Here is a 57671-nt window from a genome sequence, read left to right as displayed (position 1 = left end):
GCCACGAGGTCCCACACGGTGTCGGCGAGGGCCTCCTTGGGCCCGTACGGCACCGGGGTCTCCGTGCCGTCGGCGCCCAGGATCACCGCCTCGTTCTCCTCCGAGCCGAAGGTCCTGCCCTCCCCCACCTCGTTGACGACGAGCAGGTCGCAGCCCTTGCGGTCGAGCTTGGCGCGGCCGTTGGCGAGCACGTCGTCGGTCTCGGCGGCGAAGCCGACCACGATCTGCCCGGGCCGGGCCCGCTCCGCCGAGATCTCGGCCAGGACGTCGGGGTTGCGGACCAGGGTGACGGGCGCGGGCTCCTCCCCGTCCCTCTTCTTGATCTTGCCCTCGGCGTACCGGCCGGGCCGGAAGTCGGCCACGGCGGCGGCCATGACGACGGCGTCCGCACCGGCGGCGGCCTTGAGCACCGCCTCGCGCAGCTGTACGGCCGTGCCGACGGGGACGACGTCGGCGCCCGCCGGGTCGGGCAGATGCGTGTGGGCGGCGATCAGGGTCACCCGGGCGCCGCGCGCCACGGCCGTACGGGCCAGGGCGTACCCCTGTTTGCCGGAGGAGCGGTTGCCGAGGAAGCGGACCGGGTCCAGCGGTTCGCGGGTGCCGCCGGCGCTGACGACGACATGGCGGCCCGCGAGATCGCGCTCCGCGGCGGCCGCGCCGCGCGCCAGCACCCGGCGGCAGACCTCGAAGATCTCGCCGGGGTCGGGGAGCCGCCCCTTGCCGGTGTCCGCGCCGGTGAGCCGGCCCACGGCGGGCTCGATGACGACGGCGCCGCGGCGGCGCAGGGTCGCCACGTTCTCCCGGGTGGCCGGGTGCTCCCACATCTCGGTGTGCATGGCGGGGGCGAAGACCACCGGGCAGCGGGCCGTGAGCAGGGTGTTGGTCAGCAGGTCGTCGGCGAGGCCGTGGGCCGCGCGGGCGAGGGTGTCGGCGGTGGCGGGCGCGACGACGACGAGGTCGGCCGCCTGGCCGATGCGGACGTGCGGCACCTCGTGGACGCTCTCCCACACCTCGGCGGAGACCGGGTGGCCGGAGAGCGCGGACCAGGTGGCCTCGCCGACGAAGTTGAGCGCCGACACGGTCGGTACGACGCGGACGTCGTGCCCCGACTCGGTGAGCCGGCGCAGCAGCTCGCACGCCTTGTACGCGGCGATGCCGCCGCTCACCCCGAGGACGACCCTCGGGCGCCCCGCCTGCGCCGCCGTCCCGTTCGGTGCCTTCGGCTCCACCGGCTCCACCGTCCACCTCTCTCTCGCGCTCGTCCGTGCCGTGCGTCCGCGCCCGCGCGCCGTCCGCGGGCCCGCCGCACGGGTCCATGACACACCACGGGCCCGGCAGATGCTCTGCCGGGCCCGTCCGGAAGCGCCGTGGGGCGCCTGTCCGCTTCCTGTACTGCCTGCTGCTACTGCTTGGTGACCGGGCCGTCGACGGCCTCGGAGGTCAGCAGACCGGCGTTGATCTCCCGCAGGGCGATCGACAGCGGCTTCTCGTGGACGTGGGTGTCCACCAGCGGGCCGACGTACTCGAGGAGTCCCTCACCGAGCTGGGAGTAGTACGCGTTGATCTGGCGCGCGCGCTTGGCGGCGTAGATCACGAGGCTGTACTTGGAGTCCGTGGCCTCGAGGAGCTCGTCGATCGGCGGGTTGATGATGCCCTCGGGCGTGGTGATGGGAGAGGACACGCTCTGCCTTCCGAAGTGCCGGTGATTACCGGGGAGGAGCCGCCGGTAACGGTGAAAAGGATGGAATGGATCAGCCTACCTGCATCAAGGCTAGCAGCTCACGCGCGACGTCCTCGACCGAGGTGTTGACCAGGGTGGTGTCGAACTCCTCCTCGGCGGCGAGCTCGACCCGGGCCGCCTCCAGCCGGCGCTCGATGACCTCGGGGGGCTCGGTGCCGCGGCCCGTCAGGCGGCGGACGAGCTCGTCCCAGCCCGGCGGGGCCAGGAAGACCAACTGGGCCTCGGGCATGGCCTCGCGCACCTGGCGGGCGCCCTGGAGGTCGATCTCCAGCAGGACGGGCACACCCGCCGCCAGCCGTTCGAGGACGGCGCGCCGGGGGGTGCCGTAGCGGTTGCCCGCGAACTCGGCCCACTCCAGCAGCTCGCCGTTGGCCACCAGCTTGTCGAACTCGTCGTCCCGCACGAAGTGGTAGTGCACTCCGTCCCGCTCGCCGGGGCGCGGGGAGCGGGTGGTGGCGGAGACCGAGAGCCACACCTCGGGGTGAACCTTGCGCATATGGGCGACGACCGTGCTCTTGCCGACCCCGGAGGGGCCGGAGAGCACGGTCAGTCGCGGGCGGCGGGTCGCCCCCCGGGAGACTGCTTCACTCATGCGGTGATTATCCAGCTTCCCGGGAGTACCGGAGAACCCCGGGCGTCACGCCGGAGACTCCTCAGGCGTGCGTGCCGCCGAACTCCCTCTCGAGAGAGGCGATCTGGTTGGAGCCGAGGCCCCGGACCCGGCGGCTCTCGGAGATGCCGAGCCGCTCCATGATCTGCTTGGCCCGGACCTTGCCGACGCCGGGCAGGGATTCCAGGAGTGCGGAGACCTTCATCTTGCCGATGACGTCGTTCTCCTGGCCCTGCTTGATGACCTCGTGCAGGGAGGCACCGGAGTGCTTGAGCCGATTCTTGACCTCGGCGCGCTCCCGGCGAGCCGCGGCGGCCTTTTCGAGCGCGGCTGCGCGCTGTTCAGGGGTAAGGGGCGGAAGAGCCACGCCTACGTCACCTCGGATATCGAACTGTCGGATACGGATGGATCGTGAAACCGGCCACCCCGCCGTTGCCTGCGGGGCGGTGAGCGCCGCATTGATGCGAGCGCTCTCGACGGAGACTAGCGGTCCGGGCCGCCCGAGTCAGCGAGAACAGGCGAAAAGTCCTGGTCAGACTCTGTTGATATGGACAATCCAGACATAAGACCCCTACTTTCGGCCAGGATTGTTCAACGAAGCGGGGGCCGCCGCCCCGCCGGGCCTCCGACCGGGCCTCATGCAGGGTTTACGGCCGCCCGCACCTCGTCGGCCAGGCGCGCCGCCGCCGTCCGCAGTCCGGCCGGACCGGGCCCGTGCCGCAGCACCCCCCGGCTGACGCTCGGCACCACGTGGGAGACGGACGGCCCGAAGACGCCGGGGAGGTCGGCGGGCGTCGCCCCCTGGGCCCCGATGCCGGGCGCGAGGAGCGGTCCGTTGATGGCCAGATCGGCCCCCGTCTCCCCCAGCGTCGCCCCCACGACGGCGCCGACCGAACCCAGCGGCGCGGCACCGGCGTTCTCCCGCGCCATGTGGTCGAGCATCACCTGCGCCAGGGAGCGGCCGCCGGGGGTGCGGGCCCGCTGCACCTCCGCGCCCTCCGGGTTGGAGGTGAGCGCCAGGACGAAGACGCCGCAGCCGGATTCCCGGGCCAGGTCGAGCGCGGGGCGCAGCGAGCCGAAGCCGAGGTACGGGCTCACGGTCACCGCGTCCGAGAACAGCGGGCTGCCCTTGGCCAGATAGGTGTCGGCGTACGCGGCCATGGTGGAGCCGATGTCGCCGCGCTTGGCGTCCATCAGCACCAGGGCCCCGGCTGCGCGGGCGTCGGCGACGGCCCGTTCCAGCACCGCGATCCCCCGGGAGCCGAACCGCTCGAAGAAGGCGGACTGCGGTTTGAGGACGGCCACCCGGTCGGCCAGGGCGTCGACCACCGTGCGGGTGAAGCGTTCCAGGCCGGCGACGTCGTCGTTCAGTCCCCAGTCCGCGAGGAGCGACGCGTGCGGGTCGATGCCGACGCAGAGCGGCCCGCGGGTGTCCATGGCCCGGCACAGCCGGGCGCCGAAGGGCTCGGAGCGGTCGCCCGGATCCGGGTGGTGGCCGGGGTCCGGGTCGTGGCTCGGCTGGTCCGGGGAGCTCATGCGGCGGCCTTCCGGGTGTCGGCGCCGACGGCGTCGGCGAGGGTGGCGTACGGGCTCGCGGCCAGGCGTGCGGCCAGGCCGCGGTGGACGCGCCGGCACCAGAGCGGGCCCTGGTAGACGAAGGCGCTGTAGCCCTGGACGAGGGTGGCGCCGGCGAGGATGCGCTCCCAGACGTCGTCGGCGGTCTCCACGCCGCCCACGCCGACGAGCGTGACGCGGTCGCCCACGCGCGCGTACAGCCGGCGCAGCACCTCCAGGGAGCGGGCCTTCAGCGGGGCGCCGGAGAGGCCGCCCGCGCCGATGGACTCGACGAGGTCCCGGCGGGTGCGCAGGCCCAGGCCTTCGCGGGCGATGGTGGTGTTGGTGGCGATGATGCCGTCCAGGCCGAGGTCGACGGCGAGGTCGGCGACGGCGTCCACGTCCTCGTCCGCCAGATCCGGGGCGATCTTGACGAGCAGCGGGACGCGGCGGCCGGGGACCGTGCGGTCGGCGGCCTCGCGGACGGCGGTGAGCAGCGGACGGAGCTGCTCGGTGGCCTGGAGGTTCCGCAGGCCGGGGGTGTTCGGGGAGGAGACGTTGACGACGAGGTAGTCGGCGTGGGCGGCGAGCCGCTCGGTGGAGGTGACGTAGTCGGCGACCGCCTCGCCCTCCGGGACGATCTTGGTCTTGCCGATGTTGACGCCGAGGGTCACCCCGCGCCGGCCCCGGCGGGCGGCGGCGCGGGCCGCGAGACGCGCGGCGACGGCGGCCGAGCCGTCGTTGTTGAAGCCCATCCGGTTGATCAGGGCCCGGTCCACCGCCAGGCGGAACAGGCGGGGCGCGGGGTTGCCGGGCTGCGGCTCGCCGGTGACGGTGCCGATCTCCACATGGTCGAAGCCGAGCATCGCCAGGCCGTCGATGCCGGTGGCGTTCTTGTCGAAGCCGGCCGCGAGCCCGAACGGGCCGGGCATATCGCGGCCGAAGGCGGTGGTGCGCAGCTCCGGGCGGCGGGCGGCGAGCAGCGCGGCCAGCAGCGTGCGGAGCACGGGGACCCGGGCGGCGCGCCGGATCCAGCCGAAGGCCAGGTGGTGGGCGCGCTCGGGATCCAGGCGGCGGAAGAGGAGGTTGAAGAGGAGGGCGTACATCTCGGGCCGTTTCTGCGGGAGTTGAGCGGTACGGGCGGCGGGCGGCGGCCCGCTGGGAGCGGCGGCGGGCGGGGTACGGGCGGACCCGGTGGCGCGGGTGCGGAAGCGCGGGCGCGGCGGGCGCCCGACGTGGGACCCACGCCCCCGCTCACGCCGCCGGTGCGGGGAGCGGCCCGGCTCGTGCGGAGGGGGACACCGCGCCGGTGTCCCCCTCCCCCGCCTCACTCCTCGCGCGCGGCGATCAGGTGTTCGGCGTGTTCCTGCAGCGAGCGGACTCCGATGTCGCCGCGGGTCAGCGCCTCGATGCCCTGCACGGCGGCGGCGAGGGCCTGCACCGTCGTCAGGCAGGGGACGCCGCGGGCGACGGCGGCGGTGCGGATCTCGTAGCCGTCGAGCCGCCCTCCGGTGCCGTAGGGGGTGTTGACGATGAGGTCCACCTCGCCGTCGTGGATGAGCTGGACGATGGTCTTCTCGCCGTGCGGCCCCGCGCCCTGGTACTGCTTGCGGACGACGGTGGCGTTGATGCCGTTGCGCCGCAGCACCTCGGCGGTGCCGGAGGTGGCGAGCAGTTCGAAGCCGAGGCCGACCAGTTCCCGGGCCGGGAAGATCATGGCCCGCTTGTCGCGGTTGGCGACGGAGACGAAGGCGCGGCCCTTGGTGGGCAGGGCCCCGTACGCGCCGGCCTGCGACTTGGCGTAGGCCGAGCCGAAGACCGAGTCGATGCCCATGACCTCGCCGGTGGAGCGCATCTCCGGGCCCAGGACGGTGTCCACGCCGCGGCCGGAGGAGTCGCGGAAGCGGCTCCAGGGCAGCACGGCCTCCTTGACGGAGATCGGCGCGTCCAGCGGCAGGGTGCCGCCGTCGCCGCGCGCCGGGAGCATGCCCTCGGCGCGGAGTTCCGCGACGGTGGCGCCCAGGGAGATCCGCGCGGCGGCCTTGGCCAGCGGGACGGCGGTGGCCTTCGAGGTGAAGGGCACGGTGCGCGAGGCGCGCGGGTTGGCCTCCAGGACGTACAGGATGTCCCCGGCCATGGCGAACTGGATGTTGATCAGCCCGCGGACGCCGACGCCCTTGGCGATGGCCTCCGTCGAGGCCCGCAGCCGCTTGATGTCGAAGCCGCCGAGGGTGATCGGCGGCAGCGCGCAGGCGGAGTCGCCGGAGTGGATGCCGGCCTCCTCGATGTGCTCCATGACGCCGCCGAGGTAGAGCTCCTCGCCGTCGTAGAGCGCGTCGACGTCGATCTCGATGGCGTCGTCGAGGAACCGGTCGACCAGGACCGGGTGTTCGGAGATGAGGCCGGCGTGCCGGGTGAGGTACTCGCCCAGCGAGGGCTCGTCGTAGACGATCTCCATGCCGCGGCCGCCGAGGACGTAGCTGGGGCGGACCATGACCGGGTAGCCGATCTCCGCGGCGATGGCCTTGGCCTCGTCGAAGGAGAAGGCGGTGCCGTACTTGGGGGCGGGCAGCCCGGCCTGCTCCAGGACGCGGCCGAAGGCGCCGCGCTCCTCGGCGAGGTTGATCGCCTCGGGCGAGGTGCCGACGATCGGCACGCCGTTGTCCTTGAGCGCCTGGGCCAGGCCGAGCGGGGTCTGGCCGCCGAGCTGGACGACGACGCCCGCGACCGGGCCGGCCTGCGACTCGGCGTGCACGATCTCCAGGACGTCCTCCAGGGTGAGCGGCTCGAAGTAGAGCCGGTCGGAGGTGTCGTAGTCGGTGGAGACGGTCTCCGGGTTGCAGTTGACCATGACGGTCTCGTAGCCCGCGTCGTGCAGCGCGAAGGAGGCGTGGACGCAGGAGTAGTCGAACTCGATGCCCTGGCCGATGCGGTTGGGCCCCGAGCCGAGGATGATCACGGCGGGCCTCTCCCGCGGGGCGACCTCGGTCTCCTCGTCGTAGGACGAGTAGAAGTACGGGGTGCGGGCGGCGAATTCGGCGGCACAGGTGTCGACCGTCTTGTAGACGGGGCGGACGCCCAGCGCGTGCCGGACCTCGCGGACGACGTCCTCGCGCAGTCCCCGGATGCCGGCGATCTGGGCGTCGGAGAAGCCGTGCCGCTTCGCCTCGGCCAGCAGCTCCGGCTCCAGCTTCGGCGCGGCGGCGAGGTCGTCGGCGATCTCCTTGATGAGGAAGAGCTGGTCGGTGAACCAGGGGTCGATCTTCGTGGCCTCGAAGACCTCCTCGCGGGTGGCCCCGGCGCGGATGGCCGCCATGACGGTGTTGATCCGGCCGTCGGTCGGCTTCACGGCCGTCTCCAGCAGCGCCTTCTTGTCGCCGGGCGCGGCCGGGTCGCCGGCGAAGTCGAACTGGGAGCCCTTCTTCTCCAGCGAGCGGAGCGCCTTCTGCAGCGCCTCGGTGAAGTTGCGGCCGATGGCCATGGCCTCGCCGACCGACTTCATGGTGGTGGTGAGAGTGGCGTCGGCGGCCGGGAACTTCTCGAAGGCGAAGCGGGGCGCCTTGACCACGACGTAGTCGAGGGTGGGCTCGAAGGACGCCGGGGTCTTCTCGGTGATGTCGTTGGGGATCTCGTCCAGGGTGTAGCCCACCGCCAGCCGGGCCGCGATCTTGGCGATCGGGAAGCCGGTGGCCTTGGAGGCGAGCGCCGAGGAGCGCGAGACGCGCGGGTTCATCTCGATGACGATGACCCGGCCGTCCTCGGGGTTGACGGCGAACTGGATGTTGCAGCCGCCGGTGTCGACGCCGACCTCGCGGATCACGGCGATGCCGATGTCCCGCAGGATCTGGTACTCGCGGTCGGTGAGCGTCATCGCCGGGGCGACGGTGATGGAGTCGCCGGTGTGGACGCCCATCGGGTCGAAGTTCTCGATGGAGCAGACGACCACGACGTTGTCGTGCTTGTCGCGCATCAGCTCCAGCTCGTACTCCTTCCAGCCGAGGATGGACTCCTCCAGGAGCACCTCGGTGGTCGGCGAGAGGGCGAGGCCCTGGCCGGCGATGCGGCGCAGCTCCTCCTCGTCGTGGGCGAAGCCGGAGCCGGCGCCGCCCATGGTGAAGGAGGGGCGGACGACGACCGGGTAGCCGCCGAGCTCGCCGACGCCCGCGAGGATCTCGTCCATGGAGTGGCAGATCACCGAGCGGGCCGACTCGCCGTGGCCGATCTTCGCGTTGACGGCGGCGACCACGTCCTTGAACTGGTCGCGGTCCTCGCCCTTGTGGATGGCCTCGACGTTGGCGCCGATCAGCTCGACGCCGTACTTCTCCAGCGCGCCGGACTCGTGGAGGGAGATGGCGGTGTTGAGCGCGGTCTGGCCGCCGAGGGTGGGCAGCAGCGCGTCGGGGCGCTCCTTGGCGATGATCTTCTCGACGTACTCGGGGGTGATCGGCTCGACGTAGGTGGCGTCGGCGATCTCCGGGTCGGTCATGATCGTGGCCGGGTTGGAGTTGACCAGGATCACCCGCAGGCCCTCGGACTTGAGGACGCGGCAGGCCTGGGTGCCGGAGTAGTCGAACTCGGCGGCCTGGCCGATGACGATCGGGCCGGAGCCGATGACCAGGACGGACTGGATGTCGGTGCGCTTAGGCACGCTGGTCCTCCGGGGTGTGGTGCTTGTTGTCGCGCATGAGCTCGACGAACCGGTCGAAGAGATAGGCGGCGTCGTGCGGGCCGGCCGCCGCCTCCGGGTGGTACTGGACGCTGAAGGCGGGGCGGTCCAGCAGCCGCAGCCCCTCCACCACGTCGTCGTTGAGGCAGACGTGGGAGACCTCGGCGCGGCCGTACGGGGTGTCGGACGGGGCGTCCAGCGGCGCGTCCACGGCGAAGCCGTGGTTGTGCGCCGTCACCTCGACCTTGCCGGTGGCGCGGTCCTGCACGGGCTGGTTGATGCCCCGGTGGCCGTACTTCAGCTTGAAGGTGCCGAAGCCGAGGGCGCGTCCGAGGATCTGGTTGCCGAAGCAGATGCCGAAGAGGGGCGTCCTCCGCTCCAGGACGGACCGCATCAGGGTGACGGGGCCCTCGGCGGCGGCCGGGTCGCCGGGGCCGTTGGAGAAGAACACTCCGTCGGGGCCGACGGCGTAGACGTCCTCGGGGCTCGCGTCGGCGGGCAGCACGTGCACCTCTATGCCGCGTTCGGCCATGCGCTGCGGGGTCATGCCCTTGATGCCGAGGTCGATGGCGGCGACGGTGAAGCGCTTCTCGCCGATCGCCGGGACGACGTACGGCTCGGTGGTGGCCACCTCGGCGCTCAGGTCGGCGCCCTTCATCGCGGGCGCCTGACGCACCCGCGCCAGCAGGGCGGCCTCGTCGGCGATCGCGTCCCCGGAGAAGATCCCGACGCGCATGGCGCCGCGCTCGCGCAGATGGCGGGTGAGCGCCCGGGTGTCGATGCCGCTGATGCCGACGACGCCCTGGGCGGACAGCTCCTCGTCGAGGGTGCGCACGGAGCGCCAGTTGGACGGGGTGCGGGCGGGGTCGCGCACGACGTAGCCGGCCACCCAGATCTTCCCGGACTCCGGGTCCTCGTCGTTGACGCCGGTGTTGCCGATGTGCGGGGCGGTCATCACGACGACCTGCCGGTGGTACGAGGGGTCGGTGAGGGTCTCCTGGTAGCCGGTCATGCCGGTGGAGAACACCGCTTCGCCGAGGGTCTCCCCCACGGCCCCGTAGGCGCGGCCGCGGAAGCTGCGGCCGTCCTCCAGGACGAGTACGGCGGGGGTCCTGGCCCCGCGGGACGAGGTCGTCATGCTGCGCCTTCCTTGTCGTGCCGGATGGCGGCTACGTCGATGGGGCCACCGGAGAGTTCGTTGACGCGCTCGACCCAGGCGGCGTGGTCGGCCGCCCGGTCGGCGCGGAAGCCGGAGTCGAGGAGTCTCCCGCCGAGTTCCCAGGTGATCACCAGCAGGCCGTTCTCGGTGAGGACCTTTCCGGCGATGCCCTTGTCGAGGCGGGCCCCGCGCAGGTCGCCGGCCGGGATGCGGAAGCCGCGGGCGCCGGGGCGCACGACGTCGAGGCCGGCGTCGGTGAGGGTGAGCTCCGCGCGGCTGCGGGTGCCGAGGCCGTGGGCGACGATCCGGTCGAGCCACTGCCCGGCGGTGGTCGAGCCGTGGTAGCGGCCGGTGAGCGTGAGCCGCGGCTGCTCGTCCGCACGCCCGTCCGGCCGGCCGTCCGGCTCCGTGCCGCGCTCGGGGACGGCGGCGGGCTCGGGCAGGTCGGACTGAAGGGTTCCGCGCCACTTCCAGCCCTGGCGCATCAGCCAGTACAGCAGCGCCACGAAGAGGAGCAGGCCGACGACCCAGCCGATCCGGTCGGCCCAGTCGGTGACCTCCTGGGACCGGGGTTCCGCGGCGAGGTCCGCGAAGGGCGTCGCGGCCAGCGCCGTCGCCGTCAGAGTTGTCAGTGTTGCCGTTGTCACCGTCACGCCAGCTTCCCGTCCACGACCGTCGCGCGGCCCCGCAGGAAGGTGTGCGTCACACGTCCCGGCAGCTCACGGCCCTGGTAGGGGGTGTTGCGGCTGCGGGAGGCGAAGCCCGCGGGGTCCACCACTCCACGGTAAGCGGGGTCGAGCAGGGTCAGGTTCGCGGGCTCACCGGGGGCGACGGGCCGGCCGTGCCCGTGGAGGCGCCCGATGGCGGCCGGGCGGAAGGACATCCGGTCGGCGACGCCCGCCCAGTCGAGCAGCCCGGTGTCGACCATCGTGTGCTGGACGACGGAGAGCGCGGTCTCCAGGCCGACCATGCCCATGGCCGCGGCGCCCCACTCGCAGTCCTTGTCCTCGTGGGGGTGCGGGGCGTGGTCGGTGGCGACGCAGTCGATGGTGCCGTCGGCGAGGGCCGCGCGCAGGGCCGTGACGTCGGCCTCCGTGCGCAGCGGCGGGTTCACCTTGTAGACGGGGTCGTACGAGCGGACGAGTTCGTCGGTGAGGAGCAGGTGGTGCGGGGTGACCTCGGCGGTGACGTTCCAGCCCTTGGACTTGGCCCAGCGGATGATCTCGACGGAGCCGGCGGTGGAGACGTGGCAGACGTGCAGCCGGGAGCCGACGTGCGCGGCGAGCAGCACGTCGCGGGCGATGACCGACTCCTCTGCGACGGCGGGCCAGCCGCCCAGGCCGAGCTCGGCGGAGACCGTGCCCTCGTTCATCTGGGCGCCCTCGGTGAGCCGGGGCTCCTGGGCGTGCTGGGCGATGACGCCGTCGAACGCCTTCACGTACTCCAGGGCCCGGCGCATGATCACGGCGTCGTCGACGCACTTGCCGTCGTCGGAGAAGATCCGGACTCCCGCGGCGGAGTCGTGCATGGCGCCGAGTTCGGCGAGCTGCTTGCCCTCCAGGCCGACGGTGACGGCGCCGACCGGCTGGACGTCGCAGTAGCCGGACTCCCGGCCGAGCCGCCAGACCTGCTCGACGACGCCGGCGGTGTCGGCGACGGGGAAGGTGTTGGCCATGGCGTGGACGGCGGTGTAGCCGCCGACCGCCGCCGCCCGGGTGCCGGTGAGGACGGTCTCGGAGTCCTCGCGGCCGGGCTCGCGCAGATGGGTGTGGAGGTCGACGAGGCCGGGCAGCAGGACCTGCCCGGCGGCCTCCACGACGGTGGCGCCGGGGGCGTTCAGGCCGGTGCCGGTCTCCGCGACGGTGCCGCCGTCGATCAGGACGTCCAGCGGCTCGCCGCCGAGGAGGCGCGCACCGCGGATCAGGGTCTTCTTCGGCTCGCTCGTGGCGCTCATGGTCAGGCGTTCTCCTCGGTGCGGGTGGTGGTGTCAGGGGTGCCGGTGACGGCCGGTCCGGCACCGCCGAGCAGCAGGTAGAGCACGGCCATCCGGATGCTGACGCCGTTGGCCACCTGTTCGACGGCGGTGCAGCGCTCGGAGTCGGCGACCTCGGCGGTGATCTCCATGCCGCGGTTCATCGGGCCGGGGTGCATCACGATGGCGTGGCCGGGCATCCGGGCCATCCGGTCGCTGTTCAGACCGTAGCGGCGGGCGTACTCGCGCTCGGTGGGGAAGAAGGCGGCGTTCATCCGCTCCCGCTGGACGCGGAGCATCATCACGGCGTCGGACTTGGCGAGGACGGCGTCCAGGTCGTAGGAGACCTCGCAGGGCCAGTTCCCGACACCGATCGGCACCAGGGTCGGCGGGGCGACGAGGGTGACCTCGGCGCCCAGGGTGGTGAGCAGATGGACGTTGGAGCGGGCGACACGGCTGTGCAGCACATCCCCGACGATGGTGATGCGGCGGCCGGCCAGGTCGCGGCCCGTGCCGTCGCCGGGCGCGCCGTGGGGCACCGGGCCGCCGTCCGGGGCGCCCGCGAGGTGGCGGCGCATGGTGAAGGCGTCCAGCAGGGCCTGGGTGGGGTGTTCGTGGGTGCCGTCGCCGGCGTTGACGACCGAGCCGCCGATCCAGCCGGAGGTGGCGAGACGGTGCGGGGCGCCGGAGTCGTGGTGGCGGATGACGACGGCGTCGGCCCCCATCGCCTCCAGGGTGAGCGCGGTGTCCTTGAGCGATTCGCCCTTGGAGACCGAGGAGCCCTTGGCGGAGAAGTTGATGACGTCGGCGGAGAGCCGCTTGGCGGCGGCCTCGAAGGAGATCCGGGTCCGGGTCGAGTCCTCGAAGAAGAGGTTGACGACCGTACGGCCGCGCAGGGTCGGGAGCTTCTTGATCGGCCGGTCGGCGACCCGGGCCATCTCCTCGGCGGTGTCGAGGACGAGGAGGGCGTCGTCACGGGTGAGATCCGCGGCCGAGGTGAGGTGGCGCTGCATCCGGTGCTCCGGGGATTCGGGGTGTGCGGGGACGGGCTTCGGTCCCGGCGCGGGCCGGGGCGGTCGGGGCCCGTCCGGCCTCGCCGGCCGGCCCGGGTGTGGGCCGGAAGCAGAGGTTCCGGCACGGCGGCGCGGGCGGCGCGGCAGGCGCCGTGGGGGCGCCGTGCGTGGGCCCGGCCGGGCGCGGGGCGCTACCGCTCGCCGGGCGGGACGGTGCCGCGCCGGCCGAGGAGCACGCTGTCGCGGCCGTCCTCCTCGGTGAGCTGGACCTTGACCGTCTCCCGCAGCGAGGTGGGGAGGTTCTTGCCGACGTAGTCGGCGCGGATCGGCAGTTCGCGGTGGCCCCGGTCCACGAGGACCGCGAGCTGCACGGCGCGCGGGCGGCCGATGTCGCCGAGGGCGTCGAGGGCGGCGCGGATCGTCCGGCCGGAGAAGAGCACGTCGTCGACGAGGACGACCAGCTTGCCGTCGACCCCGTCGGCGGGGATGTCGGTGCGGGCGAGCGCGCGGGCCGGGCGGAGCCGCAGGTCGTCGCGGTACATGGTGATGTCCAGCGAACCGGCGGGCTGCGGGCGGCCGGTGATCTCCTCCAGCTTGGCCGCGAGGCGGCGGGCGAGGAAGACACCGCGGGTGGGGATGCCGAGCAGTATGACGTCGTCGGCGCCCTTGGCGCGTTCGACGATCTCGTGCGCGATGCGGGTCAGGACCCGGGCGATGTCCGGGGCCTCCAGCACGGGGCGGGCCGGCGGGACCGGGGGGCCGGATTCACCGGATACGACTGAGGATGCGTCCATGGGAAACGGACCTCCTTCTCCGCCTCACGGGACGGATGTTAAAGGACGTCGGGGATCGTGCCCGGTGAACGATACCAGGGCGCACGGCGGGCGGCGGCCCGGGGCGGGGGCCGCCCCCGGTGCCGGACCGGGGACCGGCGGGACCGGCGGGCCGGCCGGGCCCGTGAGCGCGGAAGCCTGCCGGACCGTAGTAGAGCTCGTACGGATGCGGTACGGGAGGAGGGCCGCAGGTCGGCCGCGGAGCGGTCCGGGCCCGGGACCGGGGACGGGTCCGGGGGCCCGGCGGAGGCGCCCCGCGTACGGGCCGGACCTCGGTGGGACCCCCTCCGCTTGACGAAGCAGAATTACGCTGCGTAACATCACAGTGAGTTACCAATTCGTCCGGGGAGCTATATGTCCAGCGAATACGCCAAACAGCTCGGAGCCAAGCTTCGCGCCATCCGCACCCAGCAGGGCCTTTCCCTCCACGGAGTCGAGGAGAAGTCCCAGGGCCGCTGGAAGGCCGTCGTCGTCGGCTCCTACGAGCGGGGCGACCGTGCGGTGACCGTGCAGCGTCTTGCCGAGCTGGCGGACTTCTACGGCGTCCCCGTGCAGGAGCTCCTGCCGGGCACCACGCCCGGGGGCGCCGCCGAACCGCCGCCGAAGCTGGTCCTCGACCTGGAGCGGCTCGCCCATGTGCCGCAGGAGAAGGCCGGACCGCTCCAGCGGTACGCCGCGACGATCCAGAGCCAGCGCGGCGACTACAACGGCAAGGTCCTCTCCATCCGCCAGGACGACCTGCGCACCCTCGCGGTGATCTACGACCAGTCCCCCTCGGTGCTCACCGAGCAGCTGATCAGCTGGGGTGTGCTGGACGCGGACGCCCGCCGCGCCGTGCAGCACGAGGACGCCTGACCCTCCGCGGCGCCCCCTCGCCGCGGCCGGCGGGACCGCGGCCCACCGCTGAGACCGTTCCCGCGGGGCGGTGGGGAGCCCGTACGCTCTCCACCGCCCCGCGGGTGTTCCCGGCCGCCCCGCGGGTGTTCCCGGCCGCCGTTCCGGCCGGCGTGCGGCCGTGCGCGCGGCCCGCGGGGCCGACCGCCGTACGGGCACCGGGGCCCCCGCGAAGCCGCCGGGCCGCCGTCGGGCCACCGCCGAGCCGCCGGGCAGGGGCTGCCGGGCGCGAGGCCGCGCCCTGCCGTCCGTAGCCGCCGCGTGCGGCCCCCTTCGCGCTGGGCGAGCTGGCCTTCACGCACGGTGACAACCGTGACCCGTGCTCTGGAGCGCTCCGCCGGGGCCCGGGACGGGCCGCCGGGTCCGCGCGCCGGCTCCTGGACGGACTCCCCTCCCCGTCCGGGAGTCCGCCGTGCCGGCTCCCCGCCGGTCAGCCCTCCTCCGGCCCGCTCTCCGCCGCCCGTGCGGGCCCGCCGGCTTCCGGCCGGTAGAGGCGCCCGAGGACCTCGGGAAGCAGCCGTTCGGTGAGGCGCGGCGGCAGCGCCTGGAGGACGGCCAGGACCGGGGCCATCCGCTCCGGGAGCGCGCCGTCCGCGCCGATACCGGCCAGCGAGAGGGCCAGTTCCACCTCCTCGGGGCCGAGGGTGTCCGGGTCGAGCCCGGCCGCCGCCTCCGCCAGGGCCGGGCCGACCGTGGCGGGGCCCAGCGCGCGGGCCCGTTCCACGGCCTTCGCGAGATCGGCGAGCAGCAGCCGTACCGTCTCCTCCCCCGCCACCGCCGCCGTGACGGTCAGATGAAGATTGGCCGGTGAGCCGTCGAAGGCGGGCTGCGGCTGGAGGTACCAGCCGTCCGCCCGGATCTCGTCGGCCACCACGAAGACGTCCAGGGCGGGGTCCTCGGAGGCGACCGCGAGCAGGGACGCCTCGGGACGGCCCAGGACGCGGAGGCCGTCGACGGCGCCGATCCCGGCGGCGAGGGACGCCGTCGCCCGGTGCACGCGCCGGGCGAGTTCGGTGTAGCCGTCGGTGCCGATGTGTTCGAGCACGGCCCAGGCGGCCGCGAGCGGACCGGCGGACTTGGTGCCCTGGAGGGTGGCGTTGACCACGGGATAGCCGGGCCAGGAAGCGTGGGCGAACCAGCCGTGCCGGCGCAGCTCCGCGTCGCGGAAGAGCAGCACGGAGGCGCCCTTGGGCGTGTAGCCGTACTTGTGCAGGTCCACCGAGAGCGAGGTGACCCCGGGGACGGAGAGGTCGAAGGCCGGGGGCCGCGGGACGCCGTCCGCGTACCGCAGGTGGCCCAGGTACCAGCCGCCGATGCAGGCGTCGACATGGCAGAGCACCCCACGGCGCCCGGCCTCGGCCGCCGCCCCGGCCACCGGGTCGATGACGCCGTGGGCGTAGGACGGCGCCGAGACGACGACCAGGGCGGTGTCGGGGGTGATCGCCGCCGCGATGTCCTCCGGACGGACCCGGTACGTCACCGGATCGACCGGTACGGAGACGGTCCGCAGCCCGAAGAGGGCGGCGGCCTTGTGGAAGGCCGCGTGGACGGTGGTGGGCAGGACGAGTTCGGGAGCCGTGACACCCCGGGTGCGCCGGGCGTGCTCGCGGGCGGTGAGCACGGCGAGCAGACAGCTCTCGGTGCCGCCGCTGGTGAAGGTGCCCGCCGTGTCCGGGCCACCGCCGAGCAGCCGGGCGGCGCGGCCCACGACGGCGTTCTCCAGCGCCACGACGCTCGGGAAGGCCGTCATGTCCAGCCCGTTCACCCCCGCGAACCGCGCCTGCGCGGCCGCCGCCAGTTCCTCGACGCCGTCGAGGCCGGAGTCGTAGACGTACGCCATGGTGCGACCGCCGCGGACGGGCAGATCGGTTCCGCGCAGGGCGTCGAGCCGGTCGAGGATGTCGCGCCGGGGCGCGCCTCCGGCCACGGGACCGGCGGAAGGGGTGGGGGCGGTCATGGGACGTCTCCGTCGCGTCGGGGTCTGCGGGGCGGTGGTCCGGAGCGGTGCCGGCGGCGGACGCGGGGGCACGCCGCGCCGCCGCGTCGCGGAGGGCGTTGAGCTTCCGCTCCGTCAGGTCGTAGCGGGCCAGCATCGGGAGGCTGAGCAGCAGGAGCAGGGCGGGGAGGGTGCCGAAGCCGGTGACGATCGCGGTGAGCGCCGAGGCGGGCTGCTCCACGCGGTGGCCGGCGTCGGAGGAGACGAAGCCGCCCGCCGCCAGGACGAGCCCGTAGAGCCCGGGGCCGAGGGCGAGGCCCAGGGTCTCCCCCGCCGTCCAGAGGCCGGTGAAGAGGCCCGCCCGGCGGCGGCCGCTGGTGAAGGCGTCGGCGGCGATGGCGTCGCCCAGCATGGCCAGCGGCAGCATCTGCATGCCCGCGTAGCCGGCGCCGGCCAGGGCGACGGCCGCGTAGACCGCGCCGGCGGGCAGTTCGCGGGCGAAGGCGGCCGTCGCGGCCCCGGCCAGGAAGCAGCCGGAGGCGGCGAGGGCCGCGGAGCGTTTGCCGGTGCGGCGTCCCACGGTCAGCCAGAGCGGCATCGCGAGCAGCGAGGGCACGATCAGGCAGGCGAAGAGGACGCTGGTGGCGGAGGGCCGGTGGAGGATGTACGTGGCGAAGTACTGGGTGCCGGCCAGCATCAGCCCCGTGGCGGCGGCCTGGGTGACGAAGGCGGCGAGCAGCCGGGCGAAGGGCCGGTTGCCGCGGGCGGCCCGGAGTTGCTCCAGGAGGCCGGGTTCACTCGTCACCCGCAGCACGGCGGGCGCGCGCGCCGTCGCGGCGAAGGCGGCCAGCATCCCGGCGCAGAGCAGGGCGCCGATGACGACCCCCATGAGCCGGTAGCCGCCCGGCGAGCCGTGGTCGTCACCGGAGGCACCGGCCAGCAGCGGCGCCACCGCGCCGGAGAGCAGGATGGCGGCGCCGAGGAAGGCGACCCGCCAGCTCATCACGCGGGCGCGCTCGTCCGGGTCGGTGGTGAGCTCCGCCGGGAGGGCCACGTACGGGACCTGGAAGCAGGCATAGCCGGTGGCGGTCAGCAGGAAGAGCACCGCGACGTAGGCGGCGGCCCAGCCGCGCTCCAGGTCCGGGGCGGCGAACATGGCGGCGAAGCAGAGCGGCATGGTGAGCGCGCCCAGCAGCATCCAGGGGCGGCGCGGGCCCCAGCGGTGCGCGGTGCGGTCGGACAGGCTGCCGATCCACGGGTTGAGCAGGACGTCCCATGCCTTGGGCAGGAAGACGAGCAGCCCGGCGAGGCCGGCGGTGACGCCGAGGATGTCGGTGAGGTAGTAGAGCAGCAGCAGGCCCGGAACGGTGCCGAAGGTTCCGGTGGCGAAGGACCCGAGGCCGTAGCCGATCCTGATCCGGGCGGCGAGCGGGGCCTCACCGGCGGCCGGGCCGGTCGCCCGCGCGGCGGTGGCGTGGCCGGCGCCCGGCGGCGCGGACTTGTCGTGATCATGCTCGGGCATGCGGTGAACCTAGAACACGTCACAGAAACGCACCAGGCCCGCGGCGCAAGTCCGTTCGACTTCGCGCCGCGGGCCCGGTGCGGCCCCGCGCTGTGTGCGGCTGCGCGCCGGCGTGCGACGGCGTGCGCCGGGGTGCCCGGTGCCGGGCCGGTCAGGCCCGGCGGAGCCCCGGCTTCAGCTCCTTGAAGCGGCCCAGCAGTCCGTTGACGAAGGACGGCGAGTCGTCGGTGGAGAACTCCTTGGCGAGCTGCACCACCTCGTCGATGACCACCGCGTCCGGTGTCTCGTCCTCCCAGATCAGCTCGTACGCGCCCAGCCGCAGCAGGCAGCGGTCGACGACGGGCATCCGGTCGAGGGTCCAGCCGACGGAGTAGGTGCCGATCAGTTCGTCGATGTGGCGCTCGTGCTCGGCGTACCCCTCGACCAGCTGCATGGTGTACTCGTTGACCGGCGGCTGCCGGTCGTCGGTCCGGGCGTGCCGCAGCCAGTCCGCGAGCACCGTGCGCACGGGCACCCCGCGCTGGTCGGACTCGAAGAGGATCTGGAAGGCACGCTTACGGGCCTTGGTGCGGGCAGCCACGGTTAGCCAGTCACCCGGCCGAGGTACTCGCCGGAGCGGGTGTCGACCTTGATCTTCTCGCCGCTGGTGATGAAGAGCGGCACGCCGATCTCGTAACCCGTCTCCAGCTTCGCGGGCTTGGAACCGCCGGTGGAACGGTCGCCCTGCACACCCGGCTCGGTGTACTCGATCGTCAGCTCGACGGCGGCGGGCAGCTCGATGTAGAGCGGGCTGCCCTCGTACATCGCCACGACGGCGTCGAAGCCCTCCAGGAGGTAGTTGGCGGCGTCGCCGACCGTCTCCGGGGAGATGTAGATCTGGTCGAAGGTCTCCGAGTCCATGAAGACGAAGTCGTCGCCGTCCTTGTACGAGAACTGCATCCCGCGCTTGTCGACGCTGGCCGTCTCGACCTTCACCCCGGCGTTGAAGGTCTTGTCGACCGTCTTGCCGGAGAGCACGTTCTTCAGCTTGGTGCGGACGAAGGCGGGGCCCTTGCCGGGCTTGACGTGCTGGAACTCGACGACGGACCAGAGCTGGCCGCCTTCGAGCTTGAGCACCATGCCGTTCTTGAGGTCGTTCGTGGATGCCACGGTTGCGGTGTCTCCTGGACTGAAGCTGATGGAACCAAGGGCGTTGCGCAGGCTACAGCGGCCACGGCACCGACGGCGAATACGAACGCGCGGCCGCCGGGCACGGCTACAGGGCGAGCAGTTCCTTGGTCGTGATGGTGAGTAGCTCGGGTCCGCCGTCCGCCTCGGGGCGGACGACGAGCGTGTCGTCGATCCGGACACCGCCCCGGCCCGGGAGGTGGACCCCCGGTCCGACGGTGACCGGCACACAAGCGTCCAGTTTACCCATGGCTGTCGGGGAGAGTTCGGGGTCCTCGTGGATTTCCAGCCCCACCCCGTGCCCCGTCCGCCGCTGCGGCCCGCCGCCGTGCCCGGCCGCCTCCAGGACCTGCCGGGCGGCCCGGTCCACCGCGCGGTACTCCACGGTGGGCGCCAGGGCCTCCCGGCCCGCCCGCTGCGCCGCGAAGACCACCTCGTACAGCTCGATCTGCCAGCGGGCCGGCGAGGTGCCGATGACGAAGGTGCGCCCCAGCTCGCAGTGGTAGCCGCGGTAGTCGGCGCCCAGGCAGACGCTGAGGAAGTCACCCTCCTCCACCCGCCGGTCCGACGGAGGATGGCCGGGAACACCGGAGTTGGGGCCGGTTCCCACCGAGGTGGGGAACGCCGGGCCGTCCGCGCCGTGGTCGACGAGGCGGCGCTCCAGCTCCAGCGCCAGATGGCGTTCGGTGCGGCCGACGAGGATCGACTCCAGCAGCTCGCCCAGGGCCTGGTCGGCGATCTCCGCCGCGATCCGCAGGCAGGCGATCTCCTCCTCGTCCTTCACCAGCCGCTGCTGCTCGACGGCTCGGGAGAGGTCGGTCAGGCGGACGTGCGGGGCGGCCGCGCCGAGGGCCCGGTGCCGGGTGACGGAGAGGTCGTGCTCCTCGACGGCCAGCAGCTCCGCGCCCGCCGAGGTGGCGAGGCCGGCGGCGGCCGCCGCGGCGTCGGCGGTGCCCGCGGGCAGCACCCGCACCCGCAGATCGCCGGCCACCTGCCCCTCGGCGAGGTCCCCGCTCGGCGGGCGCGGGCAGAGAAGGACGTCGCCGACCGGGCCGGCCGGGCCGCCGGGCCCCAGCAGCAGGGCCGCGCCGGCCGGTGCCGCGCCGGCGAGATAGCGGATGTTGGCGGGGCGCGAGACGAGGACGGCAGCCTCACCGGCTGCCGCGCACCGGTCGCGCAGCTGTGAGCGGCGGGCCGCGTGCACCTCTGACATGTTCCGACCTTATGAGCGCGCCCGGGGCCCGGCCCCCCGAACGCGTCCGGACGGGGGGCACCGGGGGCGGCGCACGGGGTGACGCCCGGCGCGCGGCGTCAGAACTGCGGAGGGCTGGCCAGGCTGCGGCTGATGGCGTCGTCCAGGGCGCGGGCCGTGGTGGCCACGTCGTACTGCGAGTTGTCGATGATCGGCAGCCCGGAGCCGTACCAGCCGGCCATCCGGCCGTGGATGCGGGCGACCTCCTCGTCGGTCAGCCGGCGGGTGCCGCTGCGCGCGGCGTTCCGCTCCAGGACGATCTCCAGTCCGGGCAACAGCACCACCGGCACCAGACCGGGCCCGACATGGCGCTTCCAGCCGCCGAGGCCGATGGCCGGGCGGTCCGGGAAGACGGCGTCGTCGAGGATGCAGGAGATGCCGTTGGCCAGGAAGTTGCGGGCCGCGAAGCCGCAGGTGCGGCGGGCCAGCCGGTACTGCGCCTCGGAGTGGTCGTTCCATCCCGAGCGCGGGTCGGCGAAGCCGGAGCGGACCCACTCGCGGACGTCGTCCAGGCTGATGTGCGCGGTCGGCACCCGCCGGCTGTCCGCCCAGTGCCGGGCGACCGTCGTCTTGCCCGCGCCGGCCGGGCCTATCAGCAGCACCGCCACGGCGGCGTGCGCCGCGTCGGGCGTCGCCGTGCCCGGCCCGGTGCCGGGCGCGGGGACGGGAGCCCCGGCGGGCAGCCGCAGATGCCCGGTGGCGTCCCCGGAGGGCGGGGCGTGGTGCCCCGACTGGCCCGGGGCGCCGTGCGGCCCGGCGGGCGGGGCCTGGTGCGGCGGCGGGCGGCGGGCCGCGGGTACGGCGGGCGGGCGGCGGCTGCTGGTGGTGGTGGGGTGGGCCGGAGGGCGGCTGCTGGTGCGGGGCCTGCGGCTGCCCGGCGGGGCCTGCGGCGGCCGGTGCCCCGGCGGCGCCTGTCCCGGCGGGCCCGGCGGCACCGGGGCCCGGCCGGGCGGCACCGGACCGCGCTGGTGTCCCGGATGCCCCGGAGGGCCGCCCTGCGCCCAGGAGGGGTGGACCGGGCCGTGGGGCGGTGGCAGCGGAGCCCCCGTCGCGTGCTGCATCCGCTGAGTCTCCGTCTCGTGCGGGCGGACTGGCCGGTGTTCGATCCCGTTGTGGGACCGAACGCCATCGAACGGTACCGTCCCCGGCCGTGTCCGCAGAACGGCCGGGGAGGGCGGAACGTGCCCGGTCAGCCGGTCGCGGCGTCGGCCAGGGCGCGCAGTGCCAGCCGGTAGGAACCGAGGCCGAAGCCCGCGACGGTCCCGGAGGCGACCGCCGCGATGACCGAGGTGTGCCGGAACTCCTCCCGTGCGTACGGGTTGGAGATGTGCACCTCGATCAGCGGCGCGGTGCGCTGCGCGGCGGCGTCCCGCATGCCGTACGAGTAGTGCGTGAAGGCGCCCGGGTTGATCACGACGGGGACGCGCCCGTCGGCCGCCTCGTGCAGCCAGCGGATCATCTCGCCCTCGTCGTTGGTCTCCCGCACGTCGACCGTGAAGCCGAGTTCGGCGCCGAGGCGGGTGCACTCCTCGACCAGCCCGGCGTAGCTGGTCGAGCCGTAGACGTCCGGCTCGCGCGAGCCCAGCCGGCCGAGGTTGGGGCCGTTGAGCACCAGGACGTGCCGTGGTCCGGCGGTCATGAGGAGACCTCCCCGTAGGCGGCCAGCAGCAGGGACGGGTCCGGGCCCTCCAGGACGGTGGGCTTGGCGAGGCCGTCGAGGACGATGAAGCGCAGCAGGTCGCCGCGGGACTTCTTGTCGACCTTCATGGTCTCCAGCAGCCGGGGCCACTGGTCGCCGCGGTAGGAGACGGGCAGGCCGAGGGATTCCAGCACGGTTCGGTGCCGGTCGGCGGTGGCGTCGTCCAGCCGCCCGGCGAGGCGGCCGAGTTCGGCGGCGAAGACCATGCCGATGGAGACGGCCGCGCCGTGCCGCCAGTTGTAGCGCTCGTTCTTCTCGATGGCGTGGCCGAGGGTGTGGCCGTAGTTGAGGATCTCCCGCAGGCCCGACTCCTTCAGGTCGGAGGAGACCACCTCGGCCTTGACCCGGATGGACCGCTCGATCAGCTCGGCGGTGTGCCGTCCCTCCGGCCGGCGGGCCTCCTCCGGGTCGCTCTCGATCAGGTCGAGGATGACCGGGTCGGCGATGAAGCCGGCCTTGACGACCTCGGCGAGTCCGCTGACGTAGTCGTTGACGGAGAGCGAGCCGAGGCTGGCGAGGTCGCAGAGGACGCCGGCGGGCGGGTGGAAGGCGCCGACGAGGTTCTTGCCCTCCGCGGTGTTGATGCCGGTCTTGCCGCCGACGGCCGCGTCGACCATGCCGAGGACGGTGGTGGGCACCGCGACCCAGCGGACGCCGCGCAGCCAGCTGGCGGCGACGAAGCCCGCGAGGTCTGTGGTGGCGCCGCCGCCGACGCCGACGATCACGTCGGAGCGGGTGAAGCCGGTCTGGCCGAGCGCCTTCCAGCAGTAGGCGGCGACCTCGGCGGTCTTGGCCTCCTCGGCGTTGGGCACCTGGATCGCGATGGCCTCGTAGCCCTGGTCCGCGAGGTCCGCGCGGAGCGCCTCGCCGGTGGTCTCCAGGGCCTCGGGGTGGATGACGGCCACCCGCTTGGCCCGCGGTCCGATCAGCGAGGGCAGCTCGCCGAGCAGCCGCCGGCCGACGAGCACGGTGTACGGGTCGGTGCCGGCGGTGCCGCCGACCTCGATGGCGATGGGGGTATCCGTCATGCCTGCCTCAGTTCGAGTGCGTCGAGGACCGCCTCGGCGACGTCCTCCGGGCTGCGTCCGTCGGTGGTCACGACGGCGCGGGCGGCCTCCGTGTACAGCGGGCGGCGCTGCTCCATCAGGGCGCGCCACTGCTGGCGGGGGTTGACGGCCAGCAGCGGGCGCGGGGCGTCGAGGCCGACGCGCTTCACGGCGTCCGCGAGGCCGACGTCGAGGAAGACGACCGGCAGCCCGGTCAGCAGCTTCCTCGTCTCCTGGTCCATGATCGCGCCGCCGCCGAGGGAGAGCACGCCGGGGTGTTCCGCGACGGCGTCCCGGACGGCCTGCCGTTCCAGGGCGCGGAAGCGCGGTTCGCCGTCCTCGAAGAAGATCTCCGGGATCGGCTTGCCCGCGATCCGCTCGATGTCGCTGTCGGTGTCCCGGTAGCCGGTGCCGAGCCGCTCGGCGAGGAGCGCGCCGACGGTGGACTTGCCGGAGCCGGGCGGGCCGATCAGCACGGCGACGGGGCCGGGCCCGGGCCCGCCGTCCCGGTGCGTGCCCGTCCCCGTCACCGGATGGCCAGGGCGTCGAGGAAGGAGCGGACGTTGCGCCGGGTCTCGGGGACGCTGTCGCCGCCGAACTTCTCCGCCACCGCGTCCGCCAGGACGAGCGCGACCATGGCCTCGGCCACGATGCCCGCCGCGGGCACGGCGCAGACGTCGGAGCGCTGGTGGTGGGCCTTGGTGGCCTCGCCGGTGACGACGTCGACGGTGGCCAGGGCGCGCGGCACGGTCGCGATGGGCTTCATCGCGGCCCGTACGCGCAGCAGTTCGCCGGTGGAGAGCCCGCCCTCGGTGCCGCCGGAGCGGCCGGAGGTGCGGCGGATGCCCTCCTCGGTGGAGACGATCTCGTCATGGGCCTGCGAGCCGGGCACCCGGGCGAGGTCGAAGCCGTCGCCGACCTCCACGCCCTTGATGGCCTGAATGCCCATCAGGGCTCCGGCGAGGCGGGCGTCCAGCCGGCGGTCCCAGTGGACGTGCGAGCCCAGGCCGACCGGGACGCCGTAGGCCAGCACCTCGACGACGCCGCCGAGGGTGTCGCCGTCCTTGTGGGCCTGGTCGATCTCGGCGACCATCGCCTCGCTCGCCTCCGGGTCGAGGCAGCGCACCGGGTCGGCGTCCAGCCGCTCCACGTCCGAGGGCTGGGGCAGCACCCCGTACGGGGCCTTGGCCGCGGCCAGTTCGACCACATGGGAGACGATCTCGATGCCGGCCGTCTCCTTGAGGTAGGAGCGGGCGACGGCGCCGAGCGCCACGCGGGCGGCGGTCTCCCGGGCGGAGGCGCGCTCCAGGATCGGCCGGGCCTCGTCGAAGCCGTACTTCTGCATCCCCGCGAGGTCGGCGTGGCCGGGGCGGGGGCGGGTCAGCGGGGCGTTGCGGGCCAGTTCGGCGAGGACGGCCGGGTCCACCGGGTCGGCGGCCATGACCTGCTCCCACTTGGGCCACTCGGTGTTGCCCACCATGATCGCGACCGGGGAGCCGAGGGTCAGTCCGTGCCGGACGCCGCCGAGGAAGGTCACCTCGTCCCGCTCGAACTTCATCCGGGCGCCCCGGCCGTAGCCGAGCCGCCGCCGGGCCAGGGCGTCCGCCACCGTGTCCGTGGTGACGGGCACGCCCGCGGGCAGCCCTTCCAGCGTCGCGACCAGTGCGGGGCCGTGCGACTCCCCCGCGGTCAGCCAGCGCAACCTGCTCAACGGTGCTCCTCATGCTCGCGCCCTGTCTGCGGCGGCACGGCCGGGTGCGCGGCCCCGGCCCGCCGCCGTCGATCCTCCCATGCCGGGGGGCGGGGACCGGGTGCCGGTCCGCCAAACGGACAGCCGTATCAGTTCCTGGTACGCGCGGCGCGGGTGACGCGGTCAGCCCGCGGCGGGCTCCCGGGCGCTCCGGGCGGCGAGCGCGGCCTCTCCGGCGGCGCGCATGGCCGCCAGCGGCGCCGGGGCGCGCCCCGTCATCAGCTCCACCTGGAGCACCGCCTGGTGGACGAGGAGGTCGAGACCGCCGACGACGGCCCCGCCGCGCGCGGACCAGGCCGCGGCGAGCCGGGTCGGCCACGGCTCGTAGAGCACGTCGAAGAGGGTGCCGGGGCGCTCCGGGACGGCACCGGCGAGATGGTCGGTGGCACCGGCGGGGGTGGTGGCGACGACCAGCGGGGCGTCGAACGCCTCGGCGGCGGCGTCCCAGTCCGCGGTGGTCACGGCCACCCCCAGCCGCTCGCCCCAGCCGCGCATCTCGGCCGCCCGGCTCTCGCTGCGGACATAGGCCGTGACCTCCCCGGAGCAGATCCGGGAGAGCGCGGCGAGGGCGGAGGAGGCGGTGGCTCCGGCGCCGAGGACCGCGGCCCGCCCGACCCGCTCGACTCCGCGTTCGCGGAGGGCCTCGACGATGCCGGGGATGTCGGTGTTCTCGCCGGTGCGGCGCCCGCCGCCGGCGAACACGACGGTGTTGACGGCCTCCACCGAGGCGGCGGTGTCGCTGATCCCGTCCAGCAGCGGGATGACCGCGCGCTTGAGCGGCATGGTCAGCGACAGGCCCGCCCAGGAGTCGTCCAGGCTCCCGAGGAAGGCGGGCAAGGCGGCCTCGTCCGCCTCGAAGCGGTCGTAGCGCCAGTCGTCGAGCCCGAGAGCGGCGTACGCGGCGCGGTGCAGCACCGGGGAGAGCGAGTGCCCGATGGGCTTGCCCAGGACGGCGGCGCGGCGCGGGCTCCCGGCGGTGCCGTCCGCCCCCGTGCTCATGGCCGCGGCCGTCGCCGGGACCTCTGCTGTGCTCATCTCAGCCCTTGTTCTTCTGGTTCGCGTTGAACTCCTCCACGAGCTTCTCGTGCTCCTCGTGGGTCTCCGCGAACTTGGTGTTCTCCCCGTCGACGCCGACGAAGTAGTACCAGTCGCCGGGCTCCGGGTCGATCGCGGCCTTCAGCGCCTCGGCGCCGGGGTTGCCGATCGGGCCGGGCGGCAGGCCGCGGTAGAAGTAGGTGTTGTACGGGTGGTCGGTGGTCCGGATCTCCTTGATCCCGATGTTGATCTCGCTCTGGCCCTTCAGGTAGTTGAAGGCCGAGTCGAATTCGATCTTCCCGTAGGTCTCGGTGTTGTCCGGGTCGAGGCGGTTGTAGACGACCCGGGCCATCTTGCTGAAGTCGTCACTGGTCTTGCCCTCGGCCTGGACGAGGCTGGCGACGGTGACGAGTTGGAGCGGCGAGTCGAGTTCCAGCTTCTCGGCGTTGGCCTCGACGTCGAGCTTCTCGTACTCGGCCGTGGCGCGGGCGACCATCTTCTTCAGGACGTCCTCGGGCTTCGCGTCCTCGCCCACGTCGTAGCGCGCCGGATAGAGGAAGCCCTCCAGCGGGTCCATTATCTTCGCGTCGTCGTCGGCCCAGTCGGGCAGTCCGAGCTTCGCGGCCTGCTTCTCCGCGGTCTTCTCGGTGGTTCCGGCCTTCAGTTCGAGCCGTTTGTCGATGGTCGCGTAGACCTGCGCGTTGCGCATGCCCTCGGGGATGATGAGCGCGTTGCGGCTCTCCGGGGAGAGCATCCAGTCGACGGCCGCCTCGCCCGACATCTCCTTCTTCATCGCGTAGACGCCGGGCTGGATGGAGAGGCCCTTGGGGTTCTCGCCCGCGGCGTCGACGAACGCCTGGGCGCTCTTCACCACCCCGGCGCCCTTGAGGATGCGGCCCATCTCACCGGTGCCGGCGCCCTGCGGGATCTCGACCTGGACGGAGCCGGAGCCTTCGCCGGCGAAGTCCGGCGCCGGGCCGAAGTGGGTCTGGTAGAAGTCGTACGCGAACCAGCCGCCGGCCGCGACTCCGCCGCCGAGCACGACGGCGACGAAGAGGCACGCCATGCCGCTGCGGCGCTTCTTGGGCCGGCCGCGGCGGCCGTCGCCGTCGTCACCGTTCCCGCCGTCGTCCTCGTCGTCGAACCCGTCGTCGTGGCCGCCGGGTTCGTCGTAGCCGTCACCGCGCCGGGCGGGGCGGTCCTCGCGGGCGGCACCGCGGCCCCGGCGGCGGCCGGGGGCGTTGTCCGGCTCGTCGGCGAAGAAGGCGTGCCCGGGACCGTCGTCCTCCTGCTGCCAGCTCTCGGACTGCGGCTCCTCGGGTGCGGGCCGGTGGCGCGGCTGCGGTCCGGTGCCCGGGTCGGGGTGCCGCCGGCCCTGCTCCGGATGCCCGTGCGGGTGGCCCCCGCCGTATGGTCCGGGGCCCTGGCCGGGCTGCGGGGGGCCCTGCGGTGGCTGCTGCCCGCCCTGCTGCGGGTACGGACGGCCGTACGGATCGGTGGGCTGCTGCCCGTACGGGTCGCCGTGCCCGGCAGCCGCGGTGTAGCCCTGGCCGGTGTCCTGCGGGCCACCGCCCCAGCCGTACTGCTGTCCGCCCTGCTGGGGCTGGGGGTACCCCTGCTGCTGCGGATATCCGTGCTGCTGTCCGCCCTGGGGGTAGCCCTGCTGCTGCCCGCCCTGCTGGGGGTAGTCCTGCTGCGGGTAGCCCTGCTGGGGGTGACCCTGCTGCGGGTGGCCCTGGCCCGGGTACGGCTGACCCGGGTACGGCGCGCCCTGGGCGTCCCACTGCGGCTGCTGCTGGTACTGCTCGGGATACTGCGGCGGCTGCTCTCCGTGGGGAGACCGGCCGTCCGCGGTCGGCTGCCCGTCCCAGCCCCGGTCCCCGTAGAGCGGGTCCTCGGGATGCCACGGTTCGGAACCTCGGCCCCGGCCATACTCAGTCATCGGTCTCCCGGCCAACACGAGGCGGCTCCCGGTGCGCGCGTGGGGAGCGCAGTGGGCCGGTCCGCCTCATTCCGCTTGTATGCGACGGTGTTCGGGTCGCACTTTCGCGCGAACGTTACCGTATCGCGATCAGATGACCAGTTCGACGGTCTCGCCCGGAGGAGCGCCCGACACCCTTTCGGCCTCCAGCGCGTTCTGCAGGATGACCACGGCCGCGGCCTGGTCCACCACCGAGCGACCCTTGCGGGAGTTCACACCGGAGGCCCGCAGGCTCTGTGCCGCCGTGATCGTACTCATACGCTCATCGACCAGTCGCACCGGGACCGGCCGCACGATCGTGGCGAGTTGCCGGGCGAAGGCTCTGACCTTGGCCGCGGCCGGGCCCTCCGTCCCCTTGAGGGAGCGGGGCAGCCCGACCACGACCTCGATCGGCTCGTACTCGGCGACGATCGCCGCCAGCCGCCGGTGGGCGGCCGGGACATCGCGTCCCGGCACGGTCTCCACCGGGGTGGCGAGGATCCCGTCGGGGTCGCACGAGGCGACCCCGATCCGGGCATCCCCGACGTCGACGGCGATTCTCCGCCCGCGCCGGAGCGCCCGGTTCCCGTCTGTCATACCGTCAGGCCTTCTCGGCGACGAGCCGCTCGACGGCGGCCACGGCCTCGTCGATGGCGGCCGGGTTCTGCCCGCCCCCCTGGGCGACGTCGTCCTTGCCGCCTCCGCCGCCGCCGAGGGTCTTGGCGGCGGTGCGGACCAGCTCGCCGGCCTTGATGCCGCGCTCGCGGGCGGCCTCGTTGGTGGCGATCACGGTCAGCGGACGGTCCTTGACCACGGTGAACAGGGCCACCACGGCGGGCCGGCCGCCCTGGATCCGCCCGCGCACGTCAAGGACGAGCTTGCGCAGGTCGTCGGCGCCGGTGCCGTCCGGGACCCGCCCGGCGGCCAGCGCGACACCCCGGACGTCCTTGGCGCCGGCGGCCAGGCCGGCGGCGGCCTGCAGCACCTTCTCGGCGCGGAAGCGCTCGATCTCCTTCTCGGCGTCCTTGAGCTTGGCGAGCATCCCGGAGATCTTCTCCGGCAGCTCCTCCGGGCGGCCCTTCACCAGCTGGGTGAGCTGGGAGACGACCGTGTGCTCGCGGGCGAGGAACTGGTAGGCGTCCACGCCGACCAGCGCCTCGACCCGGCGCACGCCGGAGCCGATGGAGGACTCCCCGAGAAGCTTGACCAGGCCCAGCTGGGCGGTGTTGTGGACGTGCGTGCCGCCGCACAGCTCCTTGGAGAAGTCCCCGATGGTGACCACGCGCACCCGGTCGCCGTACTTCTCGCCGAACTCGGCGATGGCGCCCTGCTGCTTGGCCTCGTCCATCGACATCACCTCGGCGGTGACGTCGAGTTCGCGGGCCAGCACCTCGTTGATCTTCTGCTCGACATCGGTGAGGACCGTGCCGGGGACGGCGGTCGGCGAGCCGAAGTCGAAGCGGAAGCGGCCGGGGGCGTTCTCCGAGCCGGCCTGGGCGGCGGTCGGGCCGAGGGCGTCGCGCAGCGCCTGGTGGGTGAGGTGGGTGGCGCTGTGGGCGCGGGCGATGGAGCGGCGGCGGATCACGTCGATCACGGCGTGGGCGGCGGCGCCGAGCGTGACCTCACCGACCTGGACGACGCCCTTGTGCACGCTGACGCCGGGCACGGGCTGCTGCACGTCGCGGACCTCGACGACGGCCCCGGTGTCGAGCCGGATCCGGCCGGTGTCGGCCTGCTGGCCGCCGCCCTCGGCGTAGAAGGGGGTGCGGTCGAGGACGACCTCGACCTCGTCGCCCTCCTGCGCGGCGGGCGAGGGCACGCCGTCCACCAGCAGGCCGACGACGGTCGACTCGCCCTCGGTGTCGGTGTAGCCGGTGAAGACGGTGGTACCGGCGCGGTCGGCCACCTCACGGTAGGAGGAGACGTCGGCGTGGCCGGTCTTCTTGGCGCGGGCGTCGGCCTTGGCGCGCTCCCGCTGCTCCTTCATCAGCCGGCGGAAGCCCTCCTCGTCCACGGAGAGGCCCTGCTCGGCGGCCATCTCCAGGGTGAGGTCGATCGGGAAGCCCCAGGTGTCGTGGAGCAGGAAGGCCTTGTCGCCGGGGAGGACGGTCCGCCCGGCGCTCCTGGTCTCGGAGACGGCGGTGTCGAGGATGTTGGTGCCGGCCTTGAGGGTCTTGAGGAAGGCGGCCTCCTCGGCGAGCGCGACGGTCTCGATGCGCTTGCGGTCGGTGATCAGCTCCGGGTACTGCTCGCCCATGGACCCGATGACGGTGTCCACGAGTTCGCCGACGACCGGCCCGGTGGCCCCGAGCAGCCGCATGTTGCGGATGGCGCGGCGCATGATGCGGCGCAGCACGTAGCCGCGGCCCTCGTTGCCGGGGGTGACGCCGTCGCCGATGAGCATCACGGAGGTGCGCAGGTGGTCGGCGACCACGCGCAGCGAGACGTCGGAGCCCTGGGCGGCGCCGTAGCGGACGCCGGTGAGCTCGGTGGCCTTGTCCATGACGACGCGGAGGGTGTCCGTCTCGTACATGTTGCGGACGCCCTGGAGGATCATCGCCAGCCGCTCCATGCCCAGGCCGGTGTCGATGTTCTTGCTGGGCAGCTCGCCGAGGATCGGGAAGTCCGTCTTGCCCGTGCCCTCGCCGCGCTCGTACTGCATGAAGACCAGGTTCCAGATCTCCACGTAGCGCTCGTCGTTGACGGCCGGGCCGCCCTCCTCGCCGAACTCCGGGCCGCGGTCGTAGTTGATCTCCGAGCAGGGGCCGCAGGGGCCGGGGACGCCCATGGACCAGTAGTTGTGCTCCTTGCCCAGGCGCTGGATGCGCTCGGCGGGCACGCCGATCACCTCGCGCCAGATGCGCTCGGCCTCGTCGTCCTCCTCGTAGACCGTGATCCAGAGCTTCTCCGGGTCGAGGCCGTAACCGCCGTGCTCGACGGAGCCGGTGAGCAGCTCCCAGGCGAGCTTGATGGCGCCTTCCTTGAAATAGTCGCCGAAGGAGAAGTTGCCGCACATCTGGAAGAAGGTGCCGTGCCGGGTGGTCTTGCCGACCTCTTCGATGTCCGGGGTGCGGACGCACTTCTGGACGCTGGCGGCGCGCGGGTACGGCGGCTTGACCTCACCGAGGAAGTACGGCTTGAAGGGCACCATGCCCGCGGGGACCAGCAGCAGCGTCGGGTCGTCCGCGATCAGCGACGCCGACGGGACGACGGTGTGCCCCCGCTCCTCGAAGAAGCTCAGCCAGCGGCGGCGGATTTCAGCCGACTCCATCAGTGGTCCTCATTCCGGTTGTTCGGGTTGGTCGGGCCCAGCGCGGCCGGACGGCGCGGCGGGGGCAGTTGCCGGGGGCCTTCCTGGGCGGCGATGCCCAGGGCGTCGTTGAGTTCGAGTTCGCGCTGCGCCATGCCGGCCTTGACGTCGAGGGCGAAGTCCTTGAGGCGGTGGCCCGCCTCGACGGCCTTGTCGGCGGCCTGCGCCACCAGGCTCTCCGGGGTGAGCCGCTTCAGCGTGCGGTTGACCTTGGTGGTGGCCCACACACCGGTGGCAGCGCCTGCGGTGAACCAGAACATACGGCGGAACATCGGTCAGCCTCTCCCTCGCCGGTCGCCCCGGCCGCCCTTGCGGGCCGGGGGCACCGCGCGACTCCTGATCACGGTGCGGCGCTGCCCCTGCGGCGCGCCCTTGCGTCCGATTGCCCTGCGGACCCCGTAGCCGAACGCGGCAACCTTCACCAGCGGGCCACCGAAGGTCGAGGCGACGGTCGAGGAGAGCGCCGAGGCGTTGGAGGTGACCTCCTCAACGTCGGACGCGATGGCGTCGACCCTGCTGAGCTGGGTCTGCGCGGAGCGGACGGTCTCGGAGGCCTCGCCCAGCAGCGGGACGGCGTGCTCGGTGACGTCCGCCACCAGCCGGGTGGCCGCTCTGAGCACCTGGGCCAGCCTGACCAGCACCACGGCCAGGAAGGACACCAGAATCGCCCAGAAGACGGCTACGAGAATCCCGGCCACTTCTCCACCGGACACCTTGGCACCGCTCCCTCAGACGACATGCAACCCGGATGCGCCCCGGGAGGTTACCGGCCCCGGCCGGGGCCCGCGCGCCGGGCGGCGGGCCGGGCGGTCCGGTCCGCCGGGCGGTCCGGCCTGTTCGTCGGCGCGGGACCTGGCAGAAGCCTAGCGTCTCGCGCCGACGGCCCCGTACCCGATTTGCCGTGGCGCCGGAAGGCCCGTCCGGGCCGGAACGCGGACCGCCGTCTCCCTTTGGGTGTGAACGGGGAGACGGCGGATTCCGCCCGGCGGCCGCGCCCGCGAGAGGCGATACGTTTTCGCGGGCGCCGGCCGGCGTGAGCGGGCTCAGCGGGCGTCAGCGGGCGTAGTACTCGACGACGAGCTGCTCGTCGCAGATGACCGGGATCTCCTTGCGGTTGGGGTCCCGGTCCAGGCGGAAGGCCAGCGCCTGGAGGTTGACCTCCAGGTAGCGCGGGGTCTCGCCGTCGGTGTCGTAGCCGCCCTCGCGGGCGACCAGGAAGGGGTGCTTGGTGCGGCTGCGCTCGCGGACCTGCACCACGTCGTCCGGGCGGACCCGGAAGGACGGCTTGTCGACCTTCCGGTCGTTGACCTGGATGTGGCCGTGGACCACCATCTGGCGGGCCTGGTAGATCGTGCGGGCCAGGCCCGACCGCAGGACGAGCGCGTCCAGACGGCGCTCCAGCTCGACGATGAGGGCTTCGCCCGTCTTGCCCTCGACCTTCCGAGCGCGGTCGTAGGCACGGGCCATCTGGCGCTCGCTGATGTCGTACTGGGCGCGCAGACGCTGCTTCTCCAGCAGCCGGACCTTGTAGTCACTGTTCTGCTTGCGGCCACGGCCGTGCTCGCCCGGGGGGTACGGGCGGGCCTCGAAGTACTTGACGGCCTTCGGCGTCAGGGCGATGCCGAGGGCACGCGACTTCTTGACCTTGGGACGCGACTGGTTCACGGGGAAACACCCTCCATGTAAGTTAGGTGAGGCTTACCTTATCGGAGGAGAACGCATGTTTCGACCTGGGAGCCCCATGCCCGGCTCCGGCCGTCCCACGGAATCCGTGCCGGCCCCTGCCGGGACGACGGGTCAGCCGCGCCCCTGGGAAGACGCCCGGCAGCCGACGGCAGCCGAACGCGTACGTACCCTCGCGGAGTCGAACGCCTCCGCCGTGCTGACCATTCCGGGCACGGACTCGGGCGGTTGGGGCGCCGGTGCGCCCTCGGCACGCGCCGTCACGGCGGACGGGGACGTGCTGCTGCTGATGCCTGGGGACTCCCCCGCGGCTCGCGCCGCGGCCCACGCACAGGACGACGAGCTCACCGCCCTCATCGAGATCTCGGACGTCGCGCCCGTCGCCGTACCCCATCGTATCCGGGGCCGGGCATGGCTCGGCGGCTGGCTGACCCCGCTCCGGGGCCGGGAACGGGCCGGGGGGCTGGCGCTGCTCGCCCGCAGGCACCCGGGGGCCGTCCCGGCCGGCGGCGGTGATCCGGGCACCCGGGCGGTGCTGCGGCTGGAGGTCGGCGAGGCCGCGGTGGACGACCTCTGGGGCGCGGAACCCGTCGAACCGGACGCCTTCGCGGCCGCCGCGGCCGACCCCCTCGCAGGTCAAGAGGCGGAAATCCTCCAGCACTTGGCCACCGCGCACGGTGACGCGCTGCGCGGGCTGTGCGGGCTGCTCGGCGAACGGGCCGACCGGGTCTGCGGCGCGCGCGGCCGGGGCGTACCGCTCTCGCTGGACCGCTTCGGGCTGCGCGTCCGCTTCACGGAGGGCGGCGAGCCGGTCTTCGACGCCCGCTTCGACTTCCCCGAACCGGTGAGGGACGTCACAGAACTCCGCCGCGCGCTGGGGGCGCTGTTCACCGCGGCGGACGGGGACCGGTGAGGGCCCGCGCCGCAGCCGCCCCCGCCTCCGACGGCCTTCCCACCCGGCTCAGGCGGAGCCGCGCGGGGCGCCCAGCGCGGTGAGCCGGTTGCCGTGCAGGGGCCGGGTGCGCCAGTGCGCGGTGACCGTCCGGTCCGCGAGGGAGCAGGTCAGCGCCAGGCGGTGCGGGGTCTCCAGGAACACCGTCTCCACGGCCAGCGTCCCGGCAGCGGTCCAGCCGCCGCTCACCGCGGTGGGGACGGGTTCCTCGGCTACCGTCCAGCCCTCCCCGCCGATGCGCAGGTCCAGCAGGTCCGGCCGGTCCGGCCGGTCCCCTGTTCCGGTGAGCGTGAGCGTCCAGCCGCCCGTGCTCCGGGCGAGCCGGGCCGTCCTGACCGGCCCGGCCTCCCCGGAGGACGTGAACTCGGTGGCTGCCCAGTCCCCGGCCCGCTCCGGGGGCGCGGACCGGCCCGGGGCGGGTGGCAGCGCGAGGCGGTCGAGGCGGTCCCGCAGTCCCGCGTCGGCGGCCTCCCGGCCGGGCAGCGGCCCGGGGCCGAAGGCGGGCAGCAGATGCTCCCAGACGAGATTCAGGAACTCCTGCATCCGCTCGGTCGCCGCGGTCGTCGCGATCACCGCGTCCTGCTCCGGCAGCACCAGGCAGAACTGGCCGTACGCGCCGTCGCCCCGGTAGCCGTGCCGGGACATCCAGAACTGGTAGCCGTAGCCCCGGTCCCAGTCCTGCCGGTCCACGTCGCCCATGGCTCCGGCGGTCGGTATGCGGGGGCGCGTCGCCCGGGCCGTCCACCCCTCGGGCAGCAGCCGCCGGCCCTCCCGGACCCCGTCGCGCAGATACAGCTCCCCGAGCCGGGCGACGGCGTCGGTGGTGGCGTGCAGTCCGCTGAAGCCGAGCTCGCGGCCGGTGCGGTCGCGCCGCCAGGACACCTCCCCGATGCCCAGCGGATCCAGCAGCCGGGGCCGCAGGTACCCGGTGAGCGACTGCCCGGTCACGCGCTGGACGATCGCGGCGAGCGTGTAGGTGGCGGGCTGGTTGTAGGCGAAGACCGTGCCCGGGTCCTGGTCGGGCGGCAGCAGGAGGAATCCCCGGACGGGCTCGGCAGGGTCCCGCCGGTAGGCCTCGTCGACCGTGTCGCGGCGGTGGCCGCTCGCCATGGAGGCCACGTGCCGGACGAGCAGGGCGCGGCTGCGCGGATCGGTGATGCCGGCCTCGAACTCCGGGAAGTACGAGACCACCGGCGCGTCGAAGTCGAGCAGGCCCTCGGCCTCGGCCAGGGCGGCGGCGGTCCCGGTGAAGCTCTTGCTCAGCGAGTACAGCAGGTGGGGGCGTTCAGGGGTGTACGGCCCCCACCAGCCCGAGGCGACGAGCTGTCCGTGCCGCACGATCATCAGGCTGTGGGGCTCGATCCCGGGGGCGGCTTCGAGCGCGTCGAGGAAGGCGTGGACGCCGGCCGCGTCGACGCCCTGGGCGGCGGGGCCGGAGGAACTCGGGGCAGGGTCGGTCATGGGAGCATCCTGCCCCCGCCGGTTGAGCGCGATCCAGCCGGTTCCCGGCCCGCCGTCGGGGACCCGCCGGTCATACGGCGCTCCCCTCCTCCCCGCCGGCTCTCCCCGGACCTCTCCGGGCGCTCCTCCGCCGGGGCCGGGACGGTGCGCGCTCCGGCGGGCGCGGCGGGGGATCGCCGCGGAGACGGGCCCGGACCCGCTCGGCGACCTCCGCGTAGCGGGCCTCCGTCCCGTAGCGCGTCGGCTCGTAGTAGCGCTTGCCGTGGACGGCGTCCGGGGCGTACTGCTGCGTGGCGATGCCGCCGGGGACGTCGTGCGGATAGACGTAGCCCTGCGCGTGGCCGAGCTTCTGCGCGCCCTTGTAGTGACCGTCCCGCAGATAGGGCGGTACGGGGCCGGCCAGCCCGGCCCGTACGTCCGCCAGGGCCGCGTCGATCGCGAGGTAGGCGGCGTTGGACTTGGGCGCCAGGGCGAGGGCGATCGTCGCCTGGCCCAGCGCGATCCGGGCTTCCGGGAAACCGATCAGGGCCACCGCCTGGGCCGCCGCGACGGCGGTCTGGAGGGCCGTCGGGTCGGCCATGCCGATGTCCTCGCTGGCGGAGATCATCAGCCGCCGGGCGATGAACCGGGGGTCCTCGCCCGCCTCGATCATCCGGGCCAGGTAGTGCAGCGCGGCGTCCACGTCCGAGCCGCGGATGGACTTGATGAGGGCGCTGGCCACGTCGTAGTGCTGGTCGCCGTCGCGGTCGTACGTCACCGCCGCCCGGTCGACGGCCTCCTCCAGCGCCCGGAGGGTGATCTCCTTCTCCCCCTGCGAGATGGCCGATCCGGCACCGGCCTCCAGGGCGGTGAGCGCGCGGCGGGCATCGCCGCCGGCGATCCGCAGCAGATGGTTCTCCGCGTCCGCCGTCAGGGAGACGGCGCCGCCGAGCCCGCGTTCGTCCGCGACGGCGCGGCGCAGCAGATCGCGCAGGCCCTCGTCGGTCAGCGGTTCCAGGGTGAGCAGCAGCGAGCGGGAGAGCAGCGGGGAGATGATCGAGAAGTACGGGTTCTCGGTGGTGGCTGCTATGAGCGTGACCCACCGGTTCTCCACGGCCGGGAGCAGGGAGTCCTGCTGGGCCTTGCTGAAGCGGTGGATCTCGTCGAGGAAGAGCACCGTCTCCTTGCCGTAGCCGCCGGAGGCGCGGCGGGCGCCGTCGATGACGGCCCGCACCTCCTTCACCCCGGCGGTGATGGCGGAGAGCTCCACGAAGCGCTTGTTGGTGGCCTGGCTGACGACGTACGCGAGGGTGGTCTTGCCGGTGCCGGGCGGGCCCCAGAGGATCACCGAGGACGGGCCGGCCGGGCCGCCCTCCCCCTCGCCGACGAGCCGGCGCAGCGGCGCCCCGGGCCGCAGCAGATGCTGCTGGCCCACCACCTCGTCCAGGGTGCGCGGACGCATCCGTACGGCCAGGGGGCTGCTCGCCGGGTCCTTGCTCTGGCGGTCCTCGGCGGCGGCGGTGAACAGGTCGGGCTCCACGACGGAAACCCTAAGGCACCGCGCCGACAGCGCGGTCCGGGCCGGGTGCGCGGGGCCACGGCACGCGGACGCCCCGTCACCGCCGGAGCGGGGTGACGGGGCGCGGGCAGCCGGCGGAGCCGGGAGGGGCGAGGGCTCAGCCCGTCCAGAAGTCCCACCAGCGGGTCAGGATCAGCATGCCGATGGCGCCGATCCAGACCACCGGCAGCACCCAGTGGAACTCCGCCACCGCGCGGCGCAGGCCGTCCGGAGCCGGGATGAGGCGGTGCCGGATGTTGTGCGCGGTGACGTAGCTGAACATCACGATGGTGGCGACCCAGGCGAGGTTGCACCACAGGCAGAGCGAGCCGATGACGTACAGCGACTGGTACATGAGCCACATGCAGAAGCCGGCGCCGAAGAGGGTGCCGGCGTTCAGGCCGAGCCAGTACCAGCGGGGGAAACGGGCGCCGCCCAGCAGGGCCACGCCGATGGCGATCACCATGCCGTAGGTGACCAGGCCCAGCATGGGGTTGGGGAAGCCGAAGACGGAGGCCTGGTCGCTCTCCATGATGTTGCCGCAGGAGACGACCGGGTTGAGGCTGCAGCCGGGGGTGAAGGTGGTGCCCTCCGCCTTGGCCTCCAGCAGCTTGTACTTGTCGAGCGTGATGACCCAGGCCGCGAGGAGGCCCGCCGCGCCGGTGATCACCAGCATCAGGGCGAAGGCGCGGCCGCTGCCGAGGGCGGCGCGGACACCGGCCGTCCCGTACCCCGCGCCCCCGCCGCCGTCCCCGTCGGTGGCGGACACGTCATCCCGCTCTGTCATCGTCATATCGCCGTTTCCGTCGCTTCCGTCGGTCCCGAGGCCGGTGCCCGGGCGGACCTCGCACATTGTGGCACCGGTCGGCGCCCTCTTCCGGCCGGTCAACCGGACGAGGGACATCCGGCCGAACATTCTTCCGCACCGGTTGTTCGACGGCCATAAGGAGAGCCGGCGGGGACGTGCTCGGGCCCGTACGGAAGCGCCCTCCGTACGGGCCCTCACCGCGGGGGGGCGGCCGTCCGCGTCAGCCCAGCGCGGCCCGGACCGCCGCGACGGTCTCGGCGGCCGGTACGGCCCGCTGCTCGCCGCTCTCCAGGTCCTTGAGCTGGACGACGCCCTCGGCCAGATCCCGCTCCCCGGCGACGAGGGCGATCCGCGCCCCGCTGCGGTTCGCCGACTTCATGGCTCCCTTGAGGCCGCGGCCGCCGTAGCTGAAGTCCGCCGCGACCCCGGCCCGGCGCAGCTCGGTGACCACGCCGAAGAGCGCGCGCCGCGCCTCCTCGCCGAGCGGCACCGCGTACACCTGGGTGGCCGCGGGCAGGGCGAGTTCGACGCCCTCGGCACGCAGGGCGAGCACCGTGCGGTCCACGCCGAGCGCCCAGCCGACGGACGGCAGGGACGGCCCGCCGATCATCTCGGAGAGCCCGTCGTACCGCCCGCCGCCGCCGACCGCGGACTGCGAGCCCAGACCGTCGTGGACGAACTCGAAGGTGGTGCGGGTGTAGTAGTCCAGGCCGCGGACCAGCTTGGTGTCGTCCTCGAAGACCACGCCCGCGGCGGTCAGCAGCTCGCGCACCTGTTCGTGGTACGCCGTGCAGGACGCGCACAGGTGGTCGCGCATCATCGGCGCTCCGCTGAGCTGCTTCTGCACGGCCTCCCGCTTGTCGTCGAGGACCCGCAGCGGGTTGATCTCGATGCGCCGCCGGGTGTCCTCGTCGAGGTCGAGCCCGCGCAGGAAGTCCTGGAGCGCGGCGCGGTAGACCGGGCGGCACTCCTGGTCACCGAGCGAGTTCAGCAGCAGCCGGAAGTTCCTCAGGCCCAGCGACCGGTAGGCGTCCACGGCGAGGATGATCAACTCGGCGTCGAGCGCCGGGTCCTCGGCCCCGATGGCCTCGGCGCCGACCTGCGAGAAGTGCCGGTAGCGGCCGGCCTGCGGGCGCTCGTAGCGGTAGTACGAGCCGGAGTACCAGAGCTTCACCGGGAGGTTCCCGGCCTTGTGGAGGTTGGCCTCCAGCGCGGCGCGCAGCACGGAGGCGGTTCCCTCGGGGCGGAGGGCGAGCTCGTCGCCGCCCTTGGTGGTGAGGGTGTACATCTCCTTGGTGACGATGTCGGTCGACTCACCGACACCGCGCGAGAACAGCTCGACGTTCTCGAAGCCGGGGGTCTCGGCGTAGCCGTAACCGGCCCGGCGCAGCGGGGCGGAGATCGCTTCCCGCACCGCGAGGTACACGGCGGAGTCGGGCGGGAGCAGGTCGTACGTGCCCTTGGGGGCCTTGAAGGTGCTCACTGGGGGAATTCTTCACATTCCTCGTCGTGGAACGGCCGGTCCGGCCGTTCCGGGGCCGGCGGCCACCTCCCGCAGGAACGGGTTGGCGGCGCGCTCGCGGCCGATGGTCGTCTGGGGGCCGTGGCCGGACAGCACCACCGTCGAGTCGTCCAGCGGCAGGCACACCCGGGCCAGCGACCGGAGCAGCTCGGCGTGGTCGCCACCGGGCAGGTCGGTGCGTCCGACGGAGCCGGCGAACAGCAGGTCACCCGAGAAGAAGACCTGCGGCACATCGGCCTGCTCGGGCATCCGGAAGGTCACCGACCCCCTGGTATGCCCGGGCGCGTGCGCGACACCGAACTCCAGGCCCGCCAGCTCCAGCTTCGCGCCGTCGGCCAGTTCCTTGACGTCATCGGGCTCTCCGATCGTCAGCTCGCCCATGAGCTGCTGCCCGATGGAGCGGCCGAGAGCCTTCTCCGGGTCGGTCATCATGTAGCGGTCCTCGGGGTGGATCCAGGCCGGTACGTCGTGGGCGCCGCAGACGGGCACGACCGAGGCGACGTGGTCGAGATGCCCGTGGGTGAGGACGACGGCGACCGGCTTGAGGCGGTGCTTGGCGAGCGTCTCCTCGACGCCGGGGGCCGCCTCGTGGCCCGGGTCGATGATCACGCACTCCTCGCCCGCGGCGGGGGCGACCAGGTAACAGTTGGTCCCCCAGGCCCCGGCGGGGAACCCGGCAATGAGCACAATCGTCCCCAACATGTGGTCCGGTAACTGGTGTCGATCAGGTCAGAGACTACCGGCGGCGGTCCACCGGCCGCGAACCCGTATACGGTACGGCCAGCGTTCCGCGCCCGTGGGGCGCACCGGGGCGGACCACGAAGGACTCGAGAAGGACCAGCACGGACAAGACCGGCGGAACGACCGGCACAACGACCGACAGACCCCCCACGTCACGAGGAGACGGACCGGTGGCCACGAGCGACCAGCGGCGGAGAGAACTCGCCCGGAAGAAGTTCGAACGGCAGCAGGAGCGCCGCGCCCAGCGGCGCAGGGCACGCCGCCGCAACGCGGTGATCGCGGCCGCGGTGGCCGCCGTTCTCGTCGCGGGCGCCGCGGCGGCCGCCACCGCGGGCCTGGGCGGCGGCGACAAGAAGAAGGACGACGCCGCGGCCTCCCCGGAGGCGTCCGCGACGAGCAAGGCTCCCGACCCCTGCGACGAGCCGGCCGGGGGCGAGCCCGGCACCGAGCAGTGGAAGAAGGAGCCGGCGATGACGATCGACACCTCGGCCTCCTATGTGATGGAGCTGGAGACCACCTGCGGCGACATCGGCATCACCATGGACGCGGAGAAGGCACCGCGCACCGTCAACTCCTTCAACTTCCTGGCGGGCGAGGGGTTCTTCGACCACACCAAGTGCCACCGGCTGACGGAGTCCGGCATCTACGTCCTGCAGTGCGGCGACCCGAAGGGGACGGGACAGGGCGGCCCCGGCTACACCATCCCGGATGAGAACCTCAAGGACCCGAAGCTCAAGGGGAACGTCTATCCGGCGGGCACCGTGGCGATGGCCAACAAGTACAACGCCGCGGAGAAGAAGGGCCGGAACAGCGGCGGCAGCCAGTTCTTCCTCGTCTACCAGGACAGCCAGCTGCCGCCCGACTACACGCCGTTCGGGACCGTCGACGAGGAGGGCATGAAGGTCCTGAAGAAGATCGCCGACGCGGGCGCCGCCGCGCCCGACGCGACGCAGAACACCGCGCCCAACGCCACCGTCGTGATCAACAAGGCGACGGTGCGCAAGTCCTGAGCCGCTCGGTACGCCAAATCCCGGCCGTCCGGATGCGGACAGCCGGCCCGGGGTTCGCCTATGTTTGGCGTGTAACCGGTCAGGGCGATTGAGCCGGCCCGGGCCCCTCCTCCCCGCAGGGGGCGAGGAGGGCGGAACTGTGGACGATGCCCCCGAGCCGTGAGCTCGTGGCGGCATCATGTGGAGGAGGCGCTGTGAGCAGCGACCCGTGGGGCCGCGTCGACGAGGCGGGGACCGTGTACGTGCGCACGGCCGAGGGCGAGAAGGTCGTCGGATCGTGGCAGGCCGGCTCTCCCGACGAGGCCCTTGCCTACTTCGAGCGCAAGTACGAAGGGCTGGTCGTGGAGATCGGCCTCCTCGAACGCCGGGTGCGGACCACCGACCTGTCGTCCAAGGACGCGATGACGGCCATCGGCCACATCCGGGAGCAGATCGACGCGCACCACGCGGTGGGCGACCTCGACGCCCTGCGGCAGCGGCTCGACAAGCTCGTCGAGGTCGTCGAGGCGCGGCGCGAGGAGCGCCGGGCGGCGAAGGCCCGGCAGTCCGACGAGGCCCGGCAGGCCAAGGAGAAGCTGGTCGCCGAGGCCGAGGCGCTCGCGGGCAGTGATCAGTGGCGGTCGGCCGGCGAGCGGCTGCGCGCACTGGTCGACACCTGGAAGGGGCTGCCGCGGCTCGACCGCAAGACGGACGACGAGCTGTGGCACCGCTTCTCCCACGCCCGTTCGGCGTTCTCGAAGCGGCGCAAGGCGCACTTCGCCGCGCTGGACGCGCAGCGCGAGGAGGCCCGGCAGGCCAAGGAGAAGCTGGTCGCCGAGGCCGAGGCGCTCTCCGGCTCGACCGACTGGGGCCCGACGGCCGCCCGGTACCGCGAGCTGATGTCCGCCTGGAAGGCGGCGGGTCGCGCCCAGCGGGAGGCGGAGGAGGATCTGTGGAGCCGTTTCCGCGGCGCGCAGGACGTCTTCTTCCAGGCCCGCTCGGAGGCGTTCTCGGAGCGCGACGCCGAGCAGCGGGAGAATCTGACCCGCAAGGAGGAGCTGGTGGCCGAGGCGGAGAAGCTGCTGCCGGTCACCGACCTCAAGGCGGCGCGGGCGGCCTTCCGTTCGGTCAACGAGCGGTGGGAGGCCATCGGCCATGTGCCGCGCGACGCCCGCCCGAAGATCGAGGGCCGGATGCACGCGGTCGAGCGGGCCATCCAGGAGGCCGAGGAAGCCGAGTGGCGGCGGACGAACCCGGAGGCGCGGGCCCGCGCCGAGGGGCTGACCGGCCAGCTGCAGGCCGCCGTCGACAAGCTGCGCGGCCAGGTGGACGCGGCCCGCGCCGCGGGCAACAACGCCAAGGCCGACAAGCTCACCAAGGAGCTGGAGGGCCGCCAGGCCCTGCTGGACCAGGCGCTCAAGGGCCTGCAGGAGTTCGGCGGCTGAGCCCCGGGCAGGGACGCGGAACGGCCCCGGTGTGCATGTGGTGCACACCGGGGCCGTTCGCCGTTCCCGGTCCCGCCGTTCTCACGGCCGGCGGGCCGAGGTGATGCGGTAGACGTCGTAGACGCCCTCCACCGTGCGGACCGCCCGCAGCACATGGCCGAGATGCTTCGGGTCGCCCATCTCGAAGGTGAAGCGCGAGGTGGCCACCCGGTCCCGGGAGGTCTGCACGGCCGCGGAGAGAATGTTGACGTGCTGGTCGGACAGCACGCGGGTGACGTCCGACAGCAGCCGCGACCGGTCCAGCGCCTCGACCTGGATGGCCACCAGGAAGACGGAGGACTGGGTCGGCGCCCACTCCACCTCCAGGATGCGCTCGGGCTGCTGGGAGAGCGAGTCCACGTTGACGCAGTCCGCGCGGTGCACCGAGACGCCGCTGCCGCGGGTGACGAAGCCGATGATCGGATCCCCCGGCACCGGGGTGCAGCAGCGGGCCAGCTTCACCCAGACGTCGTCGACGCCCTTGACCACCACGCCCGGGTCGCCCTTCGCCCGCCGCTTGGTCCGGGGGCGCAGCGGCGTGGACTCGGCGAGGTCCTCGTTGGCCTCGTCCTCCCCGCCCAGGGCGTGGACCAGCTTCTGCACGATGTTCTGCGCGGTGACATGGCCCTCGCCGATGGCCGCGTAGAGCGAGGAGATGTCCGGGTAGCGCAGCTCGTGCGCCAGCGTGACCAGTGAGTCCCCGGTGAGGATGCGCTGGATGGGCAGATTCTGCTTGCGCATCGCCCGGGCGATGGAGTCCTTGCCGTGCTCGATGGCCTCGTCGCGGCGCTCCTTGGAGAACCAGGCACGGATCTTGTTGCGGGCCCGGGGCGACTTGACGAAGCCGAGCCAGTCCCGCGACGGGCCGGCACCGGGCGCCTTGGAGGTGAAGACCTCGACCAGGTCGCCGTTGTCCAGGGTCGATTCCAGCGGTACGAGACGGCCGTTGACCCGGGCGCCGATGGTGCGGTGGCCGACCTCGGTGTGCACGGCGTAGGCGAAGTCGACGGGGGTGGCGCCGGCCGGCAGCGCTATGACGTCGCCCTTGGGGGTGAAGACGAAGACCTCGTTGCGGGAGAGGTCGAAGCGCAGGGACTCCAGGAACTCGCCCGGGTCCTCCGTCTCCTTCTGCCAGTCCAGCAGCTGCCGCAGCCACGCCATGTCGTTGATGGCGTCGTCCTTGCCGCCGACTCCCCGGGGGGCGTCGGTGCGGACCTTGGAGGCGCCCGCGACGGCCTCCTGCTTGTACTTCCAGTGCGCGGCGATGCCGTACTCGGCGCGGCGGTGCATGTCGAAGGTGCGGATCTGCAGCTCGACCGGCTTGCCGTTGGGCCCGATGACCGTCGTGTGCAGCGACTGGTACATGTTGAACTTGGGCATCGCGATGTAGTCCTTGAACCGCCCCGGCACCGGGTTCCAGCGGGCGTGGATGGTGCCGAGCGCCGCGTAGCAGTCGCGGACGGTGTCCACCAGGACGCGGATGCCCACCAGGTCGTAGATCTCCGCGAAGTCACGGCCGCGGACGATCATCTTCTGGTAGACGCTGTAGTAGTGCTTGGGCCGGCCGGTGACGGTGGCCTTGATGCGGGCGCCGCGGAGATCGGTCTGGACCTCGTCGGTGACGATGGCCAGGTACTCGTCGCGCTTGGGGGCGCGTTCGGCGACGAGCCGCACGATCTCGTCGTACATCTTGGGGTAGAGGATCGCGAAGGCGAGGTCCTCCAGCTCCCACTTGATGGTGTTCATGCCCAGCCGGTGCGCGAGCGGGGCGTAGATCTCCAGGGTCTCGCGGGCCTTCTGCTCCTGCTTCTCCCGCTTGAGATAGCGCATGGTGCGCATGTTGTGCAGGCGGTCGGCGAGCTTGATGACCAGGACCCGCGGGTCCTTGGCCATGGCGACGACCATCTTCCGCACGGTCTCGGCCTGCGCGGCCTCACCGAACTTGACCTTGTCCAGCTTGGTCACGCCGTCGACGAGGAGGGCGACCTGGTCGCCGAAGTCGCGGCGGAGGGTGTCCAGGCCGTACTCGGTGTCCTCGACGGTGTCGTGCAGCAGGCCCGCCATGAGCGTCGCCGGGTCCATGCCCAGCTCGGCGAGGATGGTCGTCACCGCGAGCGGGTGGGTGATGTACGGGTCGCCGCTCTTGCGCTTCTGGCCGCGGTGCCAGCGCTCGGCCACCTGGTAGGCCCGCTCGATCTGGCGGAGCGTGGCGCTCTCGATCTTGGGGTCGTTGCTGCGGACGATGCGCAGCAGCGGTTCGAGCACCGGGTTGTACGGGCTGGAGCGCTGTACCCCGAGCCGGGCCAGCCGGGCGCGCACCCGGTTGGAGGAGCCGGAGCGCGCGACGGCGCCGGGCGCGGGGCGCACCGTGGCGCTCGCGCCGTTCGAGCGGCCTTCGGTGGCGGGGGGCTTCGGCTTGGGTGCGGAGAGTGGCGTCACCGGCTCGGCCGCGCTCCCGTTCCGGCGCGCGGTCGTGTCCTGCGCCGCCGTGGTCTCGGCGGGCTTCTCCGGCTGCGTCGCGGCGGTGAGCGGCTTGGCCTTGTCCGGCAAGAGCACTCCTCAGGGGGGTGGCCTCTCCCCGCGGGCAGCCGGGGAGACGGGTCCGGACTTCCGTTGAGATCCGGACATCCATGGTATCGGCCCATGGTGAATCGGCGCGGCCCGGCTCCCGCCGGGGCCGGGGAGGCGGGCGTGACGAGGGCGGACGCCCAGGTGGCGCCCGCCCTCGGTCATGCTGTGATCCGCGTCTCAGATGGTGAGGAGGACCTCCAGCGGGGCGCCGGAGAGCGACCGCTCGAGCCGCTGCCGGCCGTCGAGGAAGCTCAGCTCCATGAGCATGGCCACCCCGGCGACACCGGCTCCGGCCCGCCGGATGAGCGACAGGGACGCCTCGGCGGTCCCGCCGGTGGCCAGCACGTCGTCGATCACCATCACCCGGTCGCCGGGGTCCAGGTCCTCGGCGTGTATCTCGAGCTCGGCGCTGCCGTACTCCAGGTCGTACGCCTGGCCCAGGGTGGCCCCGGGCAGCTTGCCGGCCTTCCGGACGGGGACGAAGCCCAGCCCGGCGCGGACGGCGGCGGGGGCGGCGAGGATGAACCCGCGCGCCTCCAGTCCGACGACCTTGGTCGCGCCGTGCCGCAGGCACAGCTCGGCGAGGGTGTCGGTGAGCGCGCCGAAGGCGGCCGGGTCGGCCAGCAGCGGGGTGATGTCCTTGAACGTCACGCCCGGCTTCGGGTGGTCCGGCACGTCGCGGATGCGGCCGAGGAGCCGGCTCTGCAGCTCCTGTGACACCGGGGCAGTGGCGGTCACGGGATCACCTCCGCCTTCCGGAGGCGCGCCCGCGTCCGCGCCCGCCGCGGGCGGCGGGCGGACGGGGGACGTCGGCGGAGGCGGCACCGGCCGGTGCCGCGGCCTGCGGCTCCGGGGTGCCGTCGGTCTCGTCCTCGGCGCCGGTCTCCCAGTCCTCGTCCTCCCGGCCGGTGTCCTCCCCGGCGGGGCCGTCGGCGCCGTCCTGCTCACCGGCCGCCTCCCGCCGGGCGCGCTTGCCCAGCACCCGGCGGTCGTGCGCCTTCACGTCCGGCTGGCGGAGGCGCAGGTCCACGGAGATCGGAGTGGCGATCATGATCGAGGAGAACGTACCCGCGGCGAGGCCCACGAAGAGCGACAGCGCGATGTCCTTCAGCATGCCGCCGCCGAGCAGTCCGCTGCCGATGAAGAGCAGCGCGGCCACCGGCAGCAGGGCGACCACCGAGGTGTTCACCGAGCGGATCACCGTGGCGTTGATGCCGAGGTTGGCCAGCTCCCCGTAGGTGTAGCGGGTCTGCTTGGTGTAGTTCTGGGTCTTCTCCTTGACCTTGTCGAAGACCACCACGGTGTCGTACAGCGAGTAACCGAGGATGGTCAGCACACCGACCACGGTGCCCGGGGTCACCTCGAAGCCGACGATGGCGTAGACGCCGACGGTGATGATCAGGTCGTGGAGGAGGGCCACGAGGGCGGCCACGGACATCCGCCATTCGAAGGCGATCGCCAGATAGACGCTCACCAGGGCCAGGAAGACCACCAGGCCCTGCAGGGCCTTCGTGGTCATCTGGTCACCCCAGCTGGGACCCACCAGCTCGACGTTGAGGTCCTGCGCCTCGATACCGAGCTGCTCGGCGAGAGCTTCCCGGGTCTCGCCGGACTCTTCCGTGGTCAGCTCCGTGACCTGGATGCGGAGCGCGCCGCTTCCCAGCTCCTGGACCCGGGCGTCGCGCCCGGAGGCCTCACGGACCGTCTCCCGCGCCTGCTCGACGGAGATGGGGGCGGAGGGCTGGGTGGTGAAAACGGCGCCGCCCTGGAACTCGATGCCCAGGTACAGCCCGCGGACCCCCAGACCGGCCAGGGCCGTGATGACGACGAGCAGCGTGATGCCGTACCAGAACTTGCGCCGGCCGACGAAGTCGTAGCTCAACTCGCCGCGGTACAGCTTGCCACCGAGGGTGCCGAGTCGTGACATCTCATGCCTCCTTCGGGTCGGTGGTGGCGAGGGCCGGGCGGCGCCGCCCGCGCAGGGGCGGGCTGGCACCGAGCCGTTTCGGGTCGAGCCCGGACTGGCGGTGCCCGCTGGTGAAGAACGTCCGGCCGGACAGGATCGTCATCAGGGGCTTGGTCAGGAAGAAGACGATGGCGATGTCCACGGCCGTCGTCAGGCCCAGCACGAAGGCGAAGCCCTGAACCGAGCCGACCGAGACGATGAAGAGCACGACAGCGGCGATGATCGAGACGACATCGGAGACCAGGATGGTCCGCCGGGCGCTCGGCCAGGCGCGGAAGAAGGCCGACCGGACGGTGCGGCCCTCGCGGATCTCGTCCCTGATCCGCTCGAAGTAGACGATGAAGGAGTCCGCCGTGATGCCGATGGCCACGATGGCACCGCAGACGGCCGGGAGGCTCAGCGCGAAGCCGATGGCCGGGCCGAGCAGCGTCATGATCACGTAGGTCAGGAGGGCGGCGGCCACCAGGCTGGAGACCGCGACGAGTCCCAGGACCCGGTAGTAGAAGAACAGGTAGAGGACGACCAGGGCCAGTCCGATGGCTCCGGCGATCAGGCCCGCCTTGAGCTGCTCGGAACCGAGCGTGGGCGAGATCGTCGTCACGTTGCTCTCCTCGAAGGAGAGCGGCAGGGCGCCGTAGGACAGGACGTTGGCCAGGTCCTCGGCGGACTGCTGGGTGAAGCTGCCGGAGATCTCGGCGTTGCCGCCGCCGATGCGGGTGTCGACGGACGGCGCGGAGACCACCTCGCCGTCCAGGACGATGGCGAACTGGTTCGGCTGCTGCTGGGAGATCCGCTCGGTGGCGTCCGCGAACTGCTCGGCGCCCTTGCTGTTGAAGTCGAGGGTGACCACCCAGCCCTTGCCCGTCTGGGAGTCGAAGAGCGCCTTGGCGTCGTCGACCTCCGTACCGGCGACGTCCGTCGGGCCGAGCGCGTACTTGACGGTGCCCTCCTGGTCGCAGGCGACGGTGTTGTCACCGGGCTTGGCGCCCTCGCCGGCCTTGGCGCGCTCCTCGGGCTTCGAACAGTCCAGCGCGTCGAGCTTCTTCTGGAGCTCGGCGGGGATCCCGGATTCCGGCGCGGGGGCCTGGGGGGTGCCGGTCTCGCCGGGAGACTGCGTGGGCGCCGCCTCGGGCTTCTCCGAGGCGTCGGCGGCGAGCGCGTCGGTCAGGGCACGGCCCTGGGTGGTGGCGGAGGGAGACGGCTCTCCGGACTCGGCGTCCTTCTCCCCGCTCTCCCCGGCCTTGTCGCCGTTCTTCCCCTCGTCGTCCGCGCCGGCCGAGGGGCTCCCGGTGGGCTCGGGGGCGGGTGCGCCCTGCGCGACCCCCAGCACCGGACGGAACTGCAACTGGGCGGTCGTGCCGACCTGTTCCCGCGCCTGCTCCTCGTCGGTGCCCTTGGGGAGGTTGACGATGATGTTGCGGTCGCCCTGGGTCGTCACCTCGGCCTCGGTCACACCCAGACCGTTGACACGGCGGTCGATGATGCCGACCGCCGTGTTCATGTTCGTCTGGTTGATCGCGTTCTGCTCACCGGGCTGGTTCTTGGCGGTGAGCGTGATGGTCGTCCCGCCCGCGAGGTCGATTCCCAGTCGCGGTGTGGTGTGCCCGGAGAGGAACATCCCCCCGGTCAGCGCCACCACGGCGATCAGGAACAGAACCAGGGTGCGCCCCGGCCTGCCCTGGGCCCCCGAGGGGCGCCGGCCCTTCTTCGGTGCTGCCACCTTCTCGATTCTCCCTGTCCAACCGCACCGCATCGGTCGTGAGCGGGCGGCCACGAAGTGTAATGGAGGACGGTGCTCCGCGGGTACGGACGTCCGGCGGGCGGTGGTGCCCCGTGCGGCGGGGCCGTGTCCCGGTCTCGGACGACGGCGCCCGGCGCGGGCGGTCGCGGCCCGCGGACGTGCCTACTTCGCGCCGGTGCCGCCGTCGTCCTTCTTGTCGGCCTCGGCGGCCTTGCCGGCCTCGCTGTCTTCGGCCCGGTCCCCCGCGGCGTCGCCGGCCGGCCGCTCGTCGGCGGCGGCGTCCTTGCCGAGGTCGACCACGGGCTCGTCACCGGCCGCCGGACGGTCCGCCGCGGTCAGCGAGGAGGCGTCGTCCGGGACGACCGGGGTGCCGGACTTGAGCTCACCGCCGTCGAAGTCGGCACCGTGCACGATGCTGTTGTACTCCGCGTCCTCGAGGACGGCGGCGACGGCGTTCTTGGCGTAGACGGCGTGGACCCCGGGAGCGACCTCCAGGAGGACCGTGTCGTCGCCGACCTCCTTGACGGTGGCGTACATGCCCCCGATCGTGCGGATACCGGTGCCCGGCTGCATCTGGTCACGCATCGCGGCGGCCTGCTGCTGCTTCTTCTTCGCCGAGCGGGTCATGAGGACCATGGCCCCGATGAGCACGATGAAGGGGAGGAGAGTGACGATATTCACGGGACGGGGTTTCCTTCGCACGACCGCAGGGGATGCGGCCTGGTATTCGGGGGTGGGTGCGCCGTCCGGTGCATGGGACGGCATCGGCGGAGTCTAAGCGAGTTCGCGCCGATGGAACAACGTCCAGCATGGCACCGGGGTTCCGGGGCAGGCGAGGGGACCGCGCCGTCAGACCCCGAAGAGGCCCTGCTGACCGCCGGATCCGCCCGCGTTCTGCGGCGGCCGCAATCCCAGATGCTCCCAGGCCGCCGGGGTGGCGACCCTGCCGCGGGGGGTACGGGCAAGCAGCCCCTCCCGGACCAGGAAGGGCTCGGCCACCTCCTCGACCGTCTCGCGCTCCTCGCCCACCGCGACGGAGAGGGTGGACAGGCCGACCGGTCCGCCGCCGAACAGCTTGAGCAGCGCGCCCAGGACGGCGCGGTCGAGCCGGTCCAGGCCCCGGTCGTCCACCTCGTAGACGCCGAGAGCGGTCTCCGCGATGGAGCGGGTGATCACCCCGTCCGCCTTGACCTGGGCGTAGTCCCGGACCCGGCGCAGCAGCCGGTTGGCGATCCGGGGGGTGCCGCGGGAGCGGCCGGCGATCTCCGCGGCTCCGTCGGGCTCGATCTCGACGTCCAGCAGCTGGGCGGAGCGGTGCAGCACCCGCTCCAGCTCGGCGGGCTCGTAGAAGTCCATGTGCCCGGTGAAGCCGAAGCGGTCGCGCAGCGGCGGTGGCAGCAGTCCGGCCCGGGTGGTGGCGCCGACCAGGGTGAAGGGCGGGAGTTCCAGGGGGATGGCGGTGGCGCCGGGGCCCTTGCCGACGACGACGTCGACCCGGAAGTCCTCCATCGCCATGTAGAGCATCTCCTCGGCGGGCCGGGACATCCGGTGGATCTCGTCGAGGAAGAGGACCTCTCCCTCCGCGAGCGAGGAGAGGATCGCGGCGAGATCGCCGGCGTGCTGGATGGCCGGGCCGGAGGTGATGCGGATCGGGGCGCCCATCTCCGCGGCGATGATCATGGAGAGGGTGGTCTTGCCGAGGCCCGGGGCGCCGGACAGCAGGACGTGGTCGGCGGTGGCGCCGCGCTGGCGGGCGGCGCGCAGGACGAGGTCGAGCTGCTCGCGGACCCGCTCCTGGCCGACGAACTCGCCCAGGTTCTTCGGGCGCAGCGCCGCCTCGATGGCCTGGTCCTCACCGGCGGCACCGGCGTCCACCAGCCGCTCCGCGGCCTCGGTCCCGGCCGCGGTGTCGGTAGGGGTGTCGTCCCAGTTCATGGTCTCTCTCAGCTCGGCGGGTGCCGGTGACCGGGTCCGGCTCGCGGCCCCGGCCCCGGTCCGGGGTCAGCGGGTGCGGTTCAGGCTCTGCAGGGCGGCGCGCAGCAGTTGCGGCACCGGCGGGGCGGTGCCCGCGGCGAGGGCCTCCTCGGCCTGCGGGCCGACGGCGGACACGGCCTCGTCGGCCTCGCGGGGGGCGTAGCCGAGTCCGATCAGGGCGGCGTGCAGCTGCTCGCTCCAGGCGGCGGGTCCGGAGGTCTTCGCCCGGGCGGCGGCTCCGGTGCCCAGGGGCTCGCCGAGCCGGTCCTTGAGTTCCAGGAGGAGCTTCTGCGCGCCCTTCTTCCCGATGCCCGGTACCGCCGTGAGGGCCTTCTCGTCCCCGGTGGAGACGGCGAGCCGCAGGGCGTCGGGGCGGTGCACGGCGAGCATGGCCTGCGCCAGCCGGGGGCCCACGCCGCTGGCGGTCTGGAGGAGTTCGAACACCTGCCGCTCGTCGTCGTCGGCGAAGCCGTAGAGGGTGAGGGAGTCCTCGCGGACCACCAGGGAGGTGGCGAGCCTGGCCTGCTCGCCGAGGCGCAGCCCGGAGAGGGTGTCCGGCGTGCACTGGACGGCGACGCCGAAGCCGCCCACCTCGACGACGGCGCTGCCCGGGGCGATCGCGGCGACGGGGCCGCTGACGAAGGCGATCACGATGGTCCCTCTCCGGGGGTGTTCTCCGGCCGGGCGGCGGCCGGGCTCGCGGCGGCGGGCCCCGCGGGGACGGCGGCCGGGGCGCCCGCCGGGCGCGGGGCGCGGGGAGTTCCCGGTCCGCGGCCGGAGCGGAGCGCCGCGTGCTGCGCGCGGGCCAGGGCCTGCGCCTGCTGGAGGCGGTTGGTGGCGGGCGCCCGCCAGATGTGGCAGATGGCGAGGGCGAGGGCGTCGGCCGCGTCGGCCGGCTTGGGCGGCGCGCCGAGCCGCAGCAGGCGGGTGACCATCGCGCCGACCTGCGCCTTGTCGGCGCGGCCGCTGCCGGTGACGGCGGCCTTGACCTCGCTGGGGGTGTGCAGCGCGACGGGCAGGCCGCGGCGGGCCGCGCAGAGCATCGCGACGGCACTGGCCTGGGCGGTGCCCATGACCGTACGGACGTTGTGCTGGCTGAACACCCGTTCCACGGCGACGCAGTCGGGGCGGTGCTCGTCGAGCCACTGCTCGATGCCCTGTTCGACCAGGACGAGCCGGTCGGGGACGTCGGCGTCGGCGGGGGTGCGGACCACTCCGACGCCGAGCATCGTGAGCGGCCGGCCGGCGACCCCGTCGACGACGCCGACGCCGCACCGGGTCAGCCCCGGGTCCACGCCCAGTACGCGCACAGCGGCGCCCCTCCCCTCGATTCGGTCAGGTGTTCCTGCAGGCTATCGGCTGCCGCCGACAGCGCGACGGGCCGACGGGGTGTGTCCCGTCGGCCCGTGCCGCGCCGTGGGTCCGGCGCGCGGTGCCGCGTGGTGCGGTGCCCGTGGATCAGGCCTCGACCTTCGCCATGACCTCGTCCGAAACGTCGAAGTTCGCGAAGACGTTCTGCACGTCGTCGCTGTCGTCGAGCGCGTCGATCAGCTTGAAGATCTTGCGCGCGCCTTCCTCGTCCAGCTGCACCTGCATGGTGGGGACGAAGCTGGCCTCGGCCGAGTCGTAGTCGATGCCCGCGCCGACGAGCGCGGTGCGGACCGCGACGAGGTCGGTGGCCTCGCTGATGACCTCGAAGGACTCGCCGAGGTCGTTGACCTCCTCGGCGCCCGCGTCGAGCACGGCGCCCAGCACGTCGTCCTCCGTCAGCTTGCCGTCCTCGCCCTTGGGGACGATGACGACGCCCTTGCGGTTGAAGAGGTACGACACCGAGCCCGGGTCGGCCATGGAGCCGCCGTTGCGGGTCATCGCCACCCGGACGTCCGAGGCGGCGCGGTTGCGGTTGTCGGTGAGGCACTCGATGAGCACCGCGACACCGTTCGGGCCGTAGCCCTCGTACATGATGGTCTGGTAGTCGGCGCCGCCGGCTTCCAGACCCGCGCCGCGCTTGACGGCGCTGTCGATGTTCTTGTTCGGAACGGAGCTCTTCTTCGCCTTCTGGATGGCGTCGTAGAGCGTGGGGTTGCCGTCCGGGTCACCGCCCCCTGTACGGGCCGCGACCTCGATGTTCTTGATCAGCTTGGCGAAGAGCTTGCCGCGCTTGGCATCGATCACGGCCTTCTTGTGCTTGGTGGTTGCCCACTTGGAGTGGCCGGACACAGCCTCGCTCCTTCAACGACCCGATGAATACGAACTCCGCGATCCTACCGGTGCGCGGCCGCCGCCCCGCGCGCCATCTCCGCGAAGAGGGCGTGCACCCGGTGGTCGCCCGTCAGTTCGGGGTGGAAGGACGTGGCCAGCAGGTTGCCCTGGCGTACGGCAACGGTGTGGCCGTCGTGCGCGGCGAGCACCTCCACGGCGGCGCCCGTGGACTCCACCCACGGGGCCCGGATGAAGACGCCCTCGACCGGTCCGCCCCCGATGCCGGCGACGTCGACGGACGCCTCGAAGGACTCGTTCTGGCGGCCGAAGGCGTTGCGGCGCACGATCATGTCGATGCCGCCGACGGTCTCCTGCCCGGCCCGGCCGTCCAGGATCTTGTCCGCAAGCATGATCATGCCGGCGCAGGAGCCGTACGCGGGCATCCCCGCCCGCACCCGTGCCCGCAGCGGCTCCAGCAGGCCGAAGAGGCCGGCCAGCTTGACCATGGTGGTGGACTCGCCGCCGGGAATCACCAGGGCGTCCACCTCCTCCAGCTCCCCGGGGCGGCGGACCGGGCGGGCGGCCGCGCCGGCCGCGGCCAGCGCGGCGAGGTGCTCGCGGACGTCGCCCTGGAGGGCGAGGACGCCGATGACGGGGTGGGCACGGGCACGGGTGACTACCTCTTCGGGGACGAGGGGTGGAACGCGCGGGAGGCGCGGCGGTGACGGTGCGCGGCGCGGCGGTGCCCGGCGGTACCGCCCCGCCCCGGGCGCGGCCTCGGGGTTCCGCGGCCGCCCGGGACTCCGCTGTTACCAGCCGCGGTTGGCGTAGCGCTCGCTCTCCGGGAGCGTGTCGCAGTTGATGCCGACCATGGCCTCGCCGAGGCCGCGCGAGGCGTCGGCGATCACCTTCGGGTCGTCGTAGAAGGTGGTGGCCTTCACGATGGCCGCGGCGCGCTTGGCCGGGTCGCCGGACTTGAAGATGCCGGAGCCGACGAAGACGCCCTCGGCGCCGAGCTGGCGCATCAGCGCGGCGTCGGCCGGGGTGGCGACACCGCCCGCGGAGAACAGCACGACGGGCAGCTTGCCGAGCTCGGCGACCTCCTTGACCAGCTCGTACGGGGCCCGGAGCTCCTTGGCCGCGGCGTACAGCTCGTGGTTGTCGCAGGCGCGCAGCCGGCCGATCTCGGCCTTGATCTGCCGGAGGTGGCGGACCGCCTCGACGACGTTGCCGGTGCCGGCCTCGCCCTTGGAACGGATCATGGCCGCGCCCTCGGCGATCCGGCGCAGCGCCTCACCGAGGTTGGTGGCACCGCAGACGAAGGGGGTGGTGAAGGCCCACTTGTCGCTGTGGTTGGCTTCGTCGGCCGGGGTGAGGACCTCGGACTCGTCGATGTAGTCCACCCCGAGGGACTGGAGCAGCTGGGCCTCGACGAAGTGGCCGATCCGGGACTTGGCCATGACGGGGATCGAGACCGCGTCGATGATGCCCTCGATCATGTCCGGGTCGGACATCCGGGCGACGCCGCCGTCCTTGCGGATGTCGGCGGGGACCCGCTCCAGGGCCATCACCGCCACGGCACCGGCGTCCTCTGCGATCTTCGCCTGCTCCGGGGTGACCACGTCCATGATGACGCCGCCCTTGAGCTGCTCGGCCATGCCGCGCTTGACGCGCGCGGTGCCGGTCTCGGGGCGGACGGAGCGGAGCTGGGGGCGTGGTGGGCACGGTTTCGACCTCATTCGCTGCGGATGACGGCGGTCCGGTCCGCCCGGGTGGGGCGGGGGTCCGGACACCTGTGTGGGACAGCTTCGAGGAAACCGTGCGGCGGTGTCGTACGGAAAGGGCCAATTTGCGGACGGTGGCCCGAGCGGAGGGGCCAATCCGGCCGGGCGATACGGACCGGGGCGAGGCGGGGCGGGGCGAGGCGGGCAGCCCGTACTGCCCCGGTCCGGTGTCCCCCGGCACGCGGTCCGGCGTCCTCAGTGGCCGACCGTGCGGTCCGTCAGCGCCTCCGGCGGTTCGTCGTCCATCTCGAACGCCAGCGGGAACGGGGCGTGGCCGGCGAGCCGGAACCAGCGCACCGTGCGGTGTTCGCGCAGGGCCCGCGCGGCGCGTACGGAGTCATTGTGGAAGCGGCGGGCCATCGGCACCCGGCGCACCGCGGCGGCCAGTTCGTCCGCCGCCGCGTCGCCGCCGGGGGCCTCCCGTACGGCCACCACCTGCCCGGGCTCCGCGAAGACGGCGCGCAGCGCCTGGGTGAGTTCGCTCTCGGCGACCTCGCGGTGCTCCTCCTCGGCCTGCCGGGCGGCGTGCGCAGCCTGGTAGAGCACCATGGACGCGGCCGGGTCGAGCACTCCGGCGGTGGCCAGCTCCTGGGCGACCGAGGCCCGGCGCAGCAGTTGCGCGTCGAGCGCGGCGCGGGCCGCGTCGATACGGGCGTGCAGGCGGTCCAGCCGGCCCGCGGTCCAGCTGAGATAGACGCCGATGAGGGCGAGGGCCACCGCTGTCCAGATGAGTGTGCTCACGGCGGGCCACAGTACCGGCCGGTCGGGCGCCTGCGGCGCCGGCCGGTGTCACCCGGCTCCCCCGGTGCGGGTGTTCGCGCTTCGCGCGGGGTCCTTTCGCGCTTCGCGCGGGGTTTTCTTCCCGCCCGCCCGTTTGCCGTCCACCGCGGGTTCGGGCCCGTCGCGCCCCGTACCGCACCCGCCGGCCCGTCAGTCGCGGGCCAGGCCCCAGCGGGCCCGCAGGCCCGGGCGTTCGTCGGCGGCGACGGAGGCCGTGCCGTCGGTCACCGTCTCGTAGACGGAGAGGATGTCCGAGCCCACCGTCGACCAGTCGAAGCGGCGCACATGGCGGCTGCCGCGGTCGCGGAGCAGCCGCAGCCGCACCGGGTCGCGCAGCAGCCGGTTCGCCGCGCCGGCCAGGGCGGCGGCGTCCTCGTTCGGGTAGATCTCCCCCGCCCGGCCGCCGTCGAGCACCTGGACGAAGGCGTCGAGGTCGCTGGCGAGCACCGGGGCGCCCGCCGACATCGCCTCGACCAGGATGATCCCGAAGCTCTCGCCGCCGGTGTTGGGCGCGACGTACAGGTCGACGCTGCGCAGCAGCCGCGCCTTGTCCTCGTCGCTGACCATGCCGAGGAATTCCACGTGGTCGCGCATCCCGGCGGGCAGCCCGGCGACGGCCTCCTTCTCGTCCCCGCGCCCCGCGACGAGCAGCCGGGCCTCCGGGTGCTCCGCGAGGATGTCCGGGAGGGCCTTCATCAGGACCGGCAGGCCCTTGCGGGGCTCGTCGATGCGGCCGATGAAGCCGAGGGTGGGTCCGCGGCCCCCGCCGCTGTCGTGGAGGACGTCGCCCAGCCATGCGTGCTTGGGTTCGGCCCGGGCGAAGAAGCCGACGTCGACGCCGTTGGGGATCACCACGGCGTCTCCGCCCAGGTGTTCGACCAGGGTGCGCCGCGCGTACTCGCTGACGGCGATGCGCGCACTGATCTTCTCCAGCGCGGGCTGGAGGATCGGATACGCGGCGATCATGGCCCGGGAGCGCGGGTTGGAGGTGTGGAAGGTGGCGACGATCGGGCCCTGCGCCGTCCAGCAGGCGAGCAGGCCGACGGAGGGCGAGGCCGGTTCGTGGATGTGCAGCACCTCGAAATCGCCGTCGTGCACCCAGCGGCGCACGCGCGCGGCCGACAGGAAGCCGAAGTTGAGCCGGGCCACCGAACCGTTGTACGGGACGGGCACGGCGCGGCCGGCCGAGACGACGTAGGGCGGCAGCGGGGTGTCCTCGTCCGAGGGCGCGAGCACGGAGACGGCGTGGCCGAGCGCGATCAGGTGTTCGGCCAGGTCGCGGATGTGGAACTGGACGCCGCCGGGGACGTCCCAGGCGTACGGGCAGACGATGCCGATCCTCACGGTGTCTCCGTTCCCGGTGCCCGGCCGCCGCCGCTCGCCGCGCGCGGTTCGAGGTCGGCGGTCCACAGACGCTGGAGCATGTGCCAGTCCTCCGGGTGTTCGGCGATGCCGGTGGCGAAGGCGTCGGCGACCTGCTGGGTCATGACGGCCGTACGCTCCGGCCGGGTGCCGCTCTCCGGTACCGCGACGGCGGGGTGGATCTGCCCGCGCATCGTGGTGGGGCTGTCGTACCACAAGGTGACGGGCAGCAGCAGGGCGCCGGTCTGCTGGGCGAGCAGAGCCGGCCCGGCGGGCATCCGCGCGGGCGCTCCGAAGAACGACACCTCGACGCCGGAGGCCGACAGGTCGCGGTCGGCGACGAGGCAGACCAGCCCGCCCTCGCGCAGCCGGCGGGCCAGGGTGCCGAACGCGCTGCCGCCGGCGTGCGGCAGCACCTCCATGCCGAGGCTCTCGCGGTAGGCGACGAACCGGTCGTACAGGGATTCGGGCTTGAGGCGTTCGGCGACGGTGGTGAAGGGCCGGCCGAGCCGGGTGGTGATCCACGCCCCGGCGAGGTCCCAGTTGGCGAGGTGCGGCAGCGCCGCGACCACACCCCGGCCGCTCTCCAGGGCCTCCTCGACCAGGTGGATGTCCTTGACCTCCAGGCCGGCCCGGATCCGGTCGGGGCTCCAGACGGGCAGCCGGAAGGACTCCATCCAGTACCGCATGTACGAGCGCATACCGGCGTGGGAGAGTTCGGCCAGCCGCTCCGGGGACGCCTCCGGGACGACCCGGGCGAGATTGGACTCCAGCCGCAGGACGCTCTTGCCGCGCCGCTTCCACGCGGTGTCGGCGATGGTCCGGCCGAGCCGCACGGCCGCGGGCTCGGGGAGTCTCCGGACGGCGCCCCAGCCCAGTCCGTACACCGCGCCGGTCAGCTGCTCCTTCACGCGGCACCTCCCTCGGCGGCGCCGCCCGGCGCGGACGCGGCGTCGGCCTCGGCGGCTTCCCGGCGCACGGTCACCATGCGCTGG

The 57671-nt window shown here is 73.3% G+C and carries 52 protein-coding genes and 1 pseudogene (2 of these 53 only partly in view); 4 read left to right on the top strand and 49 right to left on the bottom strand.

The window, feature by feature from the left end:
• The 12 genes from coaBC to pyrR form a co-directional block, all read right to left on the bottom strand.
• Nucleotides 1-1229, bottom strand: the 5' portion of a protein-coding gene (gene coaBC / locus E4N63_RS27830; protein ID WP_230241957.1) for a bifunctional phosphopantothenoylcysteine decarboxylase/phosphopantothenate--cysteine ligase CoaBC. 16 nt of this gene lie to the left of the window's left edge; the window shows 1229 of its 1245 coding nt (coding positions 1-1229); it begins with the start codon at nt 1227-1229; the stop codon falls past the left edge of the window.
• A gap of 173 nt (nt 1230-1402) precedes the next feature.
• A complete protein-coding gene (rpoZ, locus tag E4N63_RS27825; RefSeq protein ID WP_019708714.1) occupies nt 1403-1681 on the bottom strand; it encodes a DNA-directed RNA polymerase subunit omega in 279 nt (92 codons plus the stop codon).
• A gap of 70 nt (nt 1682-1751) precedes the next feature.
• Entirely contained in the window at nt 1752-2333 is a 582-nt protein-coding gene (gene gmk / locus E4N63_RS27820) for a guanylate kinase (protein ID WP_125626217.1), read from the bottom strand.
• A gap of 61 nt (nt 2334-2394) precedes the next feature.
• Nucleotides 2395-2718 (bottom strand): integration host factor, encoded by a 324-nt coding sequence (locus E4N63_RS27815; RefSeq protein WP_019708716.1) that lies wholly within the window; start codon nt 2716-2718, stop codon nt 2395-2397.
• 269 nt (nt 2719-2987) lie between these two features.
• On the bottom strand, nt 2988-3887 hold the full coding sequence (pyrF, locus tag E4N63_RS27810) for an orotidine-5'-phosphate decarboxylase (RefSeq protein WP_268271061.1): 900 nt from the start codon (nt 3885-3887) through the stop codon (nt 2988-2990).
• Complete coding sequence (locus tag E4N63_RS27805) at nt 3884-5011, bottom strand: quinone-dependent dihydroorotate dehydrogenase (protein WP_230241956.1); 1128 nt, start codon at nt 5009-5011, stop codon at nt 3884-3886. The genes pyrF and E4N63_RS27805 overlap by 4 nt, the downstream gene beginning before the upstream one ends.
• 221 nt (nt 5012-5232) lie before the next feature.
• A complete protein-coding gene (carB, locus tag E4N63_RS27800) occupies nt 5233-8553 on the bottom strand; it encodes a carbamoyl-phosphate synthase large subunit (RefSeq protein WP_125626459.1) in 3321 nt (1106 codons plus the stop codon).
• On the bottom strand, nt 8546-9709 hold the full coding sequence (carA, locus tag E4N63_RS27795) for a glutamine-hydrolyzing carbamoyl-phosphate synthase small subunit (RefSeq protein ID WP_125626458.1): 1164 nt from the start codon (nt 9707-9709) through the stop codon (nt 8546-8548). Before carA ends, carB begins: the two co-directional genes overlap by 8 nt.
• Nucleotides 9706-10362, bottom strand: a complete 657-nt coding sequence (locus tag E4N63_RS27790; RefSeq protein ID WP_374112897.1) for a hypothetical protein — start codon at nt 10360-10362, stop codon at nt 9706-9708. The genes carA and E4N63_RS27790 overlap by 4 nt, the downstream gene beginning before the upstream one ends.
• Nucleotides 10363-10379: 17 nt before the next feature.
• Complete coding sequence (locus E4N63_RS27785; protein WP_125626457.1) at nt 10380-11684, bottom strand: dihydroorotase; 1305 nt, start codon at nt 11682-11684, stop codon at nt 10380-10382.
• A 2-nt stretch (nt 11685-11686) separates the two neighbouring features.
• Nucleotides 11687-12715, bottom strand: coding sequence for an aspartate carbamoyltransferase catalytic subunit (locus E4N63_RS27780; RefSeq protein ID WP_125626456.1), 1029 nt, complete (start codon nt 12713-12715; stop codon nt 11687-11689).
• Between the two features lie 191 nt (nt 12716-12906).
• Nucleotides 12907-13509: a bifunctional pyr operon transcriptional regulator/uracil phosphoribosyltransferase PyrR gene (pyrR, locus tag E4N63_RS27775; protein WP_125627144.1), complete on the bottom strand. Its 603-nt coding sequence runs from the start codon at nt 13507-13509 to the stop codon at nt 12907-12909.
• A 393-nt stretch (nt 13510-13902) separates the two neighbouring features.
• On the opposite strand from pyrR, the gene bldD reads away from it, so the two are divergent.
• Nucleotides 13903-14403, top strand: a complete 501-nt coding sequence (bldD, locus tag E4N63_RS27770) for a transcriptional regulator BldD (RefSeq protein WP_019708725.1) — start codon at nt 13903-13905, stop codon at nt 14401-14403.
• Nucleotides 14404-14872: 469 nt separating this feature from the next.
• Here bldD and E4N63_RS27765 read toward each other — a convergent pair whose 3' ends face one another.
• From E4N63_RS27765 to rpsD, 17 genes and pseudogenes are all read right to left on the bottom strand, one after another.
• Nucleotides 14873-16399, bottom strand: coding sequence for an aspartate aminotransferase family protein (locus E4N63_RS27765; protein ID WP_230241955.1), 1527 nt, complete (start codon nt 16397-16399; stop codon nt 14873-14875).
• Between the two features lie 169 nt (nt 16400-16568).
• Nucleotides 16569-17900: pseudogene (locus tag E4N63_RS27760) on the bottom strand (MFS transporter); the annotation flags it as partial.
• A 151-nt stretch (nt 17901-18051) separates the two neighbouring features.
• A complete protein-coding gene (nusB, locus tag E4N63_RS27755; RefSeq protein ID WP_019708727.1) occupies nt 18052-18480 on the bottom strand; it encodes a transcription antitermination factor NusB in 429 nt (142 codons plus the stop codon).
• 2 nt (nt 18481-18482) lie between these two features.
• The gene (gene efp / locus E4N63_RS27750; RefSeq protein ID WP_125626476.1) at nt 18483-19049 is read right to left on the bottom strand and encodes an elongation factor P; all 567 of its coding nucleotides are present in this window, start codon (nt 19047-19049) and stop codon (nt 18483-18485) included.
• A gap of 106 nt (nt 19050-19155) precedes the next feature.
• Nucleotides 19156-20280, bottom strand: a complete 1125-nt coding sequence (locus E4N63_RS27745; protein WP_230241954.1) for a M24 family metallopeptidase — start codon at nt 20278-20280, stop codon at nt 19156-19158.
• A 98-nt stretch (nt 20281-20378) separates the two neighbouring features.
• Entirely contained in the window at nt 20379-21380 is a 1002-nt protein-coding gene (locus tag E4N63_RS27740; RefSeq protein WP_230241953.1) for an AAA family ATPase, read from the bottom strand.
• A 128-nt stretch (nt 21381-21508) separates the two neighbouring features.
• Nucleotides 21509-21958 carry a type II 3-dehydroquinate dehydratase gene (aroQ, locus tag E4N63_RS27735; RefSeq protein WP_030541946.1) on the bottom strand — a complete coding sequence of 150 codons (450 nt, stop codon included), beginning with the start codon at nt 21956-21958 and terminating at the stop codon, nt 21509-21511.
• Complete coding sequence (gene aroB, locus E4N63_RS27730) at nt 21955-23046, bottom strand: 3-dehydroquinate synthase (protein WP_230241952.1); 1092 nt, start codon at nt 23044-23046, stop codon at nt 21955-21957. Before aroB ends, aroQ begins: the two co-directional genes overlap by 4 nt.
• A complete protein-coding gene (locus E4N63_RS27725) occupies nt 23043-23594 on the bottom strand; it encodes a shikimate kinase (protein ID WP_125623760.1) in 552 nt (183 codons plus the stop codon). Before E4N63_RS27725 ends, aroB begins: the two co-directional genes overlap by 4 nt.
• Nucleotides 23591-24775: a chorismate synthase gene (aroC, locus tag E4N63_RS27720; RefSeq protein ID WP_125623761.1), complete on the bottom strand. Its 1185-nt coding sequence runs from the start codon at nt 24773-24775 to the stop codon at nt 23591-23593. The genes E4N63_RS27725 and aroC overlap by 4 nt, the downstream gene beginning before the upstream one ends.
• 162 nt (nt 24776-24937) lie before the next feature.
• Nucleotides 24938-25813 (bottom strand): shikimate dehydrogenase, encoded by an 876-nt coding sequence (locus E4N63_RS27715; protein ID WP_125623782.1) that lies wholly within the window; start codon nt 25811-25813, stop codon nt 24938-24940.
• A gap of 37 nt (nt 25814-25850) precedes the next feature.
• The gene (mltG, locus tag E4N63_RS27710) at nt 25851-27791 is read right to left on the bottom strand and encodes an endolytic transglycosylase MltG (protein WP_230241951.1); all 1941 of its coding nucleotides are present in this window, start codon (nt 27789-27791) and stop codon (nt 25851-25853) included.
• Between the two features lie 129 nt (nt 27792-27920).
• Complete coding sequence (gene ruvX / locus E4N63_RS27705) at nt 27921-28406, bottom strand: Holliday junction resolvase RuvX (protein ID WP_125623763.1); 486 nt, start codon at nt 28404-28406, stop codon at nt 27921-27923.
• A gap of 4 nt (nt 28407-28410) precedes the next feature.
• Nucleotides 28411-31080, bottom strand: a complete 2670-nt coding sequence (gene alaS, locus E4N63_RS27700) for an alanine--tRNA ligase (RefSeq protein WP_230241950.1) — start codon at nt 31078-31080, stop codon at nt 28411-28413.
• Nucleotides 31080-31391: a DUF6167 family protein gene (locus E4N63_RS27695; RefSeq protein ID WP_230241949.1), complete on the bottom strand. Its 312-nt coding sequence runs from the start codon at nt 31389-31391 to the stop codon at nt 31080-31082. The genes alaS and E4N63_RS27695 overlap by 1 nt, the downstream gene beginning before the upstream one ends.
• A gap of 3 nt (nt 31392-31394) precedes the next feature.
• Entirely contained in the window at nt 31395-31832 is a 438-nt protein-coding gene (locus E4N63_RS27690) for a DUF948 domain-containing protein (RefSeq protein ID WP_125623766.1), read from the bottom strand.
• 340 nt (nt 31833-32172) lie between these two features.
• Nucleotides 32173-32784 carry a 30S ribosomal protein S4 gene (rpsD, locus tag E4N63_RS27685; RefSeq protein ID WP_019708740.1) on the bottom strand — a complete coding sequence of 204 codons (612 nt, stop codon included), beginning with the start codon at nt 32782-32784 and terminating at the stop codon, nt 32173-32175.
• A gap of 55 nt (nt 32785-32839) precedes the next feature.
• Between rpsD and E4N63_RS27680 the strand changes: the two genes are divergently transcribed.
• Nucleotides 32840-33715: a DUF2470 domain-containing protein gene (locus E4N63_RS27680; RefSeq protein ID WP_230241948.1), complete on the top strand. Its 876-nt coding sequence runs from the start codon at nt 32840-32842 to the stop codon at nt 33713-33715.
• Nucleotides 33716-33763: 48 nt separating this feature from the next.
• Here E4N63_RS27680 and E4N63_RS27675 read toward each other — a convergent pair whose 3' ends face one another.
• The 5 genes from E4N63_RS27675 to E4N63_RS27655 form a co-directional block, all read right to left on the bottom strand.
• Nucleotides 33764-35215 carry a serine hydrolase gene (locus tag E4N63_RS27675; RefSeq protein WP_125623769.1) on the bottom strand — a complete coding sequence of 484 codons (1452 nt, stop codon included), beginning with the start codon at nt 35213-35215 and terminating at the stop codon, nt 33764-33766.
• Between the two features lie 70 nt (nt 35216-35285).
• Nucleotides 35286-36734 (bottom strand): replication-associated recombination protein A, encoded by a 1449-nt coding sequence (locus E4N63_RS27670; protein WP_230241947.1) that lies wholly within the window; start codon nt 36732-36734, stop codon nt 35286-35288.
• Between the two features lie 136 nt (nt 36735-36870).
• The gene (locus E4N63_RS27665) at nt 36871-37545 is read right to left on the bottom strand and encodes a vitamin K epoxide reductase family protein (RefSeq protein WP_125623770.1); all 675 of its coding nucleotides are present in this window, start codon (nt 37543-37545) and stop codon (nt 36871-36873) included.
• Between the two features lie 235 nt (nt 37546-37780).
• Entirely contained in the window at nt 37781-39043 is a 1263-nt protein-coding gene (gene hisS, locus E4N63_RS27660) for a histidine--tRNA ligase (protein WP_125623771.1), read from the bottom strand.
• A gap of 12 nt (nt 39044-39055) precedes the next feature.
• Nucleotides 39056-39769 carry an MBL fold metallo-hydrolase gene (locus E4N63_RS27655; protein WP_125623783.1) on the bottom strand — a complete coding sequence of 238 codons (714 nt, stop codon included), beginning with the start codon at nt 39767-39769 and terminating at the stop codon, nt 39056-39058.
• 224 nt (nt 39770-39993) lie between these two features.
• On the opposite strand from E4N63_RS27655, the gene E4N63_RS27650 reads away from it, so the two are divergent.
• Both E4N63_RS27650 and E4N63_RS27645 read left to right on the top strand, forming a co-directional pair.
• Nucleotides 39994-40833, top strand: coding sequence for a peptidylprolyl isomerase (locus tag E4N63_RS27650; RefSeq protein ID WP_230241945.1), 840 nt, complete (start codon nt 39994-39996; stop codon nt 40831-40833).
• A gap of 194 nt (nt 40834-41027) precedes the next feature.
• Entirely contained in the window at nt 41028-42257 is a 1230-nt protein-coding gene (locus E4N63_RS27645) for a DUF349 domain-containing protein (RefSeq protein WP_230241943.1), read from the top strand.
• 81 nt (nt 42258-42338) lie between these two features.
• On the opposite strand, the gene E4N63_RS27640 is transcribed toward E4N63_RS27645, so the two are convergent.
• From E4N63_RS27640 to pgsA, 15 genes are all read right to left on the bottom strand, one after another.
• The gene (locus tag E4N63_RS27640) at nt 42339-44846 is read right to left on the bottom strand and encodes a bifunctional (p)ppGpp synthetase/guanosine-3',5'-bis(diphosphate) 3'-pyrophosphohydrolase (RefSeq protein WP_230241942.1); all 2508 of its coding nucleotides are present in this window, start codon (nt 44844-44846) and stop codon (nt 42339-42341) included.
• A gap of 198 nt (nt 44847-45044) precedes the next feature.
• A complete protein-coding gene (locus E4N63_RS27635; protein WP_125623775.1) occupies nt 45045-45605 on the bottom strand; it encodes an adenine phosphoribosyltransferase in 561 nt (186 codons plus the stop codon).
• 4 nt (nt 45606-45609) lie between these two features.
• Entirely contained in the window at nt 45610-46794 is a 1185-nt protein-coding gene (gene secF / locus E4N63_RS27630) for a protein translocase subunit SecF (protein WP_125623776.1), read from the bottom strand.
• A gap of 1 nt (nt 46795) precedes the next feature.
• Nucleotides 46796-48553: a protein translocase subunit SecD gene (gene secD / locus E4N63_RS27625; protein WP_230241941.1), complete on the bottom strand. Its 1758-nt coding sequence runs from the start codon at nt 48551-48553 to the stop codon at nt 46796-46798.
• Between the two features lie 183 nt (nt 48554-48736).
• On the bottom strand, nt 48737-49255 hold the full coding sequence (yajC, locus tag E4N63_RS27620) for a preprotein translocase subunit YajC (protein WP_125623778.1): 519 nt from the start codon (nt 49253-49255) through the stop codon (nt 48737-48739).
• A gap of 168 nt (nt 49256-49423) precedes the next feature.
• Nucleotides 49424-50509 carry a Holliday junction branch migration DNA helicase RuvB gene (ruvB, locus tag E4N63_RS27615; protein ID WP_125623779.1) on the bottom strand — a complete coding sequence of 362 codons (1086 nt, stop codon included), beginning with the start codon at nt 50507-50509 and terminating at the stop codon, nt 49424-49426.
• A 66-nt stretch (nt 50510-50575) separates the two neighbouring features.
• Complete coding sequence (gene ruvA, locus E4N63_RS27610; RefSeq protein ID WP_125623780.1) at nt 50576-51199, bottom strand: Holliday junction branch migration protein RuvA; 624 nt, start codon at nt 51197-51199, stop codon at nt 50576-50578.
• Nucleotides 51196-51858: a crossover junction endodeoxyribonuclease RuvC gene (gene ruvC, locus E4N63_RS27605; protein WP_228429684.1), complete on the bottom strand. Its 663-nt coding sequence runs from the start codon at nt 51856-51858 to the stop codon at nt 51196-51198. Before ruvC ends, ruvA begins: the two co-directional genes overlap by 4 nt.
• Before the next feature lie 148 nt (nt 51859-52006).
• On the bottom strand, nt 52007-52768 hold the full coding sequence (locus tag E4N63_RS27600) for a YebC/PmpR family DNA-binding transcriptional regulator (RefSeq protein WP_043471767.1): 762 nt from the start codon (nt 52766-52768) through the stop codon (nt 52007-52009).
• A 44-nt stretch (nt 52769-52812) separates the two neighbouring features.
• Nucleotides 52813-53400: a pyridoxal 5'-phosphate synthase glutaminase subunit PdxT gene (gene pdxT / locus E4N63_RS27595; protein ID WP_230242679.1), complete on the bottom strand. Its 588-nt coding sequence runs from the start codon at nt 53398-53400 to the stop codon at nt 52813-52815.
• Between the two features lie 159 nt (nt 53401-53559).
• On the bottom strand, nt 53560-54489 hold the full coding sequence (gene pdxS / locus E4N63_RS27590) for a pyridoxal 5'-phosphate synthase lyase subunit PdxS (protein ID WP_230241940.1): 930 nt from the start codon (nt 54487-54489) through the stop codon (nt 53560-53562).
• 240 nt (nt 54490-54729) lie between these two features.
• Nucleotides 54730-55275: a hypothetical protein gene (locus E4N63_RS27585; RefSeq protein WP_095757668.1), complete on the bottom strand. Its 546-nt coding sequence runs from the start codon at nt 55273-55275 to the stop codon at nt 54730-54732.
• A 189-nt stretch (nt 55276-55464) separates the two neighbouring features.
• Nucleotides 55465-56658 carry a glycosyltransferase family 4 protein gene (locus tag E4N63_RS27580; RefSeq protein ID WP_230241939.1) on the bottom strand — a complete coding sequence of 398 codons (1194 nt, stop codon included), beginning with the start codon at nt 56656-56658 and terminating at the stop codon, nt 55465-55467.
• The gene (locus E4N63_RS27575; RefSeq protein WP_230241938.1) at nt 56655-57587 is read right to left on the bottom strand and encodes a phosphatidylinositol mannoside acyltransferase; all 933 of its coding nucleotides are present in this window, start codon (nt 57585-57587) and stop codon (nt 56655-56657) included. The genes E4N63_RS27580 and E4N63_RS27575 overlap by 4 nt, the downstream gene beginning before the upstream one ends.
• Nucleotides 57584-57671, bottom strand: the 3' portion of a protein-coding gene (gene pgsA, locus E4N63_RS27570) for a phosphatidylinositol phosphate synthase (RefSeq protein WP_125623833.1). Its footprint extends 584 nt past the window's final position; only the last 88 of its 672 coding nucleotides appear in the window; its start codon lies beyond the right edge, outside the window; it ends in the stop codon at nt 57584-57586. Before pgsA ends, E4N63_RS27575 begins: the two co-directional genes overlap by 4 nt.

Source organism: Streptomyces sp. MNU89, from assembly GCF_020982505.1.
Taxonomy (GTDB): Bacteria; Actinomycetota; Actinomycetes; order Streptomycetales; family Streptomycetaceae; genus Streptomyces; species Streptomyces xinghaiensis.
Note: the sequence above shows the minus strand (reverse complement) of the source record. Positions and strands in the feature narration are given on the sequence as shown.

Coding starts and splice junctions, on each gene's coding strand:
- gmk (WP_125626217.1), bottom strand. CDS start 2,333: ATGAGTGAAGCAGTCTCCCGGGGGGCGACCCGCCGCCCGCGACTGACC.
- pyrF (WP_268271061.1), bottom strand. CDS start 3,887: ATGAGCTCCCCGGACCAGCCGAGCCACGACCCGGACCCCGGCCACCAC.
- E4N63_RS27805 (WP_230241956.1), bottom strand. CDS start 5,011: ATGTACGCCCTCCTCTTCAACCTCCTCTTCCGCCGCCTGGATCCCGAG.
- carA (WP_125626458.1), bottom strand. CDS start 9,709: ATGACGACCTCGTCCCGCGGGGCCAGGACCCCCGCCGTACTCGTCCTG.
- E4N63_RS27785 (WP_125626457.1), bottom strand. CDS start 11,684: ATGAGCGCCACGAGCGAGCCGAAGAAGACCCTGATCCGCGGTGCGCGC.
- E4N63_RS27780 (WP_125626456.1), bottom strand. CDS start 12,715: ATGCAGCGCCACCTCACCTCGGCCGCGGATCTCACCCGTGACGACGCC.
- pyrR (WP_125627144.1), bottom strand. CDS start 13,509: ATGGACGCATCCTCAGTCGTATCCGGTGAATCCGGCCCCCCGGTCCCG.
- bldD (WP_019708725.1), top strand. CDS start 13,903: ATGTCCAGCGAATACGCCAAACAGCTCGGAGCCAAGCTTCGCGCCATC.
- E4N63_RS27765 (WP_230241955.1), bottom strand. CDS start 16,399: ATGACCGCCCCCACCCCTTCCGCCGGTCCCGTGGCCGGAGGCGCGCCC.
- E4N63_RS27745 (WP_230241954.1), bottom strand. CDS start 20,280: ATGTCAGAGGTGCACGCGGCCCGCCGCTCACAGCTGCGCGACCGGTGC.
- E4N63_RS27740 (WP_230241953.1), bottom strand. CDS start 21,380: ATGCAGCACGCGACGGGGGCTCCGCTGCCACCGCCCCACGGCCCGGTC.
- aroQ (WP_030541946.1), bottom strand. CDS start 21,958: ATGACCGCCGGACCACGGCACGTCCTGGTGCTCAACGGCCCCAACCTC.
- aroB (WP_230241952.1), bottom strand. CDS start 23,046: ATGACGGATACCCCCATCGCCATCGAGGTCGGCGGCACCGCCGGCACC.
- E4N63_RS27715 (WP_125623782.1), bottom strand. CDS start 25,813: ATGAGCACGGGGGCGGACGGCACCGCCGGGAGCCCGCGCCGCGCCGCC.
- mltG (WP_230241951.1), bottom strand. CDS start 27,791: ATGACTGAGTATGGCCGGGGCCGAGGTTCCGAACCGTGGCATCCCGAG.
- ruvX (WP_125623763.1), bottom strand. CDS start 28,406: ATGACAGACGGGAACCGGGCGCTCCGGCGCGGGCGGAGAATCGCCGTC.
- alaS (WP_230241950.1), bottom strand. CDS start 31,080: ATGGAGTCGGCTGAAATCCGCCGCCGCTGGCTGAGCTTCTTCGAGGAG.
- E4N63_RS27695 (WP_230241949.1), bottom strand. CDS start 31,391: ATGTTCCGCCGTATGTTCTGGTTCACCGCAGGCGCTGCCACCGGTGTG.
- E4N63_RS27680 (WP_230241948.1), top strand. CDS start 32,840: ATGTTTCGACCTGGGAGCCCCATGCCCGGCTCCGGCCGTCCCACGGAA.
- E4N63_RS27675 (WP_125623769.1), bottom strand. CDS start 35,215: ATGACCGACCCTGCCCCGAGTTCCTCCGGCCCCGCCGCCCAGGGCGTC.
- E4N63_RS27665 (WP_125623770.1), bottom strand. CDS start 37,545: ATGACGATGACAGAGCGGGATGACGTGTCCGCCACCGACGGGGACGGC.
- secF (WP_125623776.1), bottom strand. CDS start 46,794: ATGTCACGACTCGGCACCCTCGGTGGCAAGCTGTACCGCGGCGAGTTG.
- ruvB (WP_125623779.1), bottom strand. CDS start 50,509: ATGAACTGGGACGACACCCCTACCGACACCGCGGCCGGGACCGAGGCC.
- pdxS (WP_230241940.1), bottom strand. CDS start 54,489: ATGAGGTCGAAACCGTGCCCACCACGCCCCCAGCTCCGCTCCGTCCGC.